This is a genomic window from Aeromonas sp. 25-248, from assembly GCF_053005425.1.
In genome coordinates this window covers 1-55947 of record NZ_JBRKTB010000014.1, presented here as the reverse complement: position 1 = coordinate 55947, position 55947 = coordinate 1, and the positions used below count along the sequence as shown (strand labels likewise).

General features: G+C 63.5%; 53 protein-coding genes. 27 read left to right on the top strand and 26 right to left on the bottom strand.

The window, feature by feature from the left end; genetic code table 11:
* The first annotated feature begins 175 nt into the window (after window positions 1–175).
* The 10 genes from ACVDHI_RS17135 (at window position 176) to ACVDHI_RS17090 (ending at window position 13199) form a co-directional block, all read left to right on the top strand.
* Window positions 176–1387: a threonine synthase gene (locus tag ACVDHI_RS17135; RefSeq protein ID WP_447212323.1), complete on the top strand. Its 1212-nt coding sequence runs from the start codon at window positions 176–178 to the stop codon at window positions 1385–1387.
* Window positions 1384–2049, top strand: coding sequence for an amino acid ABC transporter permease (locus tag ACVDHI_RS17130; RefSeq protein ID WP_408762718.1), 666 nt, complete (start codon window positions 1384–1386; stop codon window positions 2047–2049). The genes ACVDHI_RS17135 and ACVDHI_RS17130 overlap by 4 nt, the downstream gene beginning before the upstream one ends.
* A 189-nt stretch (window positions 2050–2238) precedes the next feature.
* Window positions 2239–2901, top strand: coding sequence for an amino acid ABC transporter permease (locus tag ACVDHI_RS17125; RefSeq protein ID WP_010675674.1), 663 nt, complete (start codon window positions 2239–2241; stop codon window positions 2899–2901).
* The gene (locus ACVDHI_RS17120; RefSeq protein WP_447212322.1) at window positions 2898–3659 is read left to right on the top strand and encodes an amino acid ABC transporter ATP-binding protein; all 762 of its coding nucleotides are present in this window, start codon (window positions 2898–2900) and stop codon (window positions 3657–3659) included. The genes ACVDHI_RS17125 and ACVDHI_RS17120 overlap by 4 nt, the downstream gene beginning before the upstream one ends.
* Window positions 3656–4492 (top strand): transporter substrate-binding domain-containing protein, encoded by an 837-nt coding sequence (locus ACVDHI_RS17115; RefSeq protein ID WP_039040560.1) that lies wholly within the window; start codon window positions 3656–3658, stop codon window positions 4490–4492. Before ACVDHI_RS17120 ends, ACVDHI_RS17115 begins: the two co-directional genes overlap by 4 nt.
* A 220-nt stretch (window positions 4493–4712) precedes the next feature.
* Complete coding sequence (locus tag ACVDHI_RS17110; RefSeq protein ID WP_447212321.1) at window positions 4713–5972, top strand: MgtC/SapB family protein; 1260 nt, start codon at window positions 4713–4715, stop codon at window positions 5970–5972.
* A gap of 88 nt (window positions 5973–6060) precedes the next feature.
* Window positions 6061–6651: a sugar O-acetyltransferase gene (locus ACVDHI_RS17105; protein ID WP_182956793.1), complete on the top strand. Its 591-nt coding sequence runs from the start codon at window positions 6061–6063 to the stop codon at window positions 6649–6651.
* Window positions 6648–6989, top strand: coding sequence for a DUF1294 domain-containing protein (locus ACVDHI_RS17100; RefSeq protein WP_139739468.1), 342 nt, complete (start codon window positions 6648–6650; stop codon window positions 6987–6989). The genes ACVDHI_RS17105 and ACVDHI_RS17100 overlap by 4 nt, the downstream gene beginning before the upstream one ends.
* Window positions 6990–7636: 647 nt before the next feature.
* Window positions 7637–10117, top strand: coding sequence for an Ig-like domain-containing protein (locus ACVDHI_RS17095; protein WP_447212320.1), 2481 nt, complete (start codon window positions 7637–7639; stop codon window positions 10115–10117).
* A gap of 298 nt (window positions 10118–10415) precedes the next feature.
* The gene (locus ACVDHI_RS17090) at window positions 10416–13199 is read left to right on the top strand and encodes an Ig-like domain-containing protein (RefSeq protein ID WP_447212319.1); all 2784 of its coding nucleotides are present in this window, start codon (window positions 10416–10418) and stop codon (window positions 13197–13199) included.
* A gap of 503 nt (window positions 13200–13702) precedes the next feature.
* On the opposite strand, the gene ACVDHI_RS17085 is transcribed toward ACVDHI_RS17090, so the two are convergent.
* Window positions 13703–14215 carry a GNAT family N-acetyltransferase gene (locus tag ACVDHI_RS17085; RefSeq protein WP_323923749.1) on the bottom strand — a complete coding sequence of 171 codons (513 nt, stop codon included), beginning with the start codon at window positions 14213–14215 and terminating at the stop codon, window positions 13703–13705.
* 377 nt (window positions 14216–14592) lie between these two features.
* On the opposite strand from ACVDHI_RS17085, the gene ACVDHI_RS17080 reads away from it, so the two are divergent.
* Together ACVDHI_RS17080 and ACVDHI_RS17075 are read left to right on the top strand one after the other, a co-directional pair.
* Window positions 14593–14805 carry a hypothetical protein gene (locus ACVDHI_RS17080; protein WP_447212318.1) on the top strand — a complete coding sequence of 71 codons (213 nt, stop codon included), beginning with the start codon at window positions 14593–14595 and terminating at the stop codon, window positions 14803–14805.
* A gap of 190 nt (window positions 14806–14995) precedes the next feature.
* Entirely contained in the window at window positions 14996–15457 is a 462-nt protein-coding gene (locus ACVDHI_RS17075) for a hypothetical protein (protein ID WP_447212317.1), read from the top strand.
* A gap of 73 nt (window positions 15458–15530) precedes the next feature.
* On the opposite strand, the gene ACVDHI_RS17070 is transcribed toward ACVDHI_RS17075, so the two are convergent.
* The 4 genes from ACVDHI_RS17070 to ACVDHI_RS17055 all read right to left on the bottom strand — a co-directional run bounded on the left by ACVDHI_RS17070 (window position 15531) and on the right by ACVDHI_RS17055 (window position 17631).
* On the bottom strand, window positions 15531–16166 hold the full coding sequence (locus ACVDHI_RS17070) for an FMN-binding negative transcriptional regulator (protein ID WP_447212316.1): 636 nt from the start codon (window positions 16164–16166) through the stop codon (window positions 15531–15533).
* Window positions 16167–16400: 234 nt separating this feature from the next.
* Entirely contained in the window at window positions 16401–16925 is a 525-nt protein-coding gene (locus ACVDHI_RS17065) for a DUF4865 family protein (RefSeq protein WP_447212315.1), read from the bottom strand.
* On the bottom strand, window positions 16922–17314 hold the full coding sequence (locus tag ACVDHI_RS17060; protein WP_010675683.1) for a tautomerase family protein: 393 nt from the start codon (window positions 17312–17314) through the stop codon (window positions 16922–16924). Before ACVDHI_RS17060 ends, ACVDHI_RS17065 begins: the two co-directional genes overlap by 4 nt.
* A complete protein-coding gene (locus ACVDHI_RS17055; RefSeq protein ID WP_010675684.1) occupies window positions 17305–17631 on the bottom strand; it encodes a carboxymuconolactone decarboxylase family protein in 327 nt (108 codons plus the stop codon). Before ACVDHI_RS17055 ends, ACVDHI_RS17060 begins: the two co-directional genes overlap by 10 nt.
* A gap of 96 nt (window positions 17632–17727) precedes the next feature.
* On the opposite strand from ACVDHI_RS17055, the gene ACVDHI_RS17050 reads away from it, so the two are divergent.
* Entirely contained in the window at window positions 17728–18621 is an 894-nt protein-coding gene (locus tag ACVDHI_RS17050; RefSeq protein WP_447212314.1) for a LysR substrate-binding domain-containing protein, read from the top strand.
* Window positions 18622–18727: 106 nt separating this feature from the next.
* Here ACVDHI_RS17050 and argH read toward each other — a convergent pair whose 3' ends face one another.
* The 5 genes from argH to argC form a co-directional block, all read right to left on the bottom strand.
* The gene (argH, locus tag ACVDHI_RS17045) at window positions 18728–20113 is read right to left on the bottom strand and encodes an argininosuccinate lyase (protein ID WP_323919892.1); all 1386 of its coding nucleotides are present in this window, start codon (window positions 20111–20113) and stop codon (window positions 18728–18730) included.
* Between the two features lie 202 nt (window positions 20114–20315).
* Entirely contained in the window at window positions 20316–21551 is a 1236-nt protein-coding gene (locus ACVDHI_RS17040; RefSeq protein ID WP_010675687.1) for an argininosuccinate synthase, read from the bottom strand.
* Between the two features lie 56 nt (window positions 21552–21607).
* Window positions 21608–22525, bottom strand: coding sequence for an ornithine carbamoyltransferase (locus ACVDHI_RS17035; RefSeq protein ID WP_010675688.1), 918 nt, complete (start codon window positions 22523–22525; stop codon window positions 21608–21610).
* A 25-nt stretch (window positions 22526–22550) separates the two neighbouring features.
* Window positions 22551–23330 carry an acetylglutamate kinase gene (gene argB / locus ACVDHI_RS17030; RefSeq protein ID WP_010675689.1) on the bottom strand — a complete coding sequence of 260 codons (780 nt, stop codon included), beginning with the start codon at window positions 23328–23330 and terminating at the stop codon, window positions 22551–22553.
* A 23-nt stretch (window positions 23331–23353) separates the two neighbouring features.
* Window positions 23354–24361, bottom strand: a complete 1008-nt coding sequence (gene argC / locus ACVDHI_RS17025; RefSeq protein WP_447212313.1) for an N-acetyl-gamma-glutamyl-phosphate reductase — start codon at window positions 24359–24361, stop codon at window positions 23354–23356.
* A 261-nt stretch (window positions 24362–24622) separates the two neighbouring features.
* On the opposite strand from argC, the gene argE reads away from it, so the two are divergent.
* Entirely contained in the window at window positions 24623–25768 is a 1146-nt protein-coding gene (gene argE / locus ACVDHI_RS17020) for an acetylornithine deacetylase (protein ID WP_039040568.1), read from the top strand.
* A gap of 213 nt (window positions 25769–25981) precedes the next feature.
* Window positions 25982–28615, top strand: coding sequence for a phosphoenolpyruvate carboxylase (gene ppc / locus ACVDHI_RS17015; RefSeq protein ID WP_010675692.1), 2634 nt, complete (start codon window positions 25982–25984; stop codon window positions 28613–28615).
* Window positions 28616–28781: 166 nt separating this feature from the next.
* Here the strand turns inward: ppc and ACVDHI_RS17010 are convergent, their stop codons facing one another.
* Window positions 28782–30263 carry a sensor domain-containing diguanylate cyclase gene (locus ACVDHI_RS17010; protein WP_447212312.1) on the bottom strand — a complete coding sequence of 494 codons (1482 nt, stop codon included), beginning with the start codon at window positions 30261–30263 and terminating at the stop codon, window positions 28782–28784.
* A 181-nt stretch (window positions 30264–30444) separates the two neighbouring features.
* Here ACVDHI_RS17010 and ybaK point away from each other — a divergent pair, with 181 nt between their 5' ends.
* Entirely contained in the window at window positions 30445–30915 is a 471-nt protein-coding gene (ybaK, locus tag ACVDHI_RS17005) for a Cys-tRNA(Pro) deacylase (protein ID WP_010675694.1), read from the top strand.
* Window positions 30916–31043: 128 nt separating this feature from the next.
* Here the strand turns inward: ybaK and ACVDHI_RS17000 are convergent, their stop codons facing one another.
* From ACVDHI_RS17000 to ACVDHI_RS16990, 3 genes are read right to left on the bottom strand one after another with little or no spacing between them, the layout of a single operon-like run.
* On the bottom strand, window positions 31044–31772 hold the full coding sequence (locus tag ACVDHI_RS17000; protein ID WP_201890406.1) for a GNAT family N-acetyltransferase: 729 nt from the start codon (window positions 31770–31772) through the stop codon (window positions 31044–31046).
* A gap of 28 nt (window positions 31773–31800) precedes the next feature.
* Window positions 31801–32238 carry a rhodanese-like domain-containing protein gene (locus tag ACVDHI_RS16995; protein WP_447212311.1) on the bottom strand — a complete coding sequence of 146 codons (438 nt, stop codon included), beginning with the start codon at window positions 32236–32238 and terminating at the stop codon, window positions 31801–31803.
* Between the two features lie 18 nt (window positions 32239–32256).
* On the bottom strand, window positions 32257–32724 hold the full coding sequence (locus ACVDHI_RS16990) for an OsmC family protein (protein ID WP_042014799.1): 468 nt from the start codon (window positions 32722–32724) through the stop codon (window positions 32257–32259).
* A 252-nt stretch (window positions 32725–32976) separates the two neighbouring features.
* On the opposite strand from ACVDHI_RS16990, the gene pdxR reads away from it, so the two are divergent.
* From pdxR to ACVDHI_RS16975, 3 genes are all read left to right on the top strand, one after another.
* Entirely contained in the window at window positions 32977–34404 is a 1428-nt protein-coding gene (gene pdxR / locus ACVDHI_RS16985; RefSeq protein ID WP_447212310.1) for a MocR-like pyridoxine biosynthesis transcription factor PdxR, read from the top strand.
* A 153-nt stretch (window positions 34405–34557) separates the two neighbouring features.
* The gene (locus ACVDHI_RS16980; protein WP_080767875.1) at window positions 34558–35391 is read left to right on the top strand and encodes a hypothetical protein; all 834 of its coding nucleotides are present in this window, start codon (window positions 34558–34560) and stop codon (window positions 35389–35391) included.
* Window positions 35375–36205, top strand: a complete 831-nt coding sequence (locus ACVDHI_RS16975) for a substrate-binding periplasmic protein (RefSeq protein ID WP_447212309.1) — start codon at window positions 35375–35377, stop codon at window positions 36203–36205. The genes ACVDHI_RS16980 and ACVDHI_RS16975 overlap by 17 nt, the downstream gene beginning before the upstream one ends.
* Before the next feature lie 15 nt (window positions 36206–36220).
* Here ACVDHI_RS16975 and ACVDHI_RS16970 read toward each other — a convergent pair whose 3' ends face one another.
* Complete coding sequence (locus tag ACVDHI_RS16970; protein WP_183148947.1) at window positions 36221–37096, bottom strand: LysR family transcriptional regulator; 876 nt, start codon at window positions 37094–37096, stop codon at window positions 36221–36223.
* Between the two features lie 128 nt (window positions 37097–37224).
* Here ACVDHI_RS16970 and ACVDHI_RS16965 point away from each other — a divergent pair, with 128 nt between their 5' ends.
* Window positions 37225–37626, top strand: a complete 402-nt coding sequence (locus ACVDHI_RS16965) for a CidA/LrgA family protein (protein ID WP_039040574.1) — start codon at window positions 37225–37227, stop codon at window positions 37624–37626.
* Window positions 37619–38308, top strand: a complete 690-nt coding sequence (locus ACVDHI_RS16960) for an LrgB family protein (RefSeq protein WP_010675703.1) — start codon at window positions 37619–37621, stop codon at window positions 38306–38308. Before ACVDHI_RS16965 ends, ACVDHI_RS16960 begins: the two co-directional genes overlap by 8 nt.
* 67 nt (window positions 38309–38375) lie before the next feature.
* Here the strand turns inward: ACVDHI_RS16960 and ACVDHI_RS16955 are convergent, their stop codons facing one another.
* On the bottom strand, window positions 38376–40829 hold the full coding sequence (locus ACVDHI_RS16955; protein ID WP_323940251.1) for a bifunctional aspartate kinase/homoserine dehydrogenase II: 2454 nt from the start codon (window positions 40827–40829) through the stop codon (window positions 38376–38378).
* On the bottom strand, window positions 40829–42007 hold the full coding sequence (metB, locus tag ACVDHI_RS16950; RefSeq protein ID WP_323882287.1) for a cystathionine gamma-synthase: 1179 nt from the start codon (window positions 42005–42007) through the stop codon (window positions 40829–40831). Before metB ends, ACVDHI_RS16955 begins: the two co-directional genes overlap by 1 nt.
* 223 nt (window positions 42008–42230) lie before the next feature.
* Between metB and metJ the strand changes: the two genes are divergently transcribed.
* The 3 genes from metJ (at window position 42231) to ACVDHI_RS16935 (ending at window position 43771) form a co-directional block, all read left to right on the top strand.
* Window positions 42231–42554: a met regulon transcriptional regulator MetJ gene (metJ, locus tag ACVDHI_RS16945; protein WP_005327165.1), complete on the top strand. Its 324-nt coding sequence runs from the start codon at window positions 42231–42233 to the stop codon at window positions 42552–42554.
* Window positions 42555–42589: 35 nt separating this feature from the next.
* Entirely contained in the window at window positions 42590–43348 is a 759-nt protein-coding gene (locus tag ACVDHI_RS16940; RefSeq protein WP_182956743.1) for an AraC family transcriptional regulator, read from the top strand.
* 84 nt (window positions 43349–43432) lie between these two features.
* The gene (locus ACVDHI_RS16935; protein ID WP_201922334.1) at window positions 43433–43771 is read left to right on the top strand and encodes a tRNA-binding protein; all 339 of its coding nucleotides are present in this window, start codon (window positions 43433–43435) and stop codon (window positions 43769–43771) included.
* A gap of 83 nt (window positions 43772–43854) precedes the next feature.
* Here ACVDHI_RS16935 and ACVDHI_RS16930 read toward each other — a convergent pair whose 3' ends face one another.
* From ACVDHI_RS16930 to nudE, 3 genes are all read right to left on the bottom strand, one after another.
* Window positions 43855–45123, bottom strand: coding sequence for an aromatic amino acid transport family protein (locus ACVDHI_RS16930; protein WP_447212308.1), 1269 nt, complete (start codon window positions 45121–45123; stop codon window positions 43855–43857).
* A 411-nt stretch (window positions 45124–45534) separates the two neighbouring features.
* Window positions 45535–46347: a 3'(2'),5'-bisphosphate nucleotidase CysQ gene (gene cysQ, locus ACVDHI_RS16925; protein WP_010675709.1), complete on the bottom strand. Its 813-nt coding sequence runs from the start codon at window positions 46345–46347 to the stop codon at window positions 45535–45537.
* A gap of 44 nt (window positions 46348–46391) precedes the next feature.
* A complete protein-coding gene (gene nudE, locus ACVDHI_RS16920) occupies window positions 46392–47000 on the bottom strand; it encodes an ADP compounds hydrolase NudE (protein WP_447212307.1) in 609 nt (202 codons plus the stop codon).
* A gap of 147 nt (window positions 47001–47147) precedes the next feature.
* Between nudE and yrfG the strand changes: the two genes are divergently transcribed.
* On the top strand, window positions 47148–47816 hold the full coding sequence (yrfG, locus tag ACVDHI_RS16915) for a GMP/IMP nucleotidase (protein WP_041211711.1): 669 nt from the start codon (window positions 47148–47150) through the stop codon (window positions 47814–47816).
* A gap of 79 nt (window positions 47817–47895) precedes the next feature.
* Here the strand turns inward: yrfG and ACVDHI_RS16910 are convergent, their stop codons facing one another.
* On the bottom strand, window positions 47896–49002 hold the full coding sequence (locus ACVDHI_RS16910; protein WP_447212306.1) for an NADH:flavin oxidoreductase: 1107 nt from the start codon (window positions 49000–49002) through the stop codon (window positions 47896–47898).
* Between the two features lie 115 nt (window positions 49003–49117).
* Between ACVDHI_RS16910 and ACVDHI_RS16905 the strand changes: the two genes are divergently transcribed.
* Entirely contained in the window at window positions 49118–50023 is a 906-nt protein-coding gene (locus ACVDHI_RS16905) for a LysR family transcriptional regulator (RefSeq protein WP_182935222.1), read from the top strand.
* Here ACVDHI_RS16905 and tyrS read toward each other — a convergent pair.
* Window positions 50018–51283 (bottom strand): tyrosine--tRNA ligase, encoded by a 1266-nt coding sequence (tyrS, locus tag ACVDHI_RS16900; protein ID WP_301480884.1) that lies wholly within the window; start codon window positions 51281–51283, stop codon window positions 50018–50020. The genes ACVDHI_RS16905 and tyrS overlap by 6 nt on opposite strands.
* Window positions 51284–51428: 145 nt before the next feature.
* Here tyrS and ACVDHI_RS16895 point away from each other — a divergent pair, with 145 nt between their 5' ends.
* Complete coding sequence (locus tag ACVDHI_RS16895; protein WP_447212305.1) at window positions 51429–52238, top strand: helix-turn-helix transcriptional regulator; 810 nt, start codon at window positions 51429–51431, stop codon at window positions 52236–52238.
* Between the two features lie 48 nt (window positions 52239–52286).
* Here the strand turns inward: ACVDHI_RS16895 and exeN are convergent, their stop codons facing one another.
* From exeN to exeK, 4 genes are all read right to left on the bottom strand, one after another.
* Window positions 52287–53045: a GspN family type II secretion system protein ExeN gene (gene exeN / locus ACVDHI_RS16890; RefSeq protein WP_447212304.1), complete on the bottom strand. Its 759-nt coding sequence runs from the start codon at window positions 53043–53045 to the stop codon at window positions 52287–52289.
* Window positions 53042–53533, bottom strand: coding sequence for a GspM family type II secretion system protein ExeM (exeM, locus tag ACVDHI_RS16885; RefSeq protein WP_048208487.1), 492 nt, complete (start codon window positions 53531–53533; stop codon window positions 53042–53044). Before exeM ends, exeN begins: the two co-directional genes overlap by 4 nt.
* Window positions 53530–54714 (bottom strand): GspL family type II secretion system protein ExeL, encoded by a 1185-nt coding sequence (gene exeL / locus ACVDHI_RS16880; RefSeq protein ID WP_081331954.1) that lies wholly within the window; start codon window positions 54712–54714, stop codon window positions 53530–53532. Before exeL ends, exeM begins: the two co-directional genes overlap by 4 nt.
* A gap of 113 nt (window positions 54715–54827) precedes the next feature.
* A complete protein-coding gene (gene exeK, locus ACVDHI_RS16875) occupies window positions 54828–55847 on the bottom strand; it encodes a GspK family T2SS minor pseudopilin variant ExeK (RefSeq protein ID WP_447212303.1) in 1020 nt (339 codons plus the stop codon).
* Window positions 55848–55947: the final 100 nt, after the last annotated feature.

The window sequence follows — 55947 nt, the reverse complement described above, 5'->3', positions numbered from 1 at the left end:
CAAAGCGCGCCGGATGGCCCAACCCCCCGACCGGTGGCAGAGGGTGGCCCGCCGGCACGGGGGAGCCATATAAATTTTTTCGCTTAAGTTTGCCGCTTTATTTTGTTTGTTATCCGGCCCTTGGGTCACAGGATGGAATAAGACACCAGCCAACGTGAGCCATTCAGGATAAAGCATGCCGTACAGCTACCTATCACATCTGCGTTGCAGCAAGACCGGCGAGATAGTGGATGCCGATCAGCCCCAGCAGTTGAGCCCGGTCGGTGCCCCCTTGCTGGCCAGCTACGACCTCGAGGCCCTGAAACAGGCCTGGCACCCGGCCGCGCTGCTGGGGCGCCCCGCCAGCCTGTGGCGCTACCACGAGCTGCTGCCGGTGCGCGACCCCGCCCAGGTGATCACCCTGGGGGAAGGCTTCACTCCCCTGCTGCCCCTGCCCGCTTTCGGCAAACAGATCGGCATTCCGGATCTCTGGATGAAGGATGAGAGCATCATCCCCACCGGTTCTTTCAAGGCCCGCGGCGCCGCGGTCGGCGTCTCCCGCGCCCGGGAGCTCGGCATCACCCACTTCGCCATGCCCACCAACGGCAACGCCGGGGCGGCCTGGGCGCTTTACGGCGCCCGCGCCGGCTTGCGCAGCACCATAGTCATGCCCCAGGCGGCCCCCGCCATCACAAGACTGGAGACCTCGCTGGCCGGTGCCCGCCTCTATCTGGTGGATGGCCTCATCAGCGACGCCGGTCGCCAGGTGGCCGAGGTGGTGGCCGAGCAGGGGCTGTTCGATGCCTCCACCCTCAAGGAGCCCTATCGCATCGAGGGCAAGAAGACCATGGGGCTGGAGATCGCCGAGCAGCTCGGCTGGACCCTGCCGGACGTCATCCTCTACCCCACCGGCGGCGGAGTCGGTCTCATCGGCATCTACAAGGCGCTGCGGGAGTTGCAGGAGCTGGGCTGGGTCAAGGGGCCACTGCCGCGACTGGTGGCGGTGCAGGCGAGCGGCTGCGCCCCCATCGTCCAGGCCTGGCAGCAGGGGGAGCGCGAATCGCGCTTCTGGCCCGATTCCCAGACCCTCGCCTTTGGCATCAACGTGCCCAAGGCGCTGGGGGATTTTCTGGTGCTGGACGCCCTCTATCGCACCGAGGGGTGCGCCGTCGCGGTGGACGATAGCGCCATCCAGCGCGAGATCCGCCAGCTCGCCGCGCGCGAAGGCAGCTTCGTCTGCCCGGAAGGGGCGGCCGCCTTCGCCGCCGCCCGCCAGCTGCGGGAAGCGGGCTGGATACAGGGGGGCGAGCGGGTGGTGGTGCTCAACACCGGCGCCGGCATCAAGTACCCGGACGCCATCACTGTCGTGCCCCAGCGGCTGCGCCGTGACGGGAGGATCCCGGCATGAGCTTCGACTGGTCCTTTGTTCTCACCACCCTGCCAGCGTTCGGCCAATCGGTCTGGGTCACCTTGCAGCTCGGCGCCATCGTGATCCTCACCTCGCTCGTCGTGGCGCTGCTCAATGTGACGCTGCTGAGCCTGCACAAGCCCTGGCTGAACGGGGTGATCCGCGCCTATGTGGAGCTGGCCCGCAACACGCCGCTCTTGATCCAGCTGTTCTTTCTCTACTTCGGGCTGCCGGCGCTCGGCATCTCGCTCTCCGGCTTTGCCACGGCGGTGATCGCCATGACCTTCCTCGGCGGCGGCTACCTGACCGAGGCGCTGCGGGCGGGCATTCAGGCGGTCCCCCCCAGCCAACTGGAGGCCGGGCGGGCCATCGGTCTCTCCCGCTGGCAGCTGCTGCGCCACGTGCAACTGCCCCAGGCCTGGCTTGCCAGCCTGCCGGCGCTGTTTGCCAACTTCATCTTTCTGCTCAAAGAGACCACGGTGGCCTCGGCGGTGGCGGTGCCCGAGCTGCTCTACACCACCAAGAACTACATCGCCCTCTACTACAAGACCTACGAGATGCTGGCGGTGCTGACCTTGATGTGCGTGCTGATCTTTCTGCCGCTGTCCCTCGCCCTGCGCGTCGTTGAAAGGAGGCTGCAACATGGTCAGTTCGGTCATTGAACAACTGATGCAGACACCTATTGTCCAGCTGCTGCCGTCACTCGCCACCCATGCAGAGGAAAGGAGGGATCAATATGGTCAGTTCGGTCACTGAATCGCTGATGCAGGCGAGGATCCCGATGTGGGCACTTATCTTCCTGCAGCTGCAGCCGTCACTCGCCACCCATACACAAGAAGGGAGGGATCACTATGGCCAGTCCGGTCACTGAACAGTTGGCGCAGGCGCTGCCGCTGCTGGCGGTGGGCGCGGGTCAGACCCTCGCCATCTCCCTGCTCGCCATCCTGTTCGCCACCCTGGGCGGGGTCGGTTACGGCGTGCTGGCCCAGCAAGGGGGAAGGCTGACTCGGGGAGTGCTGCGGGTCTATCTGGAGCTGTTTCGGGTGGTGCCCGTGCTGGTCTGGCTCTACCTCTTCTTCTTCGGGCTGCCGATCTTCTTTGGCGTAGACATCCCGGCCTTCTGGTGCGCCGTGCTGGTGCTGGCCCTCTGGGGCGCCAGCGAGGTGGGGGAAGTGGTGCGCGGCGGTCTCAAGTCCCTCGCCCGCGGCCAGCAGGAGGCCGGTCTGGCGCTCGGGCTCTCCCGCTGGCAGCTCTATCGCCACGTGCTGCTGCCCCAGGCGCTGCAACGGCTGACGCCGCCCACCATCAACATCTACACCCGCATCATCAAGACCAGCTCACTGGCGGTGCTGATCGGGGTGGTGGAGGTGATCAAGGTAGGCCAGCAGATCATCGAGCGCACCTATGGCTCGCTGCTCATCTACGGTCTGCTGTTCCTGTTCTTTTTTCTGGTCTGCTATCCGCTCTCGCTCGCCTCGCGCCGGCTGGAGCAACAATGGGGTAATGCGGTATGACACCTCTGCTTGAGCTCAATGCCGTCAGCAAACAATTCGGCCAACACTGGGTACTGGATGAGGTCAGCCTCACGGTGAACGCCGGGGAAGTGATCGTCATCCTGGGGCCGAGCGGCTGCGGCAAGAGCACCTTGCTGCGCACCCTCAACGGGCTCGAACCCATTCAGGGGGGCGACATTCGCTTCGACGGAGAGTTGCTGGATGCCAGCACCGACTGGCAGCGGCTGCGCCAGCGCATCGGCATGGTGTTCCAGAGCTATCACCTCTTCCCCAACCTGACGGTGCTGGAGAACGTGCTGCTCGGCCCTGTGCAGGTGCAGAAGCGGGAGCGGGCCGAGGCCCTGCTGCAGGCGGAGCAGCTGCTGACCCGCATCGGCCTGTGGGAGCGGCGCCACGACTATCCGCGCCAGCTCTCCGGTGGCCAGCAGCAGCGCATCGCCATCGTGCGGGCGCTGTGCATGAACCCCCAGGTGATGCTGTTTGACGAGGTGACCGCTGCGCTGGATCCCGAGATGGTGCAGGAGGTGCTGGAGGTGATCCGCGATCTCGCCGGCAGTGGCATGACCCTGCTCATCGTCACCCACGAGCTGGCGTTCGCCCAAGCGGTGGCGGATCGCATCGTCTTCATGGACGGCGGCCACATCCTGGAGCAGGCCGCCCCCCATCAATTTTTCGACAATCCCAGGAGCCAGCGTGCCCGCCAGTTCCTCGCCAAGTTTTCTTATACAACTGTCAGCAAACGAAAGGAGTCAGCATGAAGATAATTACCTCGGTCCTGTTTAGCGCCCTCATCGGCCTGGGCCTCGCCAGTGGCGCCGCCCAGGCAGAAGACGGCTCCCTCGCCAAGATCAAGGCCCGTGACAAGCTCATCGTCGGCGTCTTCACCGACAAGCCGCCGTTTGGCTATGTTGACGAGAAGGGCAACTACGTCGGCTTTGACACCGATCTCGGCCGCCGCTTCGCCAAGGATCTGCTGGGGGACGAAAACAAGGTCGAGTTCGTGGCGGTGGAGCCCGCCAGCCGCATCCCCTTCCTGCAGAGCGACAAGGTGGATCTCATCCTCGCCAACATGACGGTGACCCCGGAGCGGCGGCAGGTGGTGGACTTCACCAACCCGAACCTCAAGGTCGCGGTGCAGGTGCTGGTGCCGGAAGGCAGCGACGCCAAGAAGCTCGACGATCTGGCCGGCAAGCGGCTTATCGTCACTACCGGCACCACGGCCGACATCTGGCTGACCCGCAACCACCCGGACTGGAAGGTGCTCAAGTTCGAGAAGAACACCGAATCCCTGCAGGCGCTGGCCCAGGGCCGTGGCGACGCCTATGCCCAGGACAACCTGGTGCTGTTCAGCTGGGCCAAGGAGAACCCGGGCTATCGGGTGCTGCCCGAGAAGCTGGGCTCGGAAGACCCCATCGCGCCGGCGGTGAAGAAGGGCAATATCGAGCTGCGTGACTGGGTCAACGACCGTCTCGCCAAGCTGGGGGAAGAGAAGTACCTGCTCAAACTCTACGACCAGTATGTGCGCGACAAGCTGAGCGCCGATACCGATCCCAACGACGTGATAGTGGAAGGAGGCAAGTGGCAGGGTTGAGCCCTGCCCCCACAGCAGTGCTGAGTGTGAAGTGTGTGATCTTTGGTTCCGTTGGTCTGCAAACCGCAAGGTTTGACCTTTCCAGGCGCCCCCTCCAGGTGGCGCCTTTTTTTTGTTTGCAAGACCCCGGCAGACGGGACACCAGCTCTGTGAGCCAGCTCCCCCTGCCCCGGGATGCCCTGTGCCATCCTCACTGAAACGGCAGCGGGAGGAGAAACCCATGTGGATAGAGGCCGAGCCCGTCTACGGCGCCCTGGTGTCCCTGGCCATCGGGCTCATCATCGGGCTGGAGCGGGGCTGGCAGGTGCGCCAGCTCGGAGACAACCAGCGCATCGCAGGGATGCGCACCTATGGCCTCATCGGTCTGCTCGGCGGGGTCTGCGCCCTGCTGCTGCCCACCCTGGGCGCCTGGCTGGCCCTGCTCGGTCTGCTGACCGTGGTGACGGGGTGCGGCCTCTCGGTCTGGCTGGCCCAGCGCTGGCAGGGGGAGTTCGGCCTCACCAGCTCGGTAGCCATGGTGCTCACCTACCTGCTGGGGCTGATGTCGGTGCTGCAGAGCCCGAGCGAGGCAGTGGCCTGCGCCGTGCTGGCGGCCCTCCTGATGGGGCTCAAGGGCAAGATCCAGCAGGGAATGCTGTTCTTGAGCGAAATGGAGTTTCACGCCACCCTGCGCTTTCTGCTCATCTCCCTGGTGCTGCTGCCGGTGCTCCCCGATACCGAGATGGGTCCCCTCAATGCCTTCAATCCCTTCAAGATCTGGCTCATGGTGGTGGTGATCGCCGGCATCTCGTTCTGTGGTCACTTCGCGGTGCGCCTGCTCGGCACCCGCTCCGGGCTGGTGCTCACCAGCATGCTGGCGGGGCTCGCCTCCTCCACCGCCCTCACCCTGCAATTTGCCCGCCTCAACAAGGAGCAGGGAGGGCTGGAGCGGCTGCTGGCCACCGGCATTCTGCTGGCGGGAGCCACCATGTGGCTCAGGCTGCTGGCACTGGTGCTGATCATCCACGGAGAGCTGGCGCTGCGTCTGGCCGCCCCCCTGCTGCTGCTGGCAGCCATCGTCTACGGCTTTGCCTTCTGGTTCTGGCGCCAGCGGGAAGATATGCCGGACGGCCCGGTACAGCCCGAAACCCGCAACCCGCTGGATCTCGCCACCGCCATCAAGTTCGGTCTGCTGCTCGCCCTCATCGGCTTCATGGCCACCCTGCTGCAAAGCAAGGTGGGCAACTCCGGGGTCTATCTGCTGTCGCTGGTCTCCGGCATCACGGACGTGGACGCCATCACCCTCTCCCTCTCCCAGCTCGCCCAGAAGGAGCTGGCCCTGGAGGTGGCGGCCAGGGGCATACTGCTCGCCGGGCTGGTCAACTCCCTGGTGAAAGGAGTGCTGGCACTGGTGATTGGCGGACGCAGCCTGGGGCGGCGGGTCTTGCTCCCCTACCTCGTCTCCATCCTGCTCATCCTGCCCCTTGTCCTGATGACATGATGACGGGGATCACCTGACGGGCCCGGCACTCTGACACCCCCTCCCCTTGTCGCGTATACTGCCCCTCTTGCAGCAGGAGGAGATAACCATGGCAAGCGACTGGGACAAGGTATTGGCTGGGGGCGCCCTGGACAGCCAGAGCGAGGAGATAGCGAACGACCGCATTCGCGGCCAGGCGCTGCTGAGCCGACTCAACGCCTCACCGGCGGGGGATCACGTCCTGCGCCAGCAGATCTGCCGCGACCTCTTCGCCCACTGTCCCGACTCCTGCTGGATCAGCACCCCCTTCACCTGCGAATTCGGCCGCAACATCCACATCGGCGAGAAGACCTTCTTCAACTTCAACGTCACCATACTCGACGTGGGCGAGGTGCACATCGGCAACCATGTGTTGCTGGCCCCCAACGTGCAGATCTACACCGCCACCCACACCATGGACTATCTGGAGCGACGCAACTGGACCGCCTACAACAAGCCGGTGCGGATCGGCGATGACTGCTGGATTGGCGGCGGGGCCATCATCTGCCCAGGCGTCACCATAGGGCCCCGCTCCATCATAGGGGCTGGCGCCGTGGTCACCCGGGACATCCCGGCGGACTCCCTGGCGGTGGGCAATCCGGCCCGGGTGATCCGCACGCTACACCCGGGCGAGACTCGGGATCAGGCGTGCCTGTCATGATGGCCCTGGCCCTGCTGCCTTTGGGTTGGGCAGGCTGGCTCGGCGCGCACGATGCCAACTGGTGGCCGCTGGCCCTGATCCTGCTGATGAGCCTGCTGACCCTGGTCGTCTACGCCTGGGACAAACGCCAGGCCATTCGTGGCGGCTGGCGCGTGCCCGAGGCCCGCCTGCATCTGCTTGAGCTGTGCGGCGGCTGGCCCGGCGCCCTGGTCGCCCGCCAGTGGCTGCGCCACAAGACCCAGAAAGGGAGCTACCGCCTGCGGTTCTGGGCCATCGTCTGGGGGCAGTTGCTGCTGCTCGGGATCTGGCTCGGCTGGCCGCTCTGGCAGGGGCTCTGAGCCGACGCGCTGACAATGCCCCTGTCAGCCCAGTCGCCCACGGGGCAGACAGGGGTGCAGCACAATCGCCCCTCCACGACAGGCAATGCAAGCAAGATGAATCGGGATCTGCATGACATGCCAGGAAAGGCGCCGCGCCCATCCCCCCGCACACCATGCCAATTGAATACGGCACTTCGTACGCCCCCCATCCATATGGAGGGCACAAAATATGAATAGCCGATTGAAAATGGCTCCCATAAAAATTGTATCAAAATATGTCTGAGGGGAATTTAGCAAAATTCATTCAGAGTTAGTTCATCAAAACCAGTTAAACAAAAAGCACGTTGAATGCATCGCACAATATAATTTGTTACAGGATATTTCAGGCGAAAATATAACTAATTCCATTCAGAGTTTATTCATGCTGAAAGCAAACAAAAAGGAATAACAAAAGTACATTTTTTAAAATGCTGGTCGTGATTAATATCTCAGGTTATTATTCGATCACATTATAGAGTTACCAACCATAGCCGCCTTAAAGATCGTCGTACATATTTTTTTGTTCGTACTTTCCCACATCCTTGCATAGCTGTAGCTCGCCCCTGTTTATGATTGCCCAAGCCCTCTGGCTTGCTCCAAAAATATAAATATAGAGGACCTTGCTTATGACAAAGATGTTACGGTCATATGTCGCCCTACTCTTCTCATTTTTATTACTGGGTTGTAATGGTAATAACAATGACTCATCCACTGTAATACCACCAGATATCTCCATATCCGGATTGCAGATCACCCCCGCCGTTTCCTCCCTGCCGGTTGGCTTGAGTGAACAACTCAAAGGGGAAGTCATTCTGTCCGATGGTCAGGTGCTGGATGTCACGACTGACGATGCCGTGAACTGGCGTTCCAGCGACCCGGCCGTTGCCACCATCAGCAGCAGTGGCACCGACAAAGGCAGGGTGACCGGCGTCTCCGCAGGAACCGTCACCATCACTGCCTCCGGTGAAGCCAATGGCCAATCCTTCAGCGCGACGGCCGAGGTGACCATCACCCATGCCGTTGTGGCCCAGCTACAGATCACCCCCGCCGTTTCTTCTCTGCCGGTTGACTTGAGTGAACAGCTCACAGGGGAAGTCATTCTGTCCGATGGCCAAGTGCTGGATGTCACCGCTGACGACCTTGTGAGCTGGCGCTCCAGCGACCCGGCCGTCGCCACCGTCAGCAGCAGTGGCACCGACAAAGGCAGGGTGACCGGCGTCTCCGCAGGAACCGTCACCATCACCGCCTCCGGTGAGGCCAATGGCCAGCACTTCAGCGCAACGGCCGAAGTGACCATCACCCATGCCGTCGTGACCCAGGTGCAGATCACCCCCGCCGTTACCTCTCTGCCCGTTGGCTTGAGTGAACAACTCACAGGGGAAGCCCTTCTTTCCGATGGTCAGGTGCAGGATGTCACCGCTGACGACGTGGTGAGCTGGCGCTCCAGCGACCCGGCCGTTGCCACCGTCAGCAACAGTGGCGCCGACAAAGGCAGGGTGACCGGTGTCTCCACAGGAACCGTCACCATCACTGCCTCCGGTGAGGCCAATGGCCAGCACTTCAGCGCCACCGCCGAGGTGACCATCACCCATGCCGTCGTGACCCAGGTACAGATCACCCCCGCCGCTTCCTCTCTGCCCGTGGGTTTGAGTGAACAACTCACAGGGGAAGCCCTTCTGTCCAATGGCCAGGTGCTGGATGTCACCGCTGACGACGTGGTGAGCTGGCACTCCAGCGACCCGGCCGTCGCCACCATCAGCAGCAGTGGCGTCGACAAAGGCAGGGTGACCGGCGTGTCCCCAGGGACTGTCACCATCACAGCTTCCGGTGAGGCCAATGGACAGCACTTCAGCGCGACTGCCAAAGTGACCATTACCAAGGCAGTTGTGGCGGAAGTACAAATCACCCCCACCGTCTCCACCCTGCCAGCAGGCTGGAGTGAACGGCTCACAGGGAAAGTCACTCTGTCCAATGGTCAGGTGCTGGATGTCACCGCTGACGACGCCGTGAGCTGGCACTCCAGCGATCCTGCCATCGCCACTATCCATAGCAGTGGTCCCGACAAAGGCATGGTGACCGGCGTGTCCGCAGGAACCGTCACCATCACAGCTTCCGGTGAGGCCAATGGCCAGCACTTTAGCGCGACGGCCGAGGTGACCATTACCAGTCTCGTCGTGACCCAGGTACAGATCACCCCCGCCGTTTCCTCCTTGCAGGTTGGCTTGAGTAAACAGCTCAAAGGGGAAGCCCTTCTGTACGATGGCCATCAGTCGATGCTGCTGCTGGATGTCACCGCTGACGATGCCGTAAGCTGGAGCTCCAGCAACCCGCTCGTTGCCATCATCTTCAACAGTGGTCCCAACAAAGGCCTGGTGGTCGGCATGTCCGCAGGGACTGTGACCATCACCGCCTCCGGTGAGGCCAACGGTCAGCACTTCAGCGCCACCGCCGAGGTGACCATCACCAACCTCGACGTGACCCAGGTACAGATCACCCCCGCGTTTTCCTCCCTGCCGGCTGGCTTGAGTGAACAGCTCAAAGGGGAAGTCATGCTCTCCAATGGCAAGGAACTCGATGTGACTGCGGATAACGCCGTGAGCTGGAGTTCCAGCAACCCGGCCGTTGCCACCATCAGCAACAGTGGCCCCGACAAAGGCAAGGTGACCGGCGTCTCCGCTGGAACCGTCACCATCACTGCCTCCGGTGAGGCCAATGGCCAATCCTTCAGTGCGACTGCCGAGGTGGAGGTTAAGCCCCCCCTGGCGTTTTTCACTACTCCTGACACGATTGGACGTAACTGGAACGATGCCGATGCCTATTGCAAAGGGCTGAACCCAGCGGCTCGCCTACCAACCAAACTCGAACTCCAAAACCTGTTTATTCAGAGCTCTTCTATAACGGAACTCGGTCAGCCCAGTGATGACATGTGTGATGTTCACGGGTGGCCCCTGCGAGGCCGATGTGGCGGTAGTACGAACCTCTACTGGGCCAACGATAAGGAATGGAAAGACTGGCGCTGGCGCACCAACATGAACAACGGTACCTCCTTCAACCAGGCCGACGATACCGAAAGCAACCACGTGGCCTGTGTTCGTGAGGATATTTAGCTTTTGTTGCTGGCGCGCAAGCGCCAGCTATATCCGTGCGCCAGGGCATCTGCAACACAACACCGTCCTGCGCCCCCAGTAAATAAACGTCTCGACAGTGAATAGATTACTGGCGGCCACTATCCGCCAACCAACACCAGGCAATTAACGCCGCTCTGATTGAAATCAGATGTTGTGAATGGGCTTATAAACACCCCCATCAAAAACATGATTCTCAGCCTGACTATCACGACGCAAATAAATTCATGCGAGCCCTTCAAGGCTTGCGCCAGAAATATAAACCTGGAGGACTTTACCTATGACAAAGATGTTACGGTCATATGTCGCCCTACTCTTCTCATTTTTATTACTGGGTTGTAATGGTAATAACAATGACTCATCCACTGTAATACCACCAGATATCTCCATATCCGGATTGCAGATCACCCCCGCCGTTTCCTCCCTGCCGGTTGGCTTGAGTGAACAACTCAAAGGGGAAGTCATTCTGTCCGATGGCCAGGTGCTGGATGTCACCGCTGACGATGCCGTGAGCTGGCGCTCCAGCGACCCGGCCGTTGCCACCGTCAGTAGCAGTGGCACCGACAAAGGCAGGGTGACCGGCGTCTCCGCAGGAACCGTCACCATCACTGCCTCCGGTGAAGCCAATGGCCAATCCTTCAGCGCGACGGCCGAGGTGACCATCACCCATGCCGTTGTGGCCCAACTACAGATCACCCCCGCCGTTTCCTCTCTGCCCGTTGGCTTGAGTGAACGGCTCACAGGGGAGGCCACTCTGTCTGATGGTCAGGTGCTGGATGTCACGACTGACGACGTGGTGAGCTGGCACTCCAGCGACCCGGCCGTTGCCACCGTCAGCAGCAGTGGCACCGACAAAGGCAGGGTGACCGGCGTCTCCGCAGGAACCGTCACCATCACCGCCTCCGGTGAGGCCAATGGCCAGCACTTCAGCGCAACGGCCGAAGTGACCATCACCCATGCCGTCGTGACCCAGGTGCAGATCACCCCCGCCGTTACCTCTCTGCCCGTTGGCTTGAGTGAACAACTCACAGGGGAAGCCCTTCTTTCCGATGGTCAGGTGCAGGATGTCACCGCTGACGACGTGGTGAGCTGGCGCTCCAGCGACCCGGCCGTTGCCACCGTCAGCAACAGTGGCGCCGACAAAGGCAGGGTGACCGGTGTCTCCGCAGGAACCGTCACCATCACCGCCTCCGGCAAGGCCAATGGCCAGTCCTTCAGCGCGACTGCCGAGGTGACCATCACCCATACCGTCGTGACCCAGGTACAGATCACCCCCGCCGTTTCCTCTCTGCCCGTGGGTTTGAGTGAACAACTCACAGGGGAAGCCCTTCTGTCCAATGGCCAGGTGCTGGATGTCACCGCTGACGACGTGGTGAGCTGGCACTCCAGCGACCCGGCCGTCGCCACCATCAGCAGCAGTGGCGCCGACAAAGGCAGGGTGACCGGCGTGTCCCCAGGGACTGTCACCATCACAGCTTCCGGTGAGGCCAATGGCCAGCACTTCAGCGCCACCGCAGAGGTGACCATCACCCATGCCGTCGTGACCCGGGTACAGATCACCCCCGCCGTCTCCAGCCTGCCGGCAGGCTGGAGTGAACGGCTCACAGGGAAAGTCACTCTGTCCAATGGTCAGGTGCTGGATGTCACCGCTGACGACGCCGTGAGCTGGCACTCCAGCGATCCTGCCATCGCCACTATCCATAGCAGTGGTCCCGACAAAGGCATGGTGACCGGCGTGTCCCCAGGGACTGTCACCATTACCGCCTCCGGTGAGGCCAATGGCCAGCCCTTTAGCGCGACGGCCGAGGTGACCATTACCAGTCTCGTCGTGACCCAGGTACAGATCACCCCCGCCGTTTCCTCCTTGCCGATTGGCTTGAGTAAACAGCTCAAAGGAGAAGCCCTTCTGTACGATGGTCATCAGTCGATGCTGCTGCTGGATGTCACCACTGACGATGCCGTGAGCTGGAGCTCCAGCAACCCGGCCGTTGCCACCATCAGCAGCAGTGGTCCCGACAAAGGCGTGGTGACCGGCGTATCGACGGGCACTGTCACCATCACCGCCTCCGGTGAGGCCAATGGTCAGCACTTTAGCGCCACCGCCGAGGTGACCATCACCCACGCCGTCTTGACCCAGGTTCTAATCACCCCCACCGTTTCCGCCCTGCCTGCAGGCTTGAGTGAACAACTCAAAGGAGAAGCCCTGTTCTCAGATGGCCAGGTATTCGACTTCACCACTGATATCGCCGTGAGTTGGAGTTCCAGCAACCCGGCCATCGCCACCATCAGCAGCAGTGGTCCAGACAAAGGCATGGTCACCGGCGTATCGGCGGGCAACGTCACCATCACCGCCTCCGGTGAGGTCAACGGCCAGCCCTTCAGCGCCACCGCCGAGGTGACCATTACCCATGCCGTCGTGACCCAGGTTCAAATCTCCTCCACCATTTCCACCCTGCCTGTAGGCTTGAGTGAACTGCTCAAAGGGGAAGCCATACTCTCTGATGGCAAGGTACTCGATGTTACTGCGGATAACGCTGTGAGCTGGAGTTCCAGCAACCAGGCTGTAGCCACCATCAGCAGCAGTGGCGCCGACAAAGGCATGGTGATCGGCGTGTCTGCCGGGACTGTTACCATTACCGCCTCCGGTGAGGTCAATGGCCAACATTTCAGCGCCACCGCAGAAATAGAAGTAGAAGAGGTGGCTCTTTTACCGTTTTTCACAACTCCTGACACCATCAAGCGTAATTTGCGGAATGCCGATGCCTATTGTAAAGGACTGAACCCCGCATATCGCCTGCCAACCATAAAAGAGCTGGAAAATCTATTTATTCAGAGCACTTCTGCTACGGCTACCGGTCAGCCCAATTCAGAGATGTGTAGTGTTCACGGGTGGCCCCTGGGCAATCCCCATCAGTGTGGTGGTACTACCAGCTACTACTGGACCTGGGCCCGCAATACAACGGGGATACTCAGTCACCACAGCAAACACATGGGTAGCGGCAACACCAACTACGCCAGCATCAACAGTGAATACAACGTAACTTGCGTTCGTAAGGACATTTAGCCTTTAACCTGTTGCTGGCGCGCAAGCGCCAGCTATATCCGTGCGCTAGGGCATCTGCAACACAACACCGTCCTGCGCCCCCAGTAAATAAACGTCTCGACAGTGAATAGATTACTGGCGGCCACTATCCGCCAACCAACACCAGGCAATTAACGCCGCTCTGATTGAAATCAGATGTTGTGAATGGGCTTATAAACACCCCCATCAAAAACATGATTCTCAGCCTGACTATCACGACGCAAATAAATTCATGCGAGCCCTTCAAGGCTTGCGCCAGAAATATAAACCTGGAGGACTTTACCTATGACAAAGATATTACGGTCATATGTCGCCCTGCTTTTTTCATTTTTATTATTGGGTTGTAGTGGTGGCTCAGAGGATTCCACCCCCGAGACCTCCCCATCGTTAGAACGGATCCATATTGTTGCCAGCCCGGTCAGCACTCGAGGAAGCAGTTCACTCATCCTGGCAAAAGGCAATACCCAGCCCTTTATTGCAACAGGTCATGATGACGATGGTTTGGTCAAGGGGCTGACCGATGAAGCAGACGGACATGCCGGTGACATGGCGTCATCCAGCCTATCCCACTCATATTCAACATAAGCGCTGCCTTCTACCTTCCCGCCGGTCGTCACAAAGGTCTGTCGTGCGGCTTTATTTGCCATGTCGGTCCCGGCCCACACCAGTCTGACGCCATCGCGCGTGCAGCAGGCAATCAGGGTATTGACCAACCCTTTTCCTATGCCACGCCCTCTTTTTTCATCCATCACCTCAATATCATAAAGATACGCCAGGTGCCCCCCAGTTCTTACGTCAGGGAAACGGTACGCACTGAGCAGCCCGACAGGCTCATCGTCATGCAAGGCAACCAGCAGATAACAACGCTCATCGGAAATAGCGGCGGCAATATCCTCCAGAGAGGCTTTTTCTGCCCCCTCACCTGTTTCAGCAAGCAATATGGATAATGCCTTGAACCAGATATTTTCGTCACCGCGCGTCAGTCTTCTTATTTCCATTGGATGACCTCATGCTGATGCCCGGCCTGATATGCATCATCGATATCAGGTGACAGGCATTTATTAAAAGAGGACTCCATCAATAACATACTGAATAATGTGCATGAATGATCGAACGCACACTTTTCGCGACCATGCATTCATCTTTACTCGCGGCAAATAACCAACATCATCGCCAGCACACGCCCTGTCCAGTCACGACCGCATGACAGAGGAGCCATCACATTCAGGCATCCTCCTTGACGGAGAGTGACCCCCTCGGGCAGCCCGGCGTGCACCGAAGACAACCAGGCGGGCATTGCCGCCCAAGGTCGGGTATGAGACAACGACAGCGCGGGAGACAGATCCTCTCGTTCAAATCTTGAAAGGAGTCATTCATGACCATGTGGACAGGTATCGTCCTGATCGTCTTTATCAGCGTGTCGTTCAGCTATCTCACCAAACGCGCCCGCTACCAGATGGGGGATGCCCACATTACCGACCGTCTCGGCAAGCAGGACATGATCATCAAGGAGTTGCAGGAGCGGGTCGCCAATCTGGAGGCCATCGTCATCGAGGAGGAGAAGCGCCGCCCGTTCAAGGAGCTCTGATCCGGCAAGCCGGGCGGCAAACCGGCCAGCCCCCGGGCTGCAAGGGTTTGCCGCCGCCCCCGCCCGTCCTCCGCCTGGCAAAAACGAAATTCACAGCAGGATCAATCCCCTGCCATTTTTCGGTTGAATGTTCGCCAAGCTGGCCCGATCCCTGCTCCGTCATGACATCAGTCGTACGGAGAGTGACATCATGATCGCCATCGGCACCCTGCTTCCCCTCGCCTCCCTTGCCCTCAAGCTGGGCAGCAAGCTGCTGGGCGACAGCACACCGCCCGCCCAGACCGAGCCCGCCGTGCAGGAACCGCACCTTGCCCCCACGGTGCAGAGCCTGTTCCAGCGCCTCGGCATCCAGGAGGCTGACAGCGAGCAGAACCGCCCCGCCATCAACCACTTCATGGGGGCGCTGATGCAGACCCTGGGTCAGGAATCCTCGGGCCAGCCCCTGCCCCAGGCCATCGATGCCGCCCGCACCCAGTTGGCAGACGGCACCCAGAGCACCCGCCTCGACGCGCTGCAGAGCGAGCTCGACACCCTCAAGGGCTCCCTCGGCAACAGCGACCTCAACCTCGATCAGCTGCTCTACGCCTTCAAGCAGACCCTGCCCCAGGGCCCGGGGGAAGGCGTCGGCAAGCTGCTCAATGCCAGCGCGTGAGCGGGAGTGGAACCATGAAAAACGGCAACCAGACGGTTGCCGTTTTTGTCGGGCCGGATCTCAAGGTGTCACGCTAGGGCTGTGAAGGAGGCGGGCTCAGCATGGCGCCGGCCAGCGCGGTCTGCCCGCGATCCTGCAAGGTATTGGCCGCTCCAAGGCGATCCGCCGCCTCTTTGTTCTGACCCAGCTTGAACTTGCCGACCAGCCGCTCAATCTCGATCTCTATGCCCACCACGGCCTTCACCATGGTCTCGAGATAGTCTCTCGGTGCATCCGCCATCTTCCAGGGGGTGGATTCTCCCGCCTCGTGGGTACGGGTCAGGGTCGCGAGCAGGCGACGCACGAAGCGGGCATCGTCCCTCACCCGGATACGGCCATGGGCGTGCACCACGCAGTAGTTCCAGGTGGGCACCTGCTTGTGATGCACCTGCTTGCCCGGATACCAGCTGGGGGAGATGTAGCCGTCGGCGGCGCGGAAGATCACCAGCACCTCGTCGCCCTCTTTCACCTCCTGCCAAAGCGGGTTGTTGCGGGCCACATGGGCCCGCAGCACACCGTGGGCCCCCTGCGCCCCATCGAACTCGAACGGCAGGTGGTTGGCATCCAGCCCCCCTTCACCACAGGTGATCAGGGCCCCCAGGGGGTTCGCCTGCATCAGCTGGTGCAGCGCCTCGGGGTCGGTAACGGCGAAATGGGGTGGCAGGTACATGGGAACTCCTTGATCCGGTTGACGCGTCCATACGCATTGCAGCGGGATCATGCCCTGCCCGGCGCGGGCCGTCACCCCGAATGTGCCCACTGAGCCAGTTCATTGCAGCAAATGGCCGCAATGCCACATCATCATCCACAAGCGAGATATAACACCCTATGTTCACGGTACGAATATCACTTTCACAGCCAAAGTGAATGGAAAAACAGCCTCAATGACAAAGATAATTCCGCTTTACCCCCCTCTCCCCTTCGCCAGATAGCCGATACGGTAGATCTCGCCCCCGCCAGGCAAGGGCGATGAGAGGGACGGGAGAAAATCCGCCTCCAGCCATTCCCATCGGGTGAGATCCCAGCCGCTCACCATGGTCTCGCCGTGCAGGTCGGCCAGCTGGTCGTGGGAAGCGACCTTGGTGCGCCGCAGCCTGGCCATGCAAGCCCCGTCGAGGGAGGCCGGATCCGGCGCCCGCAGCAGATGCCAGGTCTCGATGCGGGGCCAGCCGAAATGCCGGGTGAGCGCCGCGAATCCCTCGCTTGCCAGGAATCGGTGCATCGCCTCGGCGCTGTGCCACACATAGAAGGGGGCATAGCGGTTCTCCTGCCCCGGCAGGGCCCCATCGTCCTGACGGCTGTAGAGATAGGCCTTGAACAACAGACCGGGAAAGCCGTCCAGTCTGGCGCCATTGCTGGCGATCCGCTGCTCGATCAGCGCCATGTCGTAGTCTGCGGGCAGGGTGAATCGGTAGTGCATGGCGATCATGAGGCCACCTCCTGTCTGAACATCCGGCCCTGGCCGAAACTCCACGCCTCGGCATCGGTCTGCTGGATCACCACCATGAGGTTGTCGGGGTGGATCCCAAGCTCGGCCTCAAGGCGCTCGGCGAGACGTGCATAAAGCCGCTCCCTGGTCGCGGTGCTGCGCACCTTGCCCGCCAGGATCTGGAAGAGGATGAAACCCTGGTCCCGGCGGCCGGTCTGGTAGTGGGGGTCATAGATGAGCGCACTGGCAGGCAAGATCTCGAGGATCTGGAATTTATCCTTCGGCGGCACCTCGAACACCTCCACCAGGGTCTGGTGGTAGAGGGCGCTGAGTTGTTGCAGGTGTGCGTCGCTCATCCCCTCGCACAGGGTGATACGGGTCAGCGGCATGGGGTCACCTCCTCGCGGGGGGGCAGATAGCCCACGGCCGTCACTGCGGCGGGCAAACCGGCGTAGAAGGCAAGATGGGTGAACAGCTCTTCCAGCTCATCCCGGGACAGGCCGTTTTGCCGGGCGAATGCAATATGCCAGGGCAGTTGTTGCACCCGGCCCAGTGACGCCAGGATGGCCAGGGTGATCAGGCTGCGCTCGCGTGCCGAGAGGGTGGGGCGCTGCCAGATATCGCCAAACAGCGTCTCTTCCGCCAGTCGGGCGAGTCGGGGGGCAAGCTGCGCCAGGGTGGCGCGATCGGGAACATCGGGTGTCATGGCAATCTCCTTGGTGGATGAAGCCACTCTCCCTCACTGCTACAATTTAAAAAATCGAAATATTCAAGACCAATCATCCCGATTATAAGGATAGTTATGTCACCCCTTCCCCCCAGCCTGGATCTCGATGCCCTGCGCAGCTACGTGCTGGGGCTGGAGTGCGGCAGCTTTGCGCTGGCTGCGCAGCGGCTGTGCCGCTCCACCTCGGCGGTCAGTGCCCAGTTGAAAAAACTCGAACAGCAGTGCGGCACCGATCTGGTCATGAAGCAGGGACGTCACCTGGTGCCGACAGCCAGCGGTGAGCGCCTGCTGGGCTACGCCAAGCGGCTGCTGGCGCTCAATGACGAAGCCGTGCTCGCCCTCAAAGGGGAATTGCTGCAAGGGGAGATCCGGCTCGGGGTGCAGGAGGACTTCGGCGAATCTTTGCTCCCCGCCGTGCTGGGGTCCCTCTGTCGTCAGCACCCGGCCCTGCGCATGACGACCCGCATCGATCGCAACGGGGCCCTGGTGCAGGGGATCAGGGAGGGCACCCTCGATATGGCTCTCGCCTGGCAACCACAGGGAGAGCGGGAGGATCTTCCCCTCATCGAGGTGGTGCAACTGGCCTGGATTGCCCACCCCGAGTGGGACCTCGCCCCTTTGCTCGCGCGCGGGGAGCCCCTGCCCCTGGTGCTCTTCGATGCCCCCTGCCTGATGCGGGCGCGGGCCATCCGCGCCCTCGACGATGCCGGGATCCCCTGGCGGATCGCCTTCACCAGCCAGAGCCTGGGCGGGATCTGGGCCGCCGTGCAGGCCGGGCTAGGGATCACGGTGCGTTCCCCCATCGGCATGCCGGCCAGTCTCGCCCTCCTCGGCGGCGTGCTGCCCTCACCGGGTACCCTGGGGGTGGTGCTGCTCGCCGCCAGTCATGAAGCCGACGAGGCCAGATGCCAGTTGCAACGGCTGCTCACGGACGCCGTGCATCAGGCCAGCGCCGGACACAGGGGCTGAACAGCGCCTGGTCAACGCGCCTCACGGCGCCGAGGCGTGCCCATAAAAAAACGGCAACCCTGGGGTTGCCGTTCTGCCTTCTTGTTCCCATGGCGAGCCGCTTGGCTTAACCTGCCCGCTTGCTCAGCCAGGCCTCGGCGGCGGTGAGGGCTGCCTCTATCTGCTCGCGGGCGACGCCGCCTTTGGCGACCCGCTTGGCCAGGGTCGCTTCCAGCTCCAGGTTCGGGTAAACATCCTCCCCCACCACGGGGCTGAAGCGCTGGAACTCGGGGAGGGAGAGCTCTTCCAGGGGCTTTTTCACCTGGATCGCATAGACCACGGTCTCGCCGACGATATGGTGCGCCTCGCGGAACGGAATGCCCTTGGCCACCAGATAGTCCGCCAGCTCGGTGGCATTGGCGTAGCCGCCCTGGGCCGCCGCCTTGGTCCGCTCGCCATTGACCTTCAGATCGATCAGCACCAGGGCCGCCATGTCGAGGCAGTCGTGCCAGGTGTCGAGGGCGTCGAACAGCCCCTCTTTGTCTTCCTGCATGTCCTTGTTATAGGCCAGCGGCAACGCCTTGAGGCTCATCAGCATGCCCATCTGGGCGCCGACCACCCGGCCGGTCTTGCCACGAATGAGCTCCAGCGCGTCCGGGTTCTTCTTCTGGGGCATCAGGGACGAGCCGGAGGTGACGGCGTCAGACAGCTCGACAAAGCCCGCCTCGCCGGTGTTGTAGAAGATAAGGTCTTCGGCAAAGCGCGACAGGTGGGTCATGGAGAGGGACGCCACGTGCATCAGCTCCACCACGTGATCCCGATCGGACACCGAATCCAGGCTGTTGCGGGTAGCGCCGGCAAAGCCCATGTCGAGCGCCAGCGCTTCGCGGTCGATGGCGTAGGCGGTGCCCGCCAGGGCGCCGCAGCCGAGCGGGCTGGTGTCGAGGCGCTTGAGGGCATCCTGCAGCCGGGAATGGTCCCGCTCCAGCATCTCCACATAGGCCAGCGCCCAGTGGGCGTAGGTGACCGGTTGGGCCCGCTGCAGATGGGTGTAACCCGGCAGTACCGCGGCCTGATTGGCGCGGGCGGAGGTGACCAGCCCCTGTTGCAGGGCGGTAATGGAGGCGAGCAGCAGCTCGCCCTGGGCCTTGCACCAGAGTTTCAGGTCGGTGGCGACCTGATCGTTGCGCGAGCGGCCGGTGTGCAGCTTCTTGCCAAGGGCGCCGACGGCGTCGATGAGCTGGCTCTCGACCCAGGAGTGGATGTCTTCGGCGTCCGAGTTCAGGATCTGCTGGGGATCCTGCTGCACGGAGGCGAGCAGCACTTCCATCGCCTGCTGCAACTTGGCCTGCTCACCCTCGGTCAACACCCCCACCTTGACCAGCGCTTTGGCCCAGGCCATGGAGCCCTGAATATCCTGCTCCGCCAGCCGGTAATCGAACCGCAGCGAATCGTTGAACTGCTTGAACCGGCTATCGGCTCCCTGACTGAAGCGTCCACCCCAAAGTGCCATACTGCTCTCCTTGAATGCGTTGTCGGCGGCGCCTTGCGCCGTCGAACTTGAAATCTTGCCCTGTTTTTCTGCGAGCCTGTTATCTCACAGAAGCGGCCAGGGCGCAGCCGCTCTTGTCACACCCGATGAGGATGGCAAAGGGCCTCTCTGCCTGTAAAAGAGGGGGCCATGCCCCCTCGAATCAACGGGTGATAGCGCTTGCTTAGCCGTGGGTATGGTCGCCACCGATGGCTTGATGCTGCTCTTTCATGGCGCGGATCCGGCTCGCCAGGGTGTAGAGACGGATGAAGCCTTCGGCATGGCTCTGGTCGTACACTTCGTCGGCACCGAAGGTGGCGAAGTCTTCGGAGTAGAGGCTGTTCGGCGACTTCTTCTGCACCGCGGTGACCTGACCCTTGTACATCTTCAACACCACTTCACCGTCGAGCTCCTCGGCGATGGCGTTGGCGGAGGCGACAATGGCCTTGCACAGCGGGGTGAACCAGCGACCGTCATACACCAGGTGGGAGAACTCGGCACCCAGCTTTTCCCGCCAGGCGCGGGTCGGTCTGTCCAGTACCAGCTCTTCCACGGCGCGCAGTGCGGCAACCATCACGGTACCACCCGGGGTCTCGTAGCAGCCACGGGACTTCATGCCCACCATCCGGTTCTCGGTGATGTCGATCCGGCCCACGCCGTGCTTGCCGGCACGCTCGTTCAGGGTGGTCAGGATCTGGTGCGGGCTGAGCGGCTGATCGTCAACGGCGACCACTTCCCCCTTGGCCACGGTCAGCTTGACGTATTCCGGCTCGTTCGGGGCATCCTCTGCAGAGACGGTCCACTGCCAGACGGCTTCGGACGGCTCGTTCCAAGTGCTCTCCAACTCGCCACCCTCGGTGGAGATGTGCCAGGCGTTAGCATCACGGCTGTAGATCTTCTTCAGGGTCGCCTTGCAGGGGATGTTGCGGGCTTCCAGATAGGCCAGCAGATCTTCCCGGGAACGCATGTCCCACAACCGCCAGGGGGCGATCACTTTCAGCTGGGGCGCCAGAGCAGCCACCGCCCCTTCGAACCGAACCTGGTCGTTGCCCTTGCCGGTGCAACCGTGGGAGATGGCATCAGCCCCTTCTGCCAGGGCAGCCTCGACCATCGCCTTGGCGATCACCGGACGGGCCATGGAGGTGCCCAGCAGGTAGGTGCCTTCATAGACGGCGCCGGTCTTCAGGGTCGGGTAGACATACTCTTTGACGAACTCTTCCCGCAGATCCTTGACGATGCACTTGACCGCGCCGGAGGCGATGGCCTTCTGCTCGATCCCTTCCAGATCGTCACGCTCCTGGCCCACGTCGGCGACGAAGGCGATGATTTCAGCGTCATAGTGCTCCTTCAGCCAGGGAATGATGGCCGAGGTATCCAGTCCGCCCGAGTAAGCCAGTACGATCTTGTTGATTCCGCTCATTTACTTCTCTCCGTGATGATTCGATAAAAAGGGGTGATTCCGGGTCGGTTGCCGGATTACTTCTGGCCCTGTCCGAACAGGGTCAGCAGCACGGCGTTCTGGATATGCATCCGGTTTTCTGCCTCATCCATGATGAGGGAGGCTGGGCCGTCCATGACCTCCGAGGTGATCTCCAGCTCCCGGTGGGCCGGCTGGCAGTGCAGCACATGCTGGATGCCGGTCCGATCGAGCAGGGCCTGGTTGATCTGATAAGGCATGAAGATATCTTTTACCTGCTCCATTGGTGTGTTGTCACCCATGGAAACCCAGGTATCGGTATAAACCACGTCAAAGCCTTCGATATCCGCGACATCATCGCTGATATGTATGGTCGCGCCAGATTGAGCTGCCAGCGCCTGGGCCTGCAGGAAGATCTGGGTATCCGGGCCATGGCCTTTCGGGCAGACCAGGGTCACATCGGTACCGAGGGTCGCCCCCAGCAGCAGCAGGGAGTGGCTCACGTTGTTGCCATCGCCGAGATAGGCCAGCTTCACCTTGGACAGATCGCTGTAGTGCTCGCTGATGGTCATGAAATCCGCCAGCCCCTGGCAGGGGTGGTAGAGGTTGCACAGGCTGTTGACCACAGGCACCGAGCCGAACTCGGCCAGCTCGACCAGGGTCTGGTGATCGAACACCCGGGCGACGATGGCGTCACACCAGCGGGACAGGTTGCTGGCGAAATCCTTCACCGACTCCCGCTTGCCGAGCGCCCCGTTCTGCTGATCCAGATAGACACTGTGACCACCCAGTTTGGCGATGCCGATATCGAAGGTGACCCGGGTACGCAGGGAGGGCTTCTCGAACAGGGTGACCACGCTCTTGCCCGCCAGGGCCTGGCTGTATTTCTTCGGATCGGCCTTGACCGCCTTGCCAAGCGCCAGCAGCGCCTCGATCTGGGCCTTGCTTAAATCACTGTCTTTCAGAAGATGTTGCATCGGATTGTCCTTTTCCCGGTGGAGATCAGAGGGTGACCTGGGTGCCGACCGCGCCGCCAGCCAGCAGCTTGAGCAGCTGATCCGGGTAGCGCCAGCTGGCGACACAGACCGGCTTGCCCAGGGTTTCGGCGGCGTGCAGGGCGGCTTTCACCTTGACGGCCATGCCGTCCGTGATAACCCCCTTCTCCATCAGGTCCAGCGCGCTCTGCTTGTCCAGTTGCGGCACCAGCTTGCCCTTGCCATCCAGAATGCCGCTCACATCCGACAGCATCACCAGATCGGCGCCCAGCGCTTCGGCGATGGCGGTGGCCGCCTGATCCGCATTGACGTTCATCATCTGTCCGTCGGCGGTAATGCCGATGGAGCTCACCACCGGCAGGAAGCCCTGCCCCAGGATGCCGGCCACCAGCGCCGGGTTGCCCGGTTTGCAGTCACCGACCGCACCGAGATCCGGATCGAGCTGGGTCACCTGGCACAGACCGCCGTCGGCGAGGCACAGACCCACAGCAGGAATGCCGGTGGAGATGGCCTTGGCCATCATCATCTTGTTGGCGGTCCCGGCCAGGGCACCGGCAATCACGGGGATCTGCTCGAACGGGGTCACCCGCAGGCCGTTCTTCTTGGTGGAGGTCATGCCCAGCCCCTTGAGCAGGTCGTCCACCAGGCAGCCACCACCGTGCACCAGCACCAGAGGACGGTGCTGATCATCCAGGAAGGTCTTCAGGGTGGCGAACAGGGCAGTCAGGGCCTCGTCGTTCTCGATCAGGGCACCACCCAACTTGATTACCAGCGTCTGCTTGTCCATCTTCTCGATCCTTTCTTAAAGCGTTAAATCAGGCCGGTGGCCGGTTCAAAACCAAACTTGATATTTATGCACTGCATGGCTTGCGAGGCGGCCCCCTTGAGCAGGTTGTCGATGGCAGAAACCACCACCAGCATGTTGCCCTGCTGCTGCCAGGCGATGTCGCAGTAGGGCGTGCTCGCCACGCCGCGGATGGAGGGCATTTGGCCGGTGAGGCGTACCAGGGGCTTGCCTTCGTAGGCCTTGAGGTAGGCCTGATCCACCTGGGTGTGCGTCACCCCTTCCGCCAGTTGCACATAGATGGTGGCCAGGATGCCCCGCACATAGTTGCCGAGGTGGGGCTGGAACAGCACCTCCTTGCCAAGGTGGTGGCTGATCTCCGGCTGGTGCCTGTGATTGAAGGTGCCATAGGGATTGAGGCTCACTTCGCAGAAACTGGTGTTGATGGCGGCCTTGCGACCGGCCCCGGAGACGCCGGAAACCGCATTGATAATGGGCTGCCACCCCTGGGCAATCAGCCCGGCCTGTTGCAGCGGCTTGAGGGCGCACAGGGAGGCGGTCGGGTAGCATCCCGGCACGGCAATCAGCTGGGCGGCCTTGACGGCATCGGCATTCCACTCGGCCAGACCGTAGGCGGCCTGCTCCAGCCACTGCTCATTCTCGTGGGTGAAGCCGTAGAAGGAAGAGTAGAACTGCTGATCGTTGACCCGGAAGGCACCGGAGAGGTCGAACACCGGCAACCCCTTGGCCAGGAACTTGGGCGCGAGTTCTGCACTCACCTCGTGAGCAGTGGCCAGCACCACCAGATCGGCCTGGGTCAGGATCCGGGTCATGCCGTCTTCGTCCAGGGGCAGCAGCGGCAGATCCAGCTTGCCCACCCACTGGGGATGCAGGGAAGAGAAGCGTTTGTGGGCGTCCTGGCTGCCGGCGGAAACATAGAGGCCGAACAGCTCGAGTTGTGGATGGTTCTGGACCAGAGCGGCCAGTTCGGCCCCCGCGTAGCCACTGGCACCGACGATAACGGTCTTAAGCATGTTTGAGTATTCCAAGTCTGGGTTCGAAATTCACAGCATGGTGCTGCGGTGCAAGGGGTCGGCTATCGCCCCTTTGATGCAACGAGTGCGGAGGGGCAATTCAGGCGGATATGCGTCGTCGGTTACAGATCAGGTGACAGAACATTAACTTTCCCTTACAACTAGAGGCCTTGTCGATGAGCACTCGAATAGAATATTCATGCACTCACTTTGCATTTGTATTTTCTAACAGAAACACTCCGGGGACGCAAGGAGGAGCTGATGGCCAAACTGGATTTTTTTTCACTTTATAAGAATATTATTGCGATTCCCTCTATCAGCAGCACGGATACTCGCTGGGATCAGAGCAACGAGGCGGTGATCCGGCTGCTGGCCGACTGGTTCGGCCAGCTTGGGTTCCAGTGCGAGGTCACGGCCCTGCCGGATCTGCCGGGCAAGTTCAACCTGGTGGCGACCTATGGTCAGGGAGAAGGGGGGCTGCTGCTCGCGGGTCACACGGATACGGTTCCCTTCGATGAAGGAGCCTGGACCAAAGACCCCTTCAAGGTGACCGAAGAGGGCAACCGCCTGTACGGGCTCGGCACCATCGACATGAAGGGCTTCTTCGCCTTTATCGTGGAAGCGCTCAAGGAGGTCGACCTCAAGACCCTGAGCAAGCCGCTGCGCATCCTGGCCACCGCCGATGAAGAGACCACCATGGCCGGGGCCCGCGCCATCGCCGCCGCAGCTGAACTCAAACCCGACTACGCGGTGATCGGTGAACCCACCGGGCTGGTGCCCGTGGTGGCCCACAAGGGCCACATGTCGGAAGCCATTCGCATCACAGGCCGAAGCGGCCACAGTTCGGATCCCGCCAACGGCGTCAATGCCATGGAGATCATGCACAAGGCCATGGGTCAGGTGCTCAGGCTCCAGCAGGATCTGAAGGAGAAGTACGCAGATCACCGTTTCGCCGTGCCCCAGCCCACCCTGAACCTCGGCTACATCCAGGGGGGCGACAGCCCGAACCGCATCTGCGGCTGCTGCGAGCTGCACATCGACATGCGTCCCACCCCGCAGGTGGGACCCGACGAGCTGATGGGCATGCTGAAAGAGGCGCTCTCCCCCATCGAGATCCACCAGCCCGGCTGCTTGCACCTGCAGCACCTGCACGAACCCATTCCGGCCTATGCCTGCCAGGATGACTCCGAGCTGGTGCGGGAGGCGGAAAAGGCGAGCGGCCGGGCCGCCGAGTCCGTGAACTATTGCACCGAAGCCCCCTTTATCCAGCAGCTGGGTTGCGAGACCATAGTGATGGGCCCAGGCCATATCACCCAGGCCCACCAGCCCGATGAATACCTGGATCTGTCGTTCGTCAAACCGACCACGGCGGTGCTGCAGCACCTGATCAGGCGCTTCTGCGTCTAGCCAAATAGGGATGTAAGTAAGTTACATGACAGGCGCCTTGGGACAGGTGAGGGAAATACATGTTCTGAATCGGCTTGTTATTTGACCTTGCGCAGACAATCTGGGTAGATTGTCCCCCTAAGATGACGGAGCATATGTTGTAATCGCACAACAATAAGTGAGGTCGCCTCCCGCCTGGAAGGTCAGGAGGCACCAACAAAATAAGGATGTGGAATGAACGAAAAGTACGCCGCACTACGGGCCAACGTAGGCATGTTGGGCCAACTGCTGGGTAAATCCATCAAGGATCATCAGGGGCAGGCCTTCCTCGACAAGATTGAGACCATTCGCCAGCTGGCCAAGTCTTCCCGCAAGGGGAACGAGGCAGACAGAGAGCGCCTGCTCGACACCCTGCGTACCCTCTCCGATGACGAACTGCTGCCCGTGGCCCGTGCCTTCAGCCAGTTCCTCAACCTGGCGAACGTGGCGGAGCAGTTCCACACCATCTCCCGTCGCTGCGAAGAGCAGGTCTGCACCCCGGACCCGCTGGAGCAGATGTTCGACAAGCTGAAAGCCTCCAACCTGTCCCAGGAGGCCATCATCCAGGCCGTGCGCGAGCTGGACATCGATCTGGTGCTGACCGCTCACCCCACCGAGGTGACCCGTCGTACCCTGATCCACAAGCACGTGCAGCTCAACGACTGCCTCGAGGCCCTGGAACTCTCCGATCTGCTGCCCCGCGAGCGGGACAAGATCCAGAGTCGCATTGAGCAACTGGTCAACCAGGCCTGGCACACCAACGAGATCCGCGAACAGCGCCCGACCCCGGTGGACGAAGCCAAGTGGGGCTTCGCCGTGGTGGAAAACAGCCTGTGGCCAGCCATCCCCGAATTCATGCGCAATCTGGACGAGCGCCTGCAACACCATCTGGGTGTGCGGCTGCCGCTGGACGCCGCGCCGGTCAAGTTCACCTCCTGGATGGGCGGTGACCGCGACGGCAACCCCTTCGTCACCGCCAAGGTGACCGCCGAAGTGCTGGAGCTGGGCCGCTGGATGGCGGTGAGCCTGTTCTACAAGGACATCAAGGAGCTTACCTCCGAGCTCTCCATGGCCGATTGCACCGACGCCGTGCGTGCCCGGGTCGGCGACAATCCCGAGCCCTATCGCGCCCTGGTGCGTGAGCTGCGCGAGCAGCTGCGCGAGACCCAGGAGTACCTGACTGCCAAGGTACAGGGCCAGGCGAGCGAGAGCCGGGATCTGGTCAAGAGCACCGCCCAGCTGCGCGAGCCCCTGGAGCTCTGCTACCACTCCCTGCACGCCTGCGGCATGGGCAACATCGCCGACGGCATGCTGCTGGACGTGCTGCGCAAGCTGGCCTGCTTCGGCATCCACCTGGTCAAGCTGGACATCCGTCAGGATGGCGAGCGTCACGGCCAGGTCTTCTCCGAGCTGACCCGCTACCTGGGTGTGGGCGACTACGCCGAGTGGAGCGAAGAGGACAAGCAGGCCTTCCTGCTGCGCGAGCTGAACTCCCGCCGCCCCCTCATCCCGAGCGACTGGGATCCCAGTGCCGAGACCCGCGAGACCATCGACACCTGTCGCGTCATCGCCCAGCACGACCCCGATGCATTCGGCATCTACATCATCTCCATGGCCGGTGCCCCATCCGATGTCTTGGCGGTCCAGCTGTTGCTGAAGGAAGCTGGCTGCAAGTTCCGCATGCCGGTTGCCCCGCTGTTCGAGACCCAGGAAGACCTGATGGCGGGCACCGCCGTGATGGAACGCCTGCTGTCGGTGGACTGGTATCGCGGTTACATCCAGGGCCGTCAGTACGTGATGATCGGCTACTCCGACTCCGCCAAGGATGCGGGCATGATGGCCGCTGGCTGGGCCCAGTACGCCGCCATGGAATCCCTGGTGGCGCTGGCTGAAGCCAACAACATCCGCCTCACCCTGTTCCATGGCCGCGGCGGTACCGTCGGCCGTGGCGGCGCCCCCGCCCATCAGGCGATCCTGTCGCAACCCCCGGGATCCCTGCGCGGCGGCCTGCGGGTCACCGAACAGGGGGAGATGATCCGCTTCAAGTTCGGCCTGCCGAAGGTGGCCATCCAGAGCCTGAACCTCTACACCAGCGCCGTGCTGGAGGGGAACCTGCTGCCGCCGCCCAAGCCGAAAGAGAGCTGGCGCGCCGTGATGGAGCAGCTGGCGTCTGTCTCCTGTGATCACTACCGCAGTATCGTGCGCGGTCACCCGGACTTCGTGCCCTACTTCCGTGCTGCCACCCCGGAGATGGAGCTCGGCAAGCTGCCGCTCGGTTCCCGCCCCGCCAAGCGCAAGCCCAACGGCGGTGTCGAGAGCCTGCGCGCCATCCCCTGGATCTTCGCCTGGACCCAGAACCGGCTGATGCTGCCGGCCTGGCTCGGCGCCCACAAGGGGTTGCAACAGGCCATCGACGACGGCCAGAAGAGCGTGCTGGACGAGATGAGCCGCCAGTGGCCCTTCTTCCGCACCCGTCTCGAGATGCTGGAGATGGTGTTCCTCAAGGCCGACCTCTGGCTGGCGGAATACTATGACACCCGCCTGGTGCCGGAGAACCTGTGGGCACTCGGCAAGCAGCTGCGTCAGGAGCTTGCCGACTCCATCGAGGTGGTGCTGAAACTGCGCCCGCAGGGCGACCTGCTGGACGATCAGCCCTGGATCAAGGAGTCCATCAAGCTGCGCAACCCCTACACAGACCCGCTCAACGTGCTGCAGGCCGAGCTGCTCAATCGCTCCCGCAACCACCCGGAGACCCTGCACCCCGAGCTGGATCAGGCGCTGATGGTCACCATCGCCGGCATCGCCGCCGGCATGCGCAACACCGGCTGATCCCGGACCGTTGCAAACAAGGGCGCCCCGGCGCCCTTTTTCGTCCCTGCCGGGCACGGGGATCCCGATATTGCCGCCAGCACAGCCTCCTCTAAGGGAAAAAAACATCCACAACAATCAGGGCGCCATGATGGCGCCCTGTTTTATTTCGCGATATGGCCTCTCATCAGGAGACCTGGTTGCGACCCCGACGTTTTGCCTCGTAAAGTCGCTGGTCCACGCATTGAAGCCAGTCATCCATGCGCCTGTAACTCATCTGATAGGGCGTGAGCCCCACGCTGATGGTGACGGTGATCGCCTGGTGCTGATACAGGAAGGTGTGCTGCTCCACCTGGCGCCGGATGCGCTCCATGATGGTGTGGGCCTCCTCCAGGGTCGTGCCCCGCAGCAGCAGGATGAACTCCTCCCCGCCAAATCGCGCCACCAGATCCTTGCTGCGCACCGCCTGCATCAGGAGCCCCGCCAGCGACGCCAGCACGGCATCTCCGGCAAGGTGTCCATATACATCATTGATTTGCTTGAAGAAGTCGATATCTATCAAGGCCAGGCAGCAGGCCTCCCCTTCGGCGGGATGGTGCTGGACGTGATCCAGCAACACGTTTGCCTGCTGGAAAAAGCTGCTGCGGTTGGGCAGCTTGGTCAAGAAATCGTGCTCGGCGTTGAAGCGCAGCACCCGCTCCATGCGGCTGCGCTCGTCCTCCAGGTTGCGGGCGTGAATAAGGGTGCCAAGGGCCGTGGTGAGGGGCTCGAGCAGGCTGACATGGGTCTCGTCAAAGCCACCCGGGCGGTTGGCCAGGGCGATCATGCCGATCGCCTCTCCCTTGTGGCGGATGGGAATGCCGAGGAAGCTCTCCAGGTGCGGATGACCACGGGGGGAGACACCGCGACTGGCTGGATGGCTCGGCAGATCGTTGCAGCACACCAGGGTATTGTGGGTCACCACGTGCCCAAACAGGTTGTCGAGCTTGCTGAAGATGAGCCCGCCCCGGCTCTGGCGCTGCTGCTCATACCAGGCATGGGTCGCCTCGTCCCAGGAGACATTGGAGATGGAGGGGACATAGAGACTGGGACAACCATCCTCGTACTGGATGATGCCGATGAAACCATAGGAGCTTTCGCTCACGCTCAGCAGGCGCTCGAAGACGGTGTCGCAGGCGGAGCCGAGATTGCGATCGAGCAGAAAACTCTGGTGCGCGGCCACCACGATGTCAAACAGCTGGCTCTGCTGCTCGACCCGCTGCTTGGCAATCACAGCCGAGGTAATGTCGTGCGCCAGCTTGACCACCCCCAGCAGGGTGCCGGCCTCGTCGCTCACGGGCATGTAGGTGGCATGGAGCCAGAGGGGGCTGCCACCTTGCCTGACCCGGCGAAACTCCCCCGACTGGATCTCGCCACCCAATACCTTCTGCCAGAAGAGATCATGCTCCGCCTGCAGATCCGGCGGCAACAGCATGAGATGGGACTGGCCCACCAGCGCTTCGGGGGGATAGCCCAGCATGTCGCAAAACAGGGGGTTGACCGACACCATGCGACCATCGAGATCGAACTCGACCATGCCATAGGCCCGATCAAGGGCGGTCAGCCTGGCGAGGGTCTCATATCGATCCATCGCGTCGATATCGCGAGCGCAAAGTGCTGTGGTATTCATGGCTACGATTCCTTTCGATCGCCGGCGCATTGCATTGGAATGCGGGGACAAGTGCCCAAATCATAGGATCCGGCACCCGGTTACGCTAACACAGGCCCCGATTGGGTGTGAAGACTGGTTCTTGCCACATCCGGCTCCCGGGCGCAGACTGTCTGGCCTTGCCACGGTTCGAGGAGACCCCATGACACCCGCCATCAACTTGCTGAAAAAGCTCAAGATCCCCCACAGGCTCTACCCCTACGAGTGTGAAGCCCACGACGACTTCGGCAAGCATGCCGCTACCCAGCTGGGTCTGCCTGAGGCACAGGTGTTCAAGACCCTGCTCGCCCATCACGACAAGCAGGCGGTGGTGGCCATCGTGCCCTCCTCGGGCATGTGCAGCCTCAAGCAGCTCGCCAAGGCTACCGGGCTCAAGAAGGTGGAGATGATGAAGCCGGCGGAAGCCGAAAAGCTGACCGGCTACAAGGTGGGCGGCATCAGTCCCCTGGCCCAGAAGAAGCTGCTGCCCACCGTGCTGGACGACTCCGCCATGGCCTTCGACGAGATCCTGGTGAGCGGTGGCAAGCGGGGGCTCTCAGTCGGCGTGGCCCCCGGGGACATGGTCCGGCTGATGAACTGGATTGCGGCCCCCATCGGCGATCACCACGACTGAACAAACAAAAGAGGCGCCATGACTGGCGCCTCTTGCGTCTGGATGTCGGATCTGGCGCCTTGTGTGCGAAGGATACCCAAAGCCCCGGCACCGGAAACCGCCCCGTCCCGGCGGGTGATCTGCCGCCCTCAACACGCCGCAGAGCGGCAGGCGGCGGTCAGTTCGGAGAGTCGGCGACGCTGACGCCCGGCATGGTCGAAGTTGCCGTCCTCCAGCCAGCGCTCGAAGCACCCTTTCAGGGCGGGCCACTCGCTGTCGATGACGGAGAACCAGGCCGTATCCCGGTTGTGTCCCTTGTCCACCCGCGCCTGACGGAAGGTCCCCTCATAGTGAAAGCCGAGGCGCAGGGCCGCCTGGCGCGAAGGCAGGTTCAGGGCATTGCACTTCCACTCGTAGCGCCGGTATCCCAGAGCAAAGGCATTGGCCATCATCAACACCATGGCCGCCGTCGCCAGCCGTGACTGCTGCATGGCGGGGGAGAAGTGCAGCCAGCCCACCTCGATGCTGCCCGCCAGGGGATCGATGCGCAGGTAGCTCGCCAGCCCCAGCGCTCGTCCGCTCCCCTCGTCGATGATGCCGTAGAACTGGGGATCCCGCTTGGTGGCGACCTCCCGCAGCCAGACCCCCATGGCGGCCTCGTCCGCGAAAGGGCCGCTGGTCAGATAAGTCCACATGGCCCCGCTGTCGGCACTGAATGCCTGCCACAGATCCCCCAGGTGGCGCTCGGGATCAAGGGGCTCGAGACGACAGCCCCAGCCATGCAGTGCACGGTGGGGAGGGAACTCGGCGCCGCGCCATTCTGGCAGCGCACGCCCCAGAGGCTGCCCAAAGTCGTTGAAAAGGGCGGCGCCGGACAGAGAGGCGTCGCCCCCCTCATTGCAACGTTCAACAGGCACAGGCAATTCCCCCTTCCAGCAGCACTCCGGGCTCGCTGCCCGTGGCGACGGCGAAACCGTCCTGACGCCACCAGTGCAGACCCCCTATCAACTCCTTGACCTCAAACCCGAGGGACGCCAGCTTGTAGGCCCCCTGGGTCGAACCGTTGCAGCCGATGCCGTCGCAATAGCAGACATACACCTGGTTCCGGTCCAGTACCGCCGTGGTCGACGCCGTCATGGTCCTGTGGGGGAAGGAGATGGCGCCGGGAATGTGCCCCTCGGCATAGTGTGCGGGGGAGCGGGTATCGATGACCACGATCCCCGCCGCCCCGGCCAGCAGATCGGCGGCCAGATCCGCCGGATCGGTACGAAACTTCAGTTGGGCCTCGAAAAAGGCGCTGGCTTCGGCGGCCCCTGCCACCCCTGTGCTCAATACATGACTCATCCTGAACGCTCCTGATGACTAGATGACGATCTCTGTGGTGACGACGGTGTTGACCGAGTTGGCGATGAAGCACTCCTCATGAGCCTGGTGGTGCAACTGCTCCAGATCGGCCAGGGCGGGCTCCCGCTCTCCCCCGAAGATCACCCTGGGACGCAGGGTGACCCGGGTCATGGCGAGGCGACCTTGCCCGTTTTTCGCCATGATGCCGACCGCGTCGTCCCGGTAGCTCTCTACCCGATAGCCCGCCTTCGCCGCCAGCCAGAGGAAGGTGAGCATGTGGCAACTGGAGAGGGCCGCCACAAACGCCTCTTCCGGGTCCACATGTTCCGCCACCGAGTAAGGCAGCGGCACCACATGGGGAGAGGAGGAGGCCGGCACCCTGACCCCGCCATCAAACGCCCACTCATGGGCCCGGCTGTAACGCTGATCGACGAAGGGCTCATGCTCCCCCCGCTGCCAACTGATGGTGGCACTGTATTCCGACATGCAGACTCCTTGTGTTGCCAATCCGTGCCGCCTGCTGGCGCCACCCTGTGACCACCAATGTAGCGACAAAATGGCCTTGCCACGCCGACCAATTTTGCCAATATGGGCAGACCAATTTCATCGAGCCGCCACCATGACCACCCACCCCACCCGCTCTGCCCGTCGGTCGCCAGCCCCACAGCCGCGCCATGCCCTGCGGGTAGGATCCCTGCCTCGAAAGAGGCGCAACCCCCGCGCCAACGGGAGCGCATCATGACCGTTCTGCCAACGCTCTTCGCCAGCCAGCAGCAAGGGGATCTGCCCCTGCACGAACAACTGGTGCGTACCCTGCGCGAGGCCATCCTGGCGGGCCACCTGCCCCTGCACAGCCGCCTGCCCGCCAGCCGCCTCCTGGCCCGGGATCTCGGTATCTCCCGCAGCACGGTGGAACTGGCCTATGGCCGGCTCGAGGCGGAGGGGTATCTGGTGCGCAAGGTGGGCGCCGGCAGCTTTGTCGCCCTGGCGGCGGTGCGCCCCGCGCCGCGCCCGCCCCAGTCAGCGGCTGGCCTCTCCCGTCGCGGCCAGGAGATGGCCCTGGGTGGCGCCTGTCACGACGTGCCCGAGGTGGGCACCACCTTTGCTTCCAGCCAGCCGGATCCCCGTCTCTTCCCCCAGGCACTCTGGGGTCGGCTGATGCAGCAACAGTGGCGCCAGCGCGCCAGCGACTGGATGAACTACGGGGATCCCCAGGGGCTTGGGGAACTTCGCGCCGCCATCAGCAGCTATCTGGTGCAGTCCCGCGGCGTGGTGTGCGAGCCGGATCAGATCCTGATCCTCACCAGCTCCCAGCAGGGGATCCTGCTGGCGACCCAGTTGCTCATCGATGCCGGTGACACCGTCTGGGTAGAAGACCCCGGTTATCCCGGGGCTCGCACCGCCATGGAGAGCGCTGGTGCCCGGGTGCATCCGGTGCCGGTGGATGAAGAGGGGCTCAACCCTCATGGGGATCATCCTGCGCCGCGCCTCATCTACTGCACCCCGGCACACCAGTATCCCCTTGGCGTCCCCATGAGCCTGCCCCGCCGCATGGAGCTGCTGGCCGAGGCAGAGCGTCACGGCGCCTGGATCCTGGAGGACGATTACGACGGGGAGTACCAGTATGATCAGCGTCCCCTGCCCGCCCTGCAGGGGCTCGACGGCCAGGGGCGGGTGATCTATGTGGGCACCTTCAGCAAGGTGCTGTTCGGCTCGCTGCGCCTCGCCTACCTGGTGCTGCCCAGGCCGCTGATGGACTCCTTCTGCCGCGCCCGGGCCGCCGTCGACGGCCACAGCAACCAGTTGCAGCAAGCGGTCACGGCAGACTTCATCCGGGGCGGGCACTTCGCCACCCACCTGCGCCAGAGCCGCCTCCTCTACCAGAGCAGACGGGATCTGCTGCTGGCGGAACTGGCCGAGCACTGCCCGGGGCTCACCCCCATCCACAGCGGCGCCGGCCTGCAGTGCGCCGTGCTGCTGCCCCCCGGTGGCGAGGCGCGCTGGACCGATGCCGCCAACGCCTGCGGGCTGGGGCTGCGCCATCTGGGCCAGTTCTACCTGGGCCCGCCGACGCTGGAAGGGTGGCTGCTCGGCTTTGGCTGCCTCGACAACCAGACGCTGCGCCAACTCTGTCGTCGCCTGGGTCTCTTGATGCAATCCGCATGACCCCCTTATCAAGAGGTCAGATCTGCCAGAGCCTGATAGCGCTGTGTCGACGGGAATGGCCCGTCTATACTGGGCACAATCCCGTTGCCGAACCCGGTCAAGATGCATCGAATCCTGCTCCTTTTGCTCGCCCTCTCCCTCCCGTCCCTCACGATGGCGGCCACCCGCTTCACCCTGATCACAGGGGAAACCCAACAGGATGTCCGCATGAATTATTACCGGGCGGCGATGCGGCTGGCGCTGGAGAAAACACGGCCCGATTACGGCGACTATGAACTGCTCGATGCCATCAGGATGAACAAGGCGAGGATGCGGCTCGAAGTGCAAACGCCGGGCAAGAATGCCCTCTTCATCGTCGACAGCTGGCCCCAGGAGATCCCTCAACCCGGTGTCAGCCTGGTCCCCTTCCCCATCGATCTGGGCGTTCTCGGCTACCGGGTCTGTTTTGTCGGCAGCGCCCGTGCCCGGGCACTTGCCGGGGTTCACACCCTGTCCCAGTTGCAGCAGTTCACGCAAGGGGTGGGCACAGGCTGGCGGGATGCCGACATCCTGCGCTACAACGGCTTCAGGGTGCAGGAGGTGGATAACTATGAGTCACTGTTTCGCCTGGTGGCCCGTGGCCGGATCGATCTCTTCTGCCGTGGTGCCAACGAGATATTGAGCGAGTGGAAAAACCACAGACCCGGCCTGCCGGGGCTGACCGTGGATAGCCATGTCGCCCTCTTCTATCCGCTCATCCACTCCCTCTATAGCCACGCCACCTACAGCAAGGAGCGCGAGCGCCTTTTGCGCGGCCTGCAACTGGCCTGGAAAGATGGCTCCCTGCAGCGCCTCTGGCGCCATCATTTCCAGCCTTCCCTGGTCTTTGCCCGGCTCGATTCACGCCAGATCTTCCGGCTGACCAACCCGCAGTTGCCCGACGAGAGCACCGACTACCGCGCCTATCTCTATGACCCGATGAGGGATGACTTTGGCATCGCTCCCTGACTGGCTCGCCGGTTCTCCCCTGTCAGGCAGGCTCCCCTTGCGCACTCTCTGCCTGGCGCTGCTGCTCTGGTTGCTGCCGACCTGCGTCATGGCCGCCCCCGGCAGCATTCGTGCCTGCATGGAGAACAGCGATTCGCCTCCCTGGTTGCTGATGTCCGGCGAGGGGATAGTGCAGTTCCACCTCAAGGAGGTGGCAAACCGGATCGGGCATCCCATCATTCTCACCCCCCTTCCCTGGAAACGCTGCCTCTCCCTCGTCAGCCAGGGCCAGCTCGATGCCGCCGTCAAGCTGAGCTACAGCGAAGAGCGTGCTCGCACCATAGGGGTCTATCCCATGCGACACGGAGCACCTGATCCCGCCAAGCGCCTGCTCACCGAGAGCTACAGCCTCTACCAGCCAAAAGGCGGACAGGTTCGCTGGGATGGCCGGCAGCTCGTCGCCCATGGCGTCATTGCGGCGCAGTCCGGTTTCTCCATCGTCGCCCAACTGCGGGAGAGCGGTATCAGGGTGGATGACTCCAGCAGGGAGCCACTGATCCTGCTCAAGAAGGTCGCGATGCAGCGCGCCGTTGCCGCCGCCCTGCAAACCGGGGTCGCAGAACGGACCCTGGCCGCCCACCCGCAGTTGCAGGCCACACTCGAGCGGATCACCCCTCCCCTGGTCGAAAAACCCTACTACCTCATCTTCTCCCACCCCTTCCATCAGGCCCACCCCGATCTCAGCCAACAGGTGTGGGACGAGATTGAGGAGGTGCGACACTCCGCAGCCTATGCCCGCTTCGTCACAGGCATGGCGTCACAGGGGACCCCCTAACCCCAGACCCGCCCCTCAGCCCTGTTCGCGGCACAGGGAAAGCCAGGCCTCGGCGGTGCGGGAGAGGTAGCGATCCCCTGGCCAGATCACCCCGAGCCGCCAGCTCAGCGCCGGGGCCAGAGGGCGCAACACCAGGCCGTCCGGCGTCAGCCGCCGGCAGATGGGCTCCGGCAGGAAGGCGACCCCCATGCCGCTTCGCACCATGGCGGTGAGAAAGTCCCACTGGCTGCTGCGGGCCGCCACCTGGGGCACGAACCCGGCTTGCTCGCAGGCTTGCTCCAGCCGCTCGCTCAGGGTGAAGGCCTGGGTATAGAGCAGGAAGGGTTCGTCCCGCAGAGCCTCCAGCCGGATCTCGCCACCCTCGCGCCAGCGGGGCAGGTCCGGTAGCACCACCCGGATGGGGTAACTGTCCAGATCCAGGGCGCAGAGGGCCCCCTCTTCCCTAGTCGGCAGCATGGTGATGGCGAGATCCAGCTCCCCCGCCAGCACCGCCTGCTCGATGCGCCGCCCGCCATATTCGACGATGGAGAGCTCCACGCCGGGGTAGCGGCTGCGATAGGTACGGATGAGATCCGCATAGACATGGCCCACCATGGGCGGGATGCCGAGGGCAAGACGCCCGGATTGCAGGCTCTGCAGATCCGCCAGCTCCGCCTCCAGCTGCTGCATCTCCGCCAGGATGGTCTGGGCCCGATTGAACAGCACCTGGCCGCTGTCGGTCAGGGTGAAGCGGCGACCGACCCGGCTCAGCAGGGGCTGGCCCAGCTCCTCTTCCATGTTGCGGATCATTTTGCTGATGGTGGGCTGGGTGACGAACAGCTTCTCGGAGGCGCGGGTGAAGCTCTGCTCCCGCACCAGCTCGACGAAGTAACGCAGGGCTCGAATATCCATGGTGCTCTCTTGACGGGGATGGCTGGCTAAATCATGCCTCTTTGGCATGATTTTGATAATTTAAATTCATTTTTTGCAGGTTTGGTCCCTCTCTATACTGTGAGCAGGTTCACAGAAAGACGCTTGCCATGAAAACCCTCTGCCTTCGCTGGTTGCAAACCCCCTTCCAAATCGCCCTGCTGGCGGCCATCTGGTTGCTGGCCGACATCGCAGTGCGCACCTTGCACCTGCCCCTGCCCGCCAACCTCACCGGCATGTTGCTGCTGCTGGTCTGCATCCTGCTCGGGGTGGTCAAGGCCCAGTGGTTCAGTGCCGGGGCCCGCTGGCTGCTGGCGGAGATGCTGCTCTTCTTCGTCCCCGCCGTGGTGGCCGTGGTCAACTATCAGGAGCTGCTGCTGCAGGAGGGGTGGCGCATCATGGTGGTCCTGATCGTCAGCACCGTGCTGGTGCTCGGCACCACGGCGCTGGTGGTGGACAGGGTCTATCGCCTCGAGCTTAAGCTGGCCCGCCGGAGTCGCCGCCATGTCTGATACCCTGCTCGGCCTGCTCTGCTTCGCCCTGACCCTGCTCTTCTACTACGCCAGCAAGTGGCTCTATGGCAAAAAGCGCATCCTGCCCCTGATGCCGCTGCTGCTGGCCCCCACCCTGCTGGTGGCCGTGGTGATGCTGTTCCACATTCCCTACCGGGACTACATGGCCGAATCCCACTGGCTGCTCTGGCTGCTGGGCCCTGCCACCGTCGCCTTCGCGGTGCCCGTCTACGAGAATCGCCAGCTGATGCGCCGCCACTGGCTCTCCCTCTCGGTCGGGGTCGTGGCGTCCGTGGTGATGGCGGTGGGCAGCACAGTGCTGCTGGCCCGCTGGCTCAACCTCTCCGAGCTGTTGCAGCGCAGCATGGCCATGAGATCCATCACCACCCCCTTCGCGGTGGAGGCGACCCGTTCCGTGGGTGGCAACGCCGATCTCACCGCCCTGTTCGTGGTGCTGACCGGCGTCATCGGCATGGCGGTGGGAGAAAGCGTGCTCACCGTGCTCGCCATCCGCAGCCGCCTCGGCAAAGGCGCGGGCTTTGGTGCCTCGGCCCACGGCGCCGGGACAGCCAGGGCCTATCAGATGGGCAACGAGGAGGGGGTGGTCTCCAGCATGGTGATGATGATCGCCGGCATGGCCACCGTGCTGCTCGCCCCCCTCCTGGGCCGGCTGTTCTGGTAACTCCGCCACCCGATAACAGAAGAGGCGCCCTGGGGCGCCTCTTCTCATTGCATCGTGTCACGCAGCCTCAGAGGCTGGAGCAGATCTGCCAGAGATCGTACTGGATGGCGGCGGCCGTCACTTCCCGGCCCGCTCCCGGCCCCTGGATCACCAGGGGGTTGGTGCGATAGCTGTCGCTCTCGATGGCGAACACGTTGTCGCAGGGCAAGAGGTTGGCAAACGGGTGATGGGGCTCCAGCGCCTCCAGCCCGACGCGGGCCTTGCCGTCGTGCTCGAAGCGGGCGACATAACGCAGCACCTTGCCGACCCGGCGCGCCCCCTCGAAGGCGGTCTGGATAGGGTCATCCAGCTCCTTGAGCCTGTCCATGAACTGATCCGCACTCACCTTGCGCAGGACCACCGGCACCAGGTTCTCCAGCTCGATGTCGGCGGAGTCGAGTTCGAAGCCCGCCTCCCGCGCCAGGATAAGCAGCTTGCGGCGCACATCCTGACCGGAGAGATCCTCCCGGGGATCCGGCTCGGTCAGGCCGTGTTGCCACGCCTCGTCCACCAGTTCGGAGAAGGGGCGAGTGCCATCATACTGCTGGAACAGCCAGGAGAGGGTGCCGGAGAAGATGCCGGAAACCCCCTGGATGCGGTCACCGCTCTGACGCAGCATCTGGATGCTGGACTGGATGGGCAGCCCGGCCCCCACGGTGGCGTTGTAGCGCCACTGCACCTGATGGTCGCGGCAGGTCTGCTTGATGCGCTGGTAAAACTCGCTGTCGGCGGCACCGGCAAACTTGTTGGCGGCGATAATGTGGATGCCGAGCTGGGCAAAGTCCGGGTAGTAGCGGCTCACCGTCTCGCTGGCGGTCATGTCGAGCGCGATCAGGGAGTCAAAACTGTGCTGCTCCAGCTGGGAGAGCAGCTCCGGCCAGATGAGCGGCTTGGGATTGAAGTTGTCCTGTACCTTGAGGGGATCCAGCCCCTCTTCGTCCAGCAGCCCGCCCTTGGAGTCGAAGACCCCGTAGAGGGTGAGCGCCAGATTGAGCTCATGCTCGAGGCGCGCCTTCTCGCGGGCGTAGAGCCCCAGCCAGTGACCACCGATATTGCCTTTGCCGAACACCACCAGCCCGACCCGGGTCGGGCGGCTGAACAGGGCACTGTGCAGAGCGATGAGCAGCGGCTCCAGCACGATCTGGCGCAGCACGGCCACCAGGCTCAGGCCGTCTTTGGCCACCTGCACGAACTCCAGAGGCTGATCCGCCAACAGCTGGTAGAAACGGTGGCACTGCTCGGCATTGTCGGTGACGCCGGCCCCCACCAGGGCGACCAGGCTGAACCCCTCCTTCTGGATGAGGCCGGTAAAGTTGCCCTGCAACTGGAAGTCACGGAGCACCTCGAAGGCCCCTTGTGCCACCTCCAGGGTGTAGGCCAGACGCAGGACCCGCCGATCCGGCTGGCGCTGCAGGGTGAGCGGATGGAGGCGATGGCGGGCCAGATGGGCCTCGATGGCCGCCACTGTCTGCTCAAAGTCAGTCTGCGGCAGCACCTTGAGCTCGATGAGGGCTATCTGATCCACCGAGGAGACGATGCGGGCACCGCCGGAGCGGGGTGCACGGCGCAGGATGTGGGTGCAGCCTTCGTCCGGATTGTAGCTGCAGCGCAGGGTGAGGCGCTGACGGCTGTCGGCCACCGGCTGCAGGGTACGCGAATGCAGCACCGAGGAGCCCAGGCGCGCCAGCTCGTTGGCCTCGGCCAGGCTCAGGCGCTCCAGCAGACGCGCCTCTTTCACCCGGCGCGGGTCGGCACTGTAGACCCCGGCCACGTCGCTCCAGATGGTGGTGGACTCGCCGTCCGCCAGCGCCGCCAGGAGGCTGGCACTGTAGTCGGAGCCGTTGCGCCCGAGCAGCAGGGAACGCCCCTCCATGTCGGCGGCGATGAAGCCGGTCACCACGATGCGACCGGCGTGCTCCGCCAGGCGGGCCTTGAGCAGCTCGCTGGAGAGGGCGGTATCCACCTTGATGAGGGCGCCGTCTTCTGCGCGCAGGAAGCTGCGAGCATCGAGCCAGGCGGCCGCCTCACCCCGGCTGGTGAGCAGGGCAGCCAGCAGGCGGGCGGACCACACCTCGCCAAAGGCGAGCAGGCCGTTGCGCTCGAAGCGGTCAAACTGCCCCTCCAGGGTCTTGGCGATCAGCTGCATGTCGTCCGTCAGTTGCTGACTCAGATCGAGGTGAAGCTCCCCTTCCAGCAGGCCGTCGATCAGGCTCTGCTGATAGGCGTGCAGGGCGGTGATGGCTTCGCCTGCGGCCTCATCCCCCGCTTCCGCCAGCTCCACCAGCTGGATCAGCCGGTTGGTGGTCTTGCCCGCGGCGGAGACCACCACCAGCTCGTTGCCCCCCACCTGTTGCTCGACGATGCTGGCGACCCGGCGATAACAGACCGGATCCGCCAGGCTGCTGCCGCCGAACTTGTGTACATGGCGCCGCTTGAAGACTGCCTCTGTTGCCACCACACACTCTCCTTGTTGTTGTTCCATTACTTCACCTGCTCTGCCTGTTGTGCCAACTGCGCCTGTTCAAACCCCTGGGCCAGATCGGCCACCAGATCCTCACCGTGTTCGATCCCCACCGACAGGCGCAGCAACTGGGCACTGATACCCGCCGCCTGCAGGGCCGCCGGGGTCATGGCCCTGTGGGTCATGCTGGCCGGGTGGGCCACCAGACTCTCCACCCCGCCGAGGGACTCCGCCACCGAGAAGAGGCGCAGTCCCGCGAGGAAGGCGCGCAGCCCCGTCTCGTTGCAATCGAGCTCAAAACTTAGCATGGCGCCAAAGCCGGACTGTTGACGGCGCGCAATGTCATGGCCCGGATGGCTCGGCAGGCTGGGGTGATAGATCCGCTTGACCAGCGGCTGCTGCTGCAAGAAGGCGAGGATGCGATCCGTGTTCTCCTGATGGGTGCGCAGGCGCGGAGCCAGGGTGCGCAGGCCCCGCAGGGTGAGGTAGGAGTCAAAGGCACCGGAGGTGAGCCCCAGGCAGTTGGCCCACCACACCAGGGAGTCGGCCAGAGCCTGATCCTTGGCGATCGCCACACCCCCTACCACGTCGGAGTGGCCGTTGATGTACTTGGTGGTGGAGTGGACCACCACGTCGGCACCAAGGGCCAGGGGCTGTTGCAGCAAGGGGGAGAGGAAGGTGTTGTCCACCACCACCTGGGCCCCCACCCCGTGGGAGGCCTCGGCGATGGCGGCGATGTCCACCACCCGCAGCAGCGGGTTGGAGGGGGTCTCCACCCACACCAGTGCGGGTTTCTGGGCCAGCGCGGCGGCCAACGCCACCTCGTCTCCCTGATCCACGAACTGCACCTGGTAGTGGCCCTTGGCCGCCAGATACTCGAACAGACGCCAGGTACCGCCGTAGCAGTCGTGGGGGGCGATCAGCAGATCCCCCGCCTTGAGCAGAGCCGTGGTCACCAGATGAACGGCCCCCATGCCGGTGCCGGTCACCACGGCGCCGGCCCCCCCTTCCAGGGCCGCCAGGGCGTCCGCCAGATTGGTGCGGGTCGGGTTGCCGGAGCGGGCATAGTCGTATTGACGGGGCTCGCCAAAGTCGGCAAAGGTGTAGTTGCTGGAGAGGTAGATGGGGGGCACCACGGCACCGTGCTGCGTGTCTGTCTCAATCCCGGTGCGTACCGCCAGGGTGGCCTTGTGGGTCATGTCACTCTCCTTGATGGGTTGCCGGAGCCGGTCCGCCTCGTGGGTCGTCCAGCCCCGCTCTCATTTTCGCTGGCCGGACTGCCGGCCCATGGTGCACCACACTACGCCACCTTAAAAAAGCCGTCAACACTTCTAGACGTCTAAATGGCTTTGCTGTTGGATTGCCATTGAATTCCTTAAGGGTTAAAATCCGCGCTCACGGCCAAACGACTACAGGTGGAACATGGGTACAGAGTGGAACGGCGACTACGTCAGCCCCTATGCAGAGCACGGCAAGAAGAGCGAACAGGTCAAGAAGATAACCGTCTCGATCCCGCTCAAGGTGCTGAAGGTGTTGACCGATGAGCGCACCCGTCGCCAGGTGAACAACCTGCGTCATGCGACCAACAGCGAGCTGCTCTGCGAAGCCTTCCTGCACGCCTTCACCGGCCAGCCGCTGCCCTGTGACGACGATCTGCGCAAGGATCATCCGGACAGCGTCCCCGCCGAGGCCCGCGCCATCATGGAAGCCCTTGGCAAAGAGATCGAAGACTTCGACGCCGAGTAATGCGGCTGCCCATGGCAAACGATGCATCCCTTTCAATGACGCGGCCCGGTGCCGCGTCATGCTTATCTGCCGCCTCCCCCTTCAGCCTGCGTCACTACCAGAGCGACATGCAGAGCCACAGTCATGACCACGCCCAGCTGGTGATCCCCCTCGTCGGCCCCCTCGAGATCGAGGTGCAGGGTCGGGGATGTCGCCTCGCCCCCGGTTTTGCCTGCATCATCGCCCCTGGCCTTCGCCACGACTACGCCGCCGACCCGGCGCACGTGTTTCTGGTGCAGGAGAGCCACTGGCTGCCGGCCGCCCTGGGGGACCACCCCTTCGTCGAGCTGGATGAGGCTCAGCGCCACTACCTCGCCTTCCTGCACCGCATGGTGGCCGAGGGGCGCCACGTGGCCGGCATGGATCAGGTGTGGCTCGGGCTGCTGACCGAGGGACGCGGCATGGGCCCCGCCGTCGCTCCCCGCATAGCCCCTCGTATCGCCAAGGTGCAGCGTCATATGGAAGCCCACCTCGCAGACCCCCTCACCAACGAGGAACTCGCCGCCATCGCCTGCCTCGGCCTGAGCCAGTTCAAACACGCCTTTCGCCAGCAGGTGGGCACGAGCGTCTCCCACTACCTCAGGATGCGGCGCATGGCACTGGCCCGCACCCTGCTCGCCCGCACCCGGCTGCCCGTCGGCGAAGTGGCCAGCCGCTGCGGCTACCAGAACCAGGGGGCCTTTGCCGAGCGTTTCCTGGCCGAGACCGGACTGACCCCTTCCCTCTGGCGCCAGCAAAACGGCCGCCTGCCGTAATCAGTCGGCTCTTTGCCGAAGACAATCCCCGGGCATTCGAGGCATGCTGAGGCTCATGCAAGGTATGGGCAACGAGGAGCCAAGATGCAGACCATAAGCTGGCAGGATTTCGAGATGGTGGAGCTCAGGGTGGGCACCCTGGTGCGGGTCGAGCCCTTCCCCGAGGCGCGCCGCCCCGCCTACAAGGTGTGGGCGGATTTCGGCCCCGAGCTCGGGGTGCGCAAGAGCAGCGCCCAGATCACCGACCTCTATCGACCGGAGGATCTGGTGGGCCGCCAGATCGTCGCCGTGGTGAACTTTCCCCCCAAGCAGATAGGCCCCATGCAGTCGGAGTTTCTGCTGACCGGCTTCTATCGCCCGGATGGCGCCGTGGTGATCGCCATCCCCGAGCAGACGGTGGAGAACGGCGCCAAGCTGGGGTGAGACGACAGCAAGGCAACCAGAGAGCAGAAACAAGAGAGGCGACCCCCGGGGTCGCCTCTCTTGTTTGATGCTGACGGCCTGGCTTATTTCAGCAGGCTGAACAGCAGGGCCGAGACCGCCAGGGCACCGGTCAGCAGGATGAAGCCGTTGACCCAACGGTGACGGAAACGGGCCAGCGCCTCCACCTTGTAGATGGCCACCACCGGCATGATGAAGAGGATCATGGCGATGACGGGGCCGGAGAGGGTCTCCATCAACCCCAGAATGCCCGGGTTGATGATGGCGGCGCCCCAGATGGCGAAGAACATCAGGGCGATGCCGAGCTTGTCCGCCTTCGCCAGCGGCAGGCCGGTGGGCTTGGCGATCAGGCTTTTCAGGCTCTCGCGGGCACCGAGGAAGTGGCCGAGGAAGGAGGAGCTGATGGCGATGAAGGCGATGAGCGGCCCCAGGGTCACGATCACCGGGTTGTCGGTGATGTTGGCGAGATAGGAGAGCACGGAGACGTTCTGGGCCTTGGCCTCGGCCAGCTGGGCCGTGGAGAGGCTCAGCACGCAGGAGAAGACGAAGAAGAGCACGAAGCCCACCAGCATGACGGTGGTGTTGCGCAGGATCAGGCCGCTCTTGGTTTCGGCCTGCTCCCCGTATTCCCGGCGCTGCACGTTGGCAAAGCCCGAGATGGCGGCGGCGTGGCTGAAGGCGAACACGGTGACCGGCAACGCCAGCCAGACGGTGTTGAGGAAGCTCGAGCCTTCAAAGGCGGTCACTTCCGGCCACTGCCACTGGGGAATGAGGTAGCAGGAGAGGGCCAGCAGGATCGCAGCCAGCGGGTAGACCATGACGGCGAAGGCCCGCAGCATCGCCTTCTCGCCTGCCAGCATCACGGCGATCATGGCGAACACCAGCACGCCGGAGAGCATCACCCGATCCGGGGAGGCCAGGCCGAGCTGGTTGACCATGAAGCTCTCCACCGTGTTGGTCAGCCCGACGCCGTAGATGAGCAGGATCGGGAAGATGGAGAGGAAATAGAGCGCCGAGATGAGGCGCCCGGCCATCTTGCCGAAATGCTCCTCGGCCACCTCGGTGAAGTCGGCCTGGGGGCGCGACGACGAGAGCACGAAACGCGCCAGCCCGCGGTGGGCCAGGAAGGTCATGGGACCGGCCAGCACGGCGACGATGACGAGGGGCCAGATCCCCCCCAGACCCAGGTTGATGGGCAGGAACAGAATGCCGGCGCCGACGGCGGTGCCGAACAGGCTGATGACCCAGTGGGTGTCGTGGCGACGCCAGCCGGTGCTGGCCATGGTGGAGGGGGAACCGGACAGCTCCCGTGAGACGTCTGCAGATAAACTCATCGATAAATCACTTCTACGTAGTATTAAAATCTAAAAATATTGTGCTCCTTTAGCATTTAATTCTCAAAAAGGGAGGCTGGCAGATCTCACTGGCAAAGCCCTGTTCCACCAGTGAGATTGGGAGGAAATTTCACCCCGGATTATTCAATTAATCCTGACATTAACCAAAAGTTAGGAATATAAAACCAAAATCAAAATCGACGTCGATTTTTTGTTTCGATGAAATGCATGTTTTCAGAATTTACTGAAATTTATGCCAGTGCAGCCAGATTGGATGTGATGATCCACTGCCGTTATCGCCATCACTAGCGAATCTCCCTGAAATCCCCGCAACCAGCCAGTGGATCACACCAATGCAATCAGGCGACCCTGTGGTCGCCTGATTGCATTCCCTGCGAGCTGGTCGACCCGTCAGTGGGCCAGAATGCGACCCCAGGCGAGATCCGGGTCCCCCATCACGATGAAGTCCGGGTTCTCCAGCGACTCGGTCTCGTTGTAGCTCAGCGGTTGCAGCGCCAGGCTGAGGATGCGCCCCCCTGCCGCCTCCACGATGCACTGGGCGGCGGCGGTATCCCACTCCCCGGTGGGGCCCAGGCGCACGTAGCAATCCGCCACGCCTTCCGCCACCAGGCAGGACTTGAGGGAGCTGGAGCCGAGCGGGATCAGCTCGTAGTGGATGGCCGGGTTGAGGCGACGGGTCAGGTTCTCCAGTTTCTGGCGGCGGCTGATGGCCACCACCAGGGAGTCAGGCTGATCGTGTTCATGATGGATGGCGCTGATGGGACGGCTCTCGCCGTTCGCCTCCTTGAAGGCGCCGTGACCACGCACCGCCCAGTAGAGCAGATCGGATTCGGGGGCGTAGATGACCCCGAGCACCGGGACATTGTCCCGCACCAGGGCGATCAGGGTGGCAAAGTCGCCACTGCCTGCGATGAACTCGCCAGTGCCGTCCAGCGGGTCCACCAGCCAGTACTGGCGCCAGTTCGCACGCTGGCTGAAGGGGATGTCGGCCGCCTCTTCGGTCAGCACGGGGACATGGGGAGTGAGCGCTGCCAGCGCCTGTTTGAGGTAGGCATCGGCAGCAAGATCGGCACTGGTGACCGGGGTCGCATCCTCCTTCAACTGGCGTTCGAACTGACCGCCGCGATAGATCTCGTGAAGGATCCTGCCCGCCTCACGAGCGATCTCCTTGACCTCGGGTATCCAGGCCAACAACTCCTGCATGGTGCTTACCTCTGCCTCTGATTGCCAAACAGACCCTCTGCGGGCTAATTTCCCTGCTCCGCCAGCCATTTGCTGGCCAGCAGCAGGGCACTGATGCTGCGAGACTCGGTGAAGTCCGGTCGCGCCAGCAACTCGTCGATCCGGTTGATGGGCCAGGGGATCACCTCGAGAGACTCGGGCTCGTCACCGACCCGCTGCTCGGGGTAGAGATCCCGCGCCAGCAAGATGTCCATCCGGCTGGAGAAATACCCCGGCGCCAGCGACACCTGCTTGAGCAGGGTCAGGCTGCTCGCCCCGAAGCCCGCCTCCTCCATCAGCTCCCGGTTGCCCGCCTCGAAGGCATTTTCACCGGGGTCTATCAATCCCTTGGGGAAACCCAGCTCGTAGGAGTGGGTGCCCGCCGCGTACTCGCGCACCAGCAGCAGGGTGTGGGCATCGAACAGGGGCACCACCATGACGGCCCCCCGGTTGCCGCCGCGCATCCGCTCGTAGACCCGCTCCTCGCCGTTGGAGAATTTCAGGTGAAGGGACTCCACCTTGAACAGCCGGCTCTCGGCCACGATCTCGGCCTTGAGGATCTCCGGCTTGCTCTTGTCATGGGCCATGGTCTCGACACTGAGGTGGACGGGATTGCGCTTGTGGGGATCGCTCATCGGGGGCTGACTGCTCGTTAAAAAATCGTGTTTCAAGAGTAAACGACTCCCCTGCCGAACACCACGGGGCAAAGAGGGGAAAGATGCCTGAAAAATCCGTTATAATGCGCCCCGTTTTTCCCATCACCACAGACATCGCGAGGCCCCATGTCGACTCCCCTGCCCTGGCACCAGATTGATACCGTGTTGCTCGACATGGATGGCACCCTGATCGATCTCCATTTTGACAGCCACCTGTGGCAAACCCTGGTGCCAGCGCGCTACGCCGAGCGACTCGGCCTGCCGCTGGCCGAGGCGAAGGCGCAGATAGACACCCACTATCATGCGGTCAACGGCACCCTCGACTGGTACTGCGTGGATTACTGGACCCGGACGCTCGGGCTCGACATCCGCGCCCTCAAACAGGAGATCCTGGAGAAGATCCAGTGGCGCCCCAACGTCATTCCCTTCCTGGCCGCACTCAAGGCCGCCGGCAAGCAGGTGGTACTCTTCACCAATGCCCATCCCGCCAGTCTGTCGGTGAAGGATGCACGCCTCGGCCTCGCCCAGCACCTCGATCTGATGGTGAGCACCCATGAGCTCGGGTGGTCGAAGGAGAGCCAGCACTGCTGGCAGGCACTGGCCGAGCGGCTGGCGTTCGACCCGGCCCGCACCCTCTTCGTGGATGACAGCGAGCGGATCCTGGCCGCCTCGGCCGAGTTCGGCATCGCCCACCAGCTCGGCATCCGTCACCCCGACAGCCAGATGCCGCCGCTCACCTTCCAGCACTTCCCGGCGCTCGACGACTACGCCGACCTGCTCCCTCTCGGCGCCTGACACGCACAAGGCCCTCTTCACGAGGGCCTTGTCACATCAGCTCAACAGCCTGCCGAGCGCATACCGTTCATGAAAGCCCTCAGGCCGCATCGCGCGGGGCCAGCACCCCCATGCCGGCCAGGTAGTCGAGGGCGCTTGGGGTGAAGCCGACCTCCGTGAGGTGCGCCGCCGTGAAAGGGGCTGCATGCAGAGGCAGGCCGCGGCTCACCCGTTCCATCCAGTCCGGATTGCCAAGGGCCGCCGTGCCCACCGCCACCAGATCGGCGCCGCCGGCCAGAGCCCGCTCCGCCGAATCTGCGTCGCGAATCTTGCCCGCCACCATGAGCGGCACCCGCCCGGCCAACCCGACCCTTACCGCCTCCAGCAGGGCGCCGCCGTCGGGATCCCCCGCCACCGCCTTGAAGCTGTCCCCCATGGAGAAGTGCAGGTAGTCGAGCCCCTCGTTCGCCAGCAGGCGCGCCACCGCCAGCTGATGGGCCAGTTCGATGCCCTGGATATGGGCATAGCTCTCGGGGGAAAGACGCACCCCGACCAGGAAACCCCGGGGTAGACGGGCGCGAATGCCGCGCACTATCTCCACCAGGATCCGCGCCCGGTTCGCGAGGCTGCCCCCCCAGCGGTCGGTGCGCCGGTTGTGCAGGGGGTTGAGGAAGTTGCAGAGCAGGAAGTTATGGGCTGCGTGCAGCTCGACCCCGTGCAGGCCGGCGCCATGGGCCCGCTCGGCAGCGATCACAAAGGCGTCAATGAGCGTCAGAATCTCCTCCTCGCTCAGCCCCTTGACCCCGAGGGGGTAACGCCCGCCCGGCGCCAGCGCGCACGGGCCGACCGGCACCCCGTCGTTCAGCTCGGGCAGAGCCCGCATCCCGCCGTGATGCAGTTGCACCACCGCCAGCGCCCCGGCCTGCCGCGCACTGTCGGCCAGGGCCGTGAAGGCCTGCTGCTGGGCGTCCGTCATCAGGGCAGGCTGCCCCGCCCAGCAGCGTCCGCCGGGCTGCACCTGGGTGGCGGCGGCGATGAGCAGGCCGAAGCCGCCACGGGCGCAGCGCGCCAGCCAGTCGAGCTCGGCCTGGCCGGGATCACCACCTGCGCCGCTCATGTTGTGGGTCAAAGGGGCCAGCACGGCCCGGTTCTTGAGCCGCAATCCGGCTCGCTCGAAGTGGAAGCTGTCGCCCAGTGTCTTGTTCATCGTCCTCTCCCGGGATCGCAATGGCATGCGGCCACTATAAACCCGGGCCACCAGGATATAATCAGGCACACAAGCAAGACATTCATTCCCAGCAAGACACAATAGGCCACCCCTCATGAGTCATCACAAGCTCGACACCCTCTACCTGATGCGCCTGCTGGTCGCCATCGTCCGCTGTGGCTCCTTCGCCGCAGCGGCGGCCCGCCTCGGCATCACCCCGAGCAAGGCGTCAAAGGATCTGCGCCACCTGGAGCAGAGCCTCGGCAGCGTGCTCCTGAGTCGCACCACCCGCCGGGTGCAACTGACCGACGCAGGAGAGCTCGCCTACCGCCAGGCCGACCAGATGATCGCCCTGCACGAGCAGTTGCTGGACGGCCTGCAGCGCCGCCGCTCGGCACTGTGCGGGGAGCTGCGCATCACGGCGCCGGATCTCTGGGGAGAAGTGGTGCTGACTCCGGTGCTGCTGCGCTTTCGCGCCGACCACCCGGAGGTGCGGATCATCGCCGACTTCAGCAATACCCCGGCCGACCTGCTGCGCGACAACCTGCACGTGGCGTTTCGCAGCACCGAGCTCGGCACCCAGCCCTACCTGGCGCGCCCCATCGCGGTGGACGATCTGGTGCTCTGCGCCAGCGCCGACTACCTGGACCGCCACCCGCCCCTCACCACACCGCAGGATCTGCACCAGCACAGTCTCATCACCCGCAGCCAGGAGTACGGCCGCCACGAGTGCTGGCCCCTGCTTGCCCAGGGGCGCGAGATCCCTCTCGAGGTAGCGGGCGAACTGGCCTTCAGCAGCAAGAAGGCGATTCACCAGGGGATGCGCCAGGGACTGGGGATAGCCCGCCTGCCGCGCTACCTGGTGGCGGCCGAGCTGGCCGAGGGGGTGGTGCGCGAAGTGCTGCCGGACTATCGCCCCAAGGGGGCCCATTTCTACGCCCTCTATACCCAGCGCCGGGCCGAGTCGGCCCTGGTCGGCCACTTCCTCGACTACGTCATCGAGGCGCTCACCCCTTCATGAGTAGATCACCAGGTGGTACTGCTTCTTGCCCCGGCGCAGCAGCAGGTAGCGGCCGAACAGCCGATCGTCGGCGGTGAGCGGCTCATCCCGGCGGATCGCACCGTTGACGCTGACGGCTCCCGCCGCCAGCAGCTCGCGGGCGATCCGCTTCGAGTTGGCTAGGCCGCACTCCACCAGCAGGGTCACCAGATCCGTTTCCCCCTCGATGCAGCTGCTTGGCATGCCATCTTGCGCCAGCTGGGCCAGATCGCTCTCCCCAAGGCGCGCTACCTCGCCACTGAACAACGATTCGCTGATGCGCTGCGCCGCCGCCAGCGCCCCCTTGCCGTGTACCAGTTCGGTCAGCTCGTCCGCCAGCACCTGTTGGGCCAGCTTGCGCCCCTGCCGCTTCGCATCCTCCGCTTCCAGCGCCTCAATCTCGGCCAGCGGCATAAAGCTGTAGTAGCGCAGGAATCGGTAGACATCCTCGTCTGCGGTACCGAGCCAGAACTGGTAGAAGGCGTAAGGGGAGGTGAGCGCCGGGTCGAGCCAGACGGCGCCCCCCTCGGTCTTGCCGAACTTGGTGCCATCGGCCTTGGTGATGAGCGGCAGCGTCATGCCATAGACCTGGGCCTGATGCAGCCGCCTAGTGAGGTCCATGCCGCTGGTGATGTTGCCCCACTGGTCGTTGCCGCCGATCTGCAGGGTGCAGCCGAGGCGTTGGTTGAGCACGGCGAAGTCCTGGGATTGCAGCAGGGTGTAGGAGAACTCGGTGAACGAGATGCCCTGATCCGGGCGGGCCAGGCGCTGGCGCACCGATTCGCGGGCCAGCATGGCGTTGACCGAGAAGTGCTTGCCGATGTCCCGCAGAAAATCGAGGGCGGACATCTGCCCCATCCAGTCGGCGTTGTTGACCAGCAGCGACGCCGCCAGCCCGTCGCTCGCTGGCAGCAGCGCTTTTATCTGGGCCGACAGGCTGGCGACCCAGCCCTGCACCGTCTCGGCGCTGTTGAGGGGGCGCTCGCTTGCCTTGAAGCTGGGATCGCCGATAAGACCGGTGGCCCCGCCCACCAGAGCCACCGGGGTGTGGCCCGCCAGCTGGAAGCGGCGCAGCATCAGCAGTGGCACCAGGTGGCCGATGTGCAGGCTGCCAGCGGTAGGATCGAAGCCGCAGTAGACGGTGCGCGGGGTGGCAAGATGGTCGGCCAGCGCCACCGGGTCGGAATTCTGGGCCACCAGGCCGCGCTGGGTCAGCTCATCGAGCAGGTGAGGATTTGTCATGGGGGGCTCCAACAGCAAGAGAAAGAGGGCCATCCTCGCCGCTTGCGGTGCTGGCAGATATGTCCCCCAGGGGACAGTTTTGCCACTCCCGTGCTAGCATCCTGCCATCGTGGGGAAACCATTCCCTGACCCGGAGCCCATCGCCATGCCCCCGTCTCCTGCCACGGATACCCTGAGCCTGACCGCCGCCGTCGATGCCCTGCACGGCAGCGGCTTCCCGGCAGCCCTGGTGCGCCTCATCCAGCAACAGGTGGCATTCGACTGTGCCCTGCTGCTCGGGGTGGGGCTGCGCCCCGTCTACCTCTACGACAACCTGCATCATCAGCGGGCCCTATTGTTCGACCGCTACCTCACCCGCCACTTCAGTCAGGATCCCTTCATGCAGGCGCTGGAGCAGGGGCTGGGTGCCGGGGTCTGGACCCTGGCGCAGGTGTCGCGGGGGCGGCTCGACCCCGAGTATCGCCACCACTTCTATCAGGCCACCGGCTGGCAGGAGGAGGTGGGGCTGATCCTGCCGGTGCGCGGCGGCCTCACCCTGATGCTGTTTCTGGGCCGCCTCGACAAGCGCAGCTCCCTCAGCCGTGACGAGCTGGCCAGGCTGGAGGTACTGTTCCCGCTGGTCCACTCCCTGTGTCGCCAGCACTGGCGGGAAGAGACACCCCGCCTGGCCCGCAGCCCGGCCAGGTCAGATGGCACTGACCTCAAGGGGGCGGTGGAGCAGGCTATCGCCAGTGTGGGGGGAGACCAGCTAACCCGGCGGGAGCGCCAGGTGGCGGGTTTGCTGTTGCAGGGGCTGGATACCGAGGCCATTGCCGATGCACTCGGCATCGGCAGCGGCACGGTGAAGAATCACCGCAAGCACCTCTACGCCAAGTTGAACCTGCACTCCCGGGCCGAGCTGTTCAGCTTCTTCCTCAATCACCTCATCACGGCGCCAGCCGGCGCGCCCCCATAACGACACCACCCCGCCGGGGCGGGGTGGTTCAAACCATGGGCAACGCCGTCAGATGCGGCCCTGATAACGCAGTGGGAAGCGCCCCTGCCCATCGGGCTGGCCGAGGAAGGGGAGCCCCTGTTTCATCTGGTCCGGCAGCTCGGGACCCGGTTTCAGAGTGCCCTGGAACAGGTACTGGCGATTGGCCTGCAACTCCAGCTTGCCCAGCACCTGCACCGCCTCAGAGCCCTGCTTGATCTCGGCCACCAGCCGGGAGTCGAGACAGGTGAGCGTGATCTCGGGATCCCCCAGGGCCAGCTTGCCCGCCGGGGTGTCCGCCTGTGCATCATACCAGTGAAGATCCCCGTAAAGGTTGTCGCACCAGGGGTTGCCCTGGGCAAACTGGTCGATCTTGAGCTGCAACTGACCCGTCGCCGTCAGCGGGAAGGGGGGTCTCATCGGCACCCGATCCAGCACCCAGGGGGCCGGCGCATTCAGGGTGATGTCGCGCCCGAAAGCGGCACCGTTCCAACCCAGGATCCCCTGCCCGTTGAGCCCGCTGCGCTCGCCAAAGCGCACCGACACCTCGGGCGCCAGCCGCAGCAGGGACCAGCCATCGAGATCCCAGCGCAACTGGGTGAGGGACTCGCTGGCATATTGCACCCGGGCGGCCTGACCGCTCCAGAGGGTGCCGCTCACCCCCTCCAGCCGCACCAGATTGGGGGGCAGCGGCAGATGGCGCACCACCAGGGATGCTGGCAACTGGGCCAGCAGGAAACCGAGATAGGCCAGCAGGAAGAGACTGGCGATCACTATTTTTCGCTTCATTGGGAACGACTCAACTGCAAACGTCTGACCTTGACCAGCCCGGGGGCCAGCCCCTCGCGGGCCAGCTCGATGATCTGCACCTGGACGCCGTATTGATCCGAGAGGGTCGCAAGCCAGATCAGCAGATCATCGAACGGCACTGTGTCTATCCATACCTGCAGCTCCTGACCCTGGGGCTGCAAGCGAGCAATCTTGATCTTCTGGTTGAAGGCGGTGCGGTTCACCACACCGTCCAGGGTACCGCCGGTATCGACCTGGCGCCCCTGTCCCCCCTGCATCGCCAGCACCTCCTGCCCTTTCTCCTTGAGCCAGGCCAGGGTCTGCTGCTGGTTCACCACCTGCCGCTCGCGCTCGGCAATGCGATTTGCAACCGGCTGCCAGATCGCCCAGTAGAAGAGCCCGATGAGCAACACGCTGCCCCCCACCGCCACCAGCCGCTGCTCGCGGGCACTGATACCGCGCCACCAGCTCTGCAGTTTGTCCATCATGACGACCTCCCCTTGAGCACCAGCGCCCCTTCGACCTTGCCTTCGGTGCTTCGCACCTCACCCTGCTGCACCTCGAAGCGCTTGCCCGCCAGCTCGCGGAAACGCTCGATCTCGGTGAAGCCGGGGGCCGTCACCTGCAACCTCAGCTCGCCCCGGGCTGCATCGAAGCGCAGCACCTCGGGCTTGAGGCCGGGCACCTCGGCAAACACCGGGGCCAGCTCGGTCAGGAGCAACAGGACGCCATCCTGGGGAGCCTGCCCCAACTGCTGGAGGTGCTGGGTCATCTGGCTGCGCACGTTGACGATGCGCGTCTCCCCCGGGAAGATCCGGGTGTAGACCTGCCGGATCTCCGCCTTGAGGGCCTTGTCCTGTTCCGCCAGCTGGTGCAGATGCACACCGCGCTGTACCAGGGCCACCAGCAACAATACGCCTGCCAGCACCGCCACCTTGCGCCACTGCAACCAGTAGCGGGCGTATTCGGTCTGGGGACGATAGGGCCCCTGCAGCAGGTTGGCCTGGCAGGTCAGCGCCCCTTTCGCCAGCAACAGCATGGGCAGTTCCGGGTCAGCCCCCTGCCAGTTGCCCGCCGCCATGGCGGGGATGGGAGTATGGCAGTGCAGGGTGACGGGTTCGGTCTGCGCTGCCAGCAGCATGGCCAGCAGGGATTCCTCCGCCACTATGCCCTGACGGGGGCCCTGGCGGACCAGCCACTCCTCCCCCAGCTGCAGGGCTGACCAGCCATCGGCGACGAGCGGCAGTGCCAGCACGTCGGGCAGCAGGTGCAGGGTCTTGAGCCCTGCCTGCTCCAGCCAGCCGAGCCAGGAGTGCATCTTCCCCTTGTCCACCGCCATCAGATCCACCTCGCGGCCCTGATGGCCGAGCACCACCAGGTGCAGATCGTCCACGTCTGAGGCGATCTGCTCCTCCAGCAGATAGGGCAGGGCCGCCGCACTCTGGCGGCTGTATTTGCCCGGCAGATTGACCCGCCGGAAGATAAGATCGCTGCCGGGCACCAGGGTCACCACGGGGCGACCACCGGCACGCTCCTGCAGCTCGCCGAGGGCGTGCGCCGAGGCCAGGATGCCGGAGGCGATGATCTCCTGCTCCTGCGCCGACCAGACCAGCCAGTGCACTGGCTGCTGCGCATTGGTCCCCAGACGGATGACCAGACTCTCGCTCACTAATGTCTCTCCTGCCATGCCCGCTCCTCCCTCAGGGGGGCGGGCGCACAGCCATGGGTTGCAGTCCAATCGGGGGATGCGCTGGCCAGCTGAAACCGCCCCACGCCCCCTTGTTATTCGGCGCCGCCGCTCAGGCGACGCAGCATCACCAGCTTGTTGTCCTTGCCACGCTGGAAGACGGTCTCAAGCCTGGCGCGGGTCTCCCCCACCTCCGCCAGCAGGCGGGCCTCGAAGAAGCTGCTCTTGATGTCCAGGGCGCCATCCAGCCCGGTGATGGCACCCGGCTGAACCTGCAACTGCTCCGTCATCTCCTGCTTGTTCTTCCACCCCTTCTTGGGGCGGCTGATCAGCACCCGCTTGGCATCATCCAGCCCGATCTTCCCCTGGTAGAGCCCCACCAGCAGGGCCGCCTGCTCCGGCCGGATGGTGTTGATGTTCACCACCAGCTTGTCATTGGGCAGGGAGCACACATAGGGGGCCAACCGGGCGTACAGGCTGGCGCTCACCCCGCGCACCGCCCGCAATTCGTCGGTGCCCAGCATCCGCTGGTTAGCCACCAGGTAGGGTGGATTGAGTCCCTCGTAGTAGGCATCCTCGGCCCCGTTGCTCGAGACCAGCTGGGTATCCTTGTCGGTCCAGTCGCGGATGGCGTCCGTCAGTTGCACCGCTTCGTAATCATCCACCTCGAGCTGGGCGAGCAGGGCCCGGAACACCTTGAACTGGTAAGGCTGGGCATCGAGATCGTCGCCGTTCTCCCCCTCCTTGAGGGGCACGCTCAGGCTGTTGAGGTTGAAGCAGGATTGCAGATCCCGCACCCGGCCCGAGAGAGTGCCATCCTCCACCGGGAAGACCCCGTCCTCCCGCGCCCAGTTCTGTCCCAGACTCACCCGATCCGGGTCATCCTTGAAGTCCTGGTTCAGCACCTTGATCACCAGGGCCTCCGCCGACATGGCATACCACCAGGCCTGCTTGCCCAGGGTGAGGTTGGCGGTGCGACGCAGCTCCAGTTGCAGGCGGCCGCTCATGTTGCTGGCGACGATCACCATCACCGCGAGGATGAGCAACACCACCAGCAGGGCCATGCCCCGCTGTCTGCCGGGGGCCAAAGGAGGGCGGGGGCGCTTAATTGCCATTGTCCGCCCTCTGGCCACCAGCACCGATCAGGAACTGGCGACGTCGAATAGTGCCGTCATCCTCCGTGACGGACAGGGGAAAACGACGATCAGTTACCAT

Bases quoted from the DNA above. Each gene is read 5' to 3' on its own strand.
- ACVDHI_RS17135 (WP_447212323.1), top strand. From the start codon at position 176: ATGCCGTACAGCTACCTATCACATCTGCGTTGCAGCAAGACCGGCGAG.
- ACVDHI_RS17130 (WP_408762718.1), top strand. From the start codon at position 1,384: ATGAGCTTCGACTGGTCCTTTGTTCTCACCACCCTGCCAGCGTTCGGC.
- ACVDHI_RS17125 (WP_010675674.1), top strand. From the start codon at position 2,239: ATGGCCAGTCCGGTCACTGAACAGTTGGCGCAGGCGCTGCCGCTGCTG.
- ACVDHI_RS17120 (WP_447212322.1), top strand. From the start codon at position 2,898: ATGACACCTCTGCTTGAGCTCAATGCCGTCAGCAAACAATTCGGCCAA.
- ACVDHI_RS17115 (WP_039040560.1), top strand. From the start codon at position 3,656: ATGAAGATAATTACCTCGGTCCTGTTTAGCGCCCTCATCGGCCTGGGC.
- ACVDHI_RS17110 (WP_447212321.1), top strand. From the start codon at position 4,713: ATGTGGATAGAGGCCGAGCCCGTCTACGGCGCCCTGGTGTCCCTGGCC.
- ACVDHI_RS17105 (WP_182956793.1), top strand. From the start codon at position 6,061: ATGGCAAGCGACTGGGACAAGGTATTGGCTGGGGGCGCCCTGGACAGC.
- ACVDHI_RS17100 (WP_139739468.1), top strand. From the start codon at position 6,648: ATGATGGCCCTGGCCCTGCTGCCTTTGGGTTGGGCAGGCTGGCTCGGC.
- ACVDHI_RS17095 (WP_447212320.1), top strand. From the start codon at position 7,637: ATGACAAAGATGTTACGGTCATATGTCGCCCTACTCTTCTCATTTTTA.
- ACVDHI_RS17090 (WP_447212319.1), top strand. From the start codon at position 10,416: ATGACAAAGATGTTACGGTCATATGTCGCCCTACTCTTCTCATTTTTA.
- ACVDHI_RS17085 (WP_323923749.1), bottom strand. From the start codon at position 14,215: ATGGAAATAAGAAGACTGACGCGCGGTGACGAAAATATCTGGTTCAAG.
- ACVDHI_RS17080 (WP_447212318.1), top strand. From the start codon at position 14,593: ATGACCATGTGGACAGGTATCGTCCTGATCGTCTTTATCAGCGTGTCG.
- ACVDHI_RS17075 (WP_447212317.1), top strand. From the start codon at position 14,996: ATGATCGCCATCGGCACCCTGCTTCCCCTCGCCTCCCTTGCCCTCAAG.
- ACVDHI_RS17070 (WP_447212316.1), bottom strand. From the start codon at position 16,166: ATGTACCTGCCACCCCATTTCGCCGTTACCGACCCCGAGGCGCTGCAC.
- ACVDHI_RS17065 (WP_447212315.1), bottom strand. From the start codon at position 16,925: ATGATCGCCATGCACTACCGATTCACCCTGCCCGCAGACTACGACATG.
- ACVDHI_RS17060 (WP_010675683.1), bottom strand. From the start codon at position 17,314: ATGCCGCTGACCCGTATCACCCTGTGCGAGGGGATGAGCGACGCACAC.
- ACVDHI_RS17055 (WP_010675684.1), bottom strand. From the start codon at position 17,631: ATGACACCCGATGTTCCCGATCGCGCCACCCTGGCGCAGCTTGCCCCC.
- ACVDHI_RS17050 (WP_447212314.1), top strand. From the start codon at position 17,728: ATGTCACCCCTTCCCCCCAGCCTGGATCTCGATGCCCTGCGCAGCTAC.
- argH (WP_323919892.1), bottom strand. From the start codon at position 20,113: ATGGCACTTTGGGGTGGACGCTTCAGTCAGGGAGCCGATAGCCGGTTC.
- ACVDHI_RS17040 (WP_010675687.1), bottom strand. From the start codon at position 21,551: ATGAGCGGAATCAACAAGATCGTACTGGCTTACTCGGGCGGACTGGAT.
- ACVDHI_RS17035 (WP_010675688.1), bottom strand. From the start codon at position 22,525: ATGCAACATCTTCTGAAAGACAGTGATTTAAGCAAGGCCCAGATCGAG.
- argB (WP_010675689.1), bottom strand. From the start codon at position 23,330: ATGGACAAGCAGACGCTGGTAATCAAGTTGGGTGGTGCCCTGATCGAG.
- argC (WP_447212313.1), bottom strand. From the start codon at position 24,361: ATGCTTAAGACCGTTATCGTCGGTGCCAGTGGCTACGCGGGGGCCGAA.
- argE (WP_039040568.1), top strand. From the start codon at position 24,623: ATGGCCAAACTGGATTTTTTTTCACTTTATAAGAATATTATTGCGATT.
- ppc (WP_010675692.1), top strand. From the start codon at position 25,982: ATGAACGAAAAGTACGCCGCACTACGGGCCAACGTAGGCATGTTGGGC.
- ACVDHI_RS17010 (WP_447212312.1), bottom strand. From the start codon at position 30,263: ATGAATACCACAGCACTTTGCGCTCGCGATATCGACGCGATGGATCGA.
- ybaK (WP_010675694.1), top strand. From the start codon at position 30,445: ATGACACCCGCCATCAACTTGCTGAAAAAGCTCAAGATCCCCCACAGG.
- ACVDHI_RS16995 (WP_447212311.1), bottom strand. From the start codon at position 32,238: ATGAGTCATGTATTGAGCACAGGGGTGGCAGGGGCCGCCGAAGCCAGC.
- ACVDHI_RS16990 (WP_042014799.1), bottom strand. From the start codon at position 32,724: ATGTCGGAATACAGTGCCACCATCAGTTGGCAGCGGGGGGAGCATGAG.
- pdxR (WP_447212310.1), top strand. From the start codon at position 32,977: ATGACCGTTCTGCCAACGCTCTTCGCCAGCCAGCAGCAAGGGGATCTG.
- ACVDHI_RS16980 (WP_080767875.1), top strand. From the start codon at position 34,558: ATGGCGGCCACCCGCTTCACCCTGATCACAGGGGAAACCCAACAGGAT.
- ACVDHI_RS16970 (WP_183148947.1), bottom strand. From the start codon at position 37,096: ATGGATATTCGAGCCCTGCGTTACTTCGTCGAGCTGGTGCGGGAGCAG.
- ACVDHI_RS16965 (WP_039040574.1), top strand. From the start codon at position 37,225: ATGAAAACCCTCTGCCTTCGCTGGTTGCAAACCCCCTTCCAAATCGCC.
- ACVDHI_RS16960 (WP_010675703.1), top strand. From the start codon at position 37,619: ATGTCTGATACCCTGCTCGGCCTGCTCTGCTTCGCCCTGACCCTGCTC.
- ACVDHI_RS16955 (WP_323940251.1), bottom strand. From the start codon at position 40,829: ATGGAACAACAACAAGGAGAGTGTGTGGTGGCAACAGAGGCAGTCTTC.
- metB (WP_323882287.1), bottom strand. From the start codon at position 42,007: ATGACCCACAAGGCCACCCTGGCGGTACGCACCGGGATTGAGACAGAC.
- metJ (WP_005327165.1), top strand. From the start codon at position 42,231: ATGGGTACAGAGTGGAACGGCGACTACGTCAGCCCCTATGCAGAGCAC.
- ACVDHI_RS16940 (WP_182956743.1), top strand. From the start codon at position 42,590: ATGACGCGGCCCGGTGCCGCGTCATGCTTATCTGCCGCCTCCCCCTTC.
- ACVDHI_RS16935 (WP_201922334.1), top strand. From the start codon at position 43,433: ATGCAGACCATAAGCTGGCAGGATTTCGAGATGGTGGAGCTCAGGGTG.
- ACVDHI_RS16930 (WP_447212308.1), bottom strand. From the start codon at position 45,123: ATGAGTTTATCTGCAGACGTCTCACGGGAGCTGTCCGGTTCCCCCTCC.
- cysQ (WP_010675709.1), bottom strand. From the start codon at position 46,347: ATGCAGGAGTTGTTGGCCTGGATACCCGAGGTCAAGGAGATCGCTCGT.
- nudE (WP_447212307.1), bottom strand. From the start codon at position 47,000: ATGAGCGATCCCCACAAGCGCAATCCCGTCCACCTCAGTGTCGAGACC.
- yrfG (WP_041211711.1), top strand. From the start codon at position 47,148: ATGTCGACTCCCCTGCCCTGGCACCAGATTGATACCGTGTTGCTCGAC.
- ACVDHI_RS16910 (WP_447212306.1), bottom strand. From the start codon at position 49,002: ATGAACAAGACACTGGGCGACAGCTTCCACTTCGAGCGAGCCGGATTG.
- ACVDHI_RS16905 (WP_182935222.1), top strand. From the start codon at position 49,118: ATGAGTCATCACAAGCTCGACACCCTCTACCTGATGCGCCTGCTGGTC.
- tyrS (WP_301480884.1), bottom strand. From the start codon at position 51,283: ATGACAAATCCTCACCTGCTCGATGAGCTGACCCAGCGCGGCCTGGTG.
- ACVDHI_RS16895 (WP_447212305.1), top strand. From the start codon at position 51,429: ATGCCCCCGTCTCCTGCCACGGATACCCTGAGCCTGACCGCCGCCGTC.
- exeN (WP_447212304.1), bottom strand. From the start codon at position 53,045: ATGAAGCGAAAAATAGTGATCGCCAGTCTCTTCCTGCTGGCCTATCTC.
- exeM (WP_048208487.1), bottom strand. From the start codon at position 53,533: ATGATGGACAAACTGCAGAGCTGGTGGCGCGGTATCAGTGCCCGCGAG.
- exeK (WP_447212303.1), bottom strand. From the start codon at position 55,847: ATGGCAATTAAGCGCCCCCGCCCTCCTTTGGCCCCCGGCAGACAGCGG.